The sequence below is a fragment of the uncultured Roseibium sp. genome, assembly GCF_947499295.1.
Classification (GTDB): domain Bacteria; phylum Pseudomonadota; class Alphaproteobacteria; order Rhizobiales; family Stappiaceae; genus Roseibium.
Map to the genome: position 1 here is coordinate 1 of NZ_CANMNP010000010.1, position 57,671 is coordinate 57,671.

The 57,671-nt window shown below is 53.6% G+C and carries 47 protein-coding genes, 1 tRNA gene and 1 pseudogene (1 of these 49 running past the window's edge); 21 read left to right on the forward strand and 28 right to left on the reverse strand.

The genetic code is table 11. The features are described from left to right. The coding region (locus Q0835_RS16080) for a cadherin repeat domain-containing protein (RefSeq protein ID WP_298962913.1) at positions 1–1,373 on the reverse strand (1,373 nt) is incomplete at its 3' end. Positions 1,374–1,607: 234 nt separating this feature from the next. Between Q0835_RS16080 and Q0835_RS16085 the strand changes: the two genes are divergently transcribed. Together Q0835_RS16085 and Q0835_RS16090 are read left to right on the forward strand one after the other, a co-directional pair. Continuing rightward, the gene (locus Q0835_RS16085; RefSeq protein ID WP_298815377.1) at positions 1,608–3,296 is read left to right on the forward strand and encodes an ABC transporter transmembrane domain-containing protein; all 1,689 of its coding nucleotides are present in this window, start codon (positions 1,608–1,610) and stop codon (positions 3,294–3,296) included. Further along, complete coding sequence (locus Q0835_RS16090; protein WP_298962915.1) at positions 3,293–5,506, forward strand: ATP-binding cassette domain-containing protein; 2,214 nt, start codon at positions 3,293–3,295, stop codon at positions 5,504–5,506. The genes Q0835_RS16085 and Q0835_RS16090 overlap by 4 nt, the downstream gene beginning before the upstream one ends. Before the next feature lie 8 nt (positions 5,507–5,514). Here Q0835_RS16090 and Q0835_RS16095 read toward each other — a convergent pair whose 3' ends face one another. The 10 genes and pseudogenes from Q0835_RS16095 to Q0835_RS16140 all read right to left on the reverse strand — a co-directional run bounded on the left by Q0835_RS16095 (position 5,515) and on the right by Q0835_RS16140 (position 17,662). Then, positions 5,515–6,801: a hypothetical protein gene (locus Q0835_RS16095; protein WP_298962917.1), complete on the reverse strand. Its 1,287-nt coding sequence runs from the start codon at positions 6,799–6,801 to the stop codon at positions 5,515–5,517. After that, positions 6,798–8,327 (reverse strand): VWA domain-containing protein, encoded by a 1,530-nt coding sequence (locus tag Q0835_RS16100; RefSeq protein ID WP_298962918.1) that lies wholly within the window; start codon positions 8,325–8,327, stop codon positions 6,798–6,800. The genes Q0835_RS16095 and Q0835_RS16100 overlap by 4 nt, the downstream gene beginning before the upstream one ends. Then, complete coding sequence (locus tag Q0835_RS16105; RefSeq protein WP_298962920.1) at positions 8,324–9,307, reverse strand: VWA domain-containing protein; 984 nt, start codon at positions 9,305–9,307, stop codon at positions 8,324–8,326. Before Q0835_RS16105 ends, Q0835_RS16100 begins: the two co-directional genes overlap by 4 nt. After that, positions 9,304–9,774: a DUF4381 domain-containing protein gene (locus Q0835_RS16110; protein ID WP_298962922.1), complete on the reverse strand. Its 471-nt coding sequence runs from the start codon at positions 9,772–9,774 to the stop codon at positions 9,304–9,306. Before Q0835_RS16110 ends, Q0835_RS16105 begins: the two co-directional genes overlap by 4 nt. Continuing rightward, positions 9,771–10,778, reverse strand: a complete 1,008-nt coding sequence (locus tag Q0835_RS16115; protein ID WP_298962925.1) for a DUF58 domain-containing protein — start codon at positions 10,776–10,778, stop codon at positions 9,771–9,773. The genes Q0835_RS16110 and Q0835_RS16115 overlap by 4 nt, the downstream gene beginning before the upstream one ends. 30 nt (positions 10,779–10,808) lie before the next feature. Next, positions 10,809–11,813 (reverse strand): MoxR family ATPase, encoded by a 1,005-nt coding sequence (locus Q0835_RS16120; RefSeq protein WP_298962927.1) that lies wholly within the window; start codon positions 11,811–11,813, stop codon positions 10,809–10,811. 48 nt (positions 11,814–11,861) lie between these two features. After that, a complete protein-coding gene (locus tag Q0835_RS16125) occupies positions 11,862–12,839 on the reverse strand; it encodes an HAD family hydrolase (protein WP_298962929.1) in 978 nt (325 codons plus the stop codon). 80 nt (positions 12,840–12,919) lie between these two features. Next, positions 12,920–14,494 (reverse strand): annotated as a pseudogene (locus Q0835_RS16130) (arylsulfatase). Positions 14,495–14,748: 254 nt separating this feature from the next. Beyond that, positions 14,749–16,656: a multiheme c-type cytochrome gene (locus Q0835_RS16135; protein WP_298962931.1), complete on the reverse strand. Its 1,908-nt coding sequence runs from the start codon at positions 16,654–16,656 to the stop codon at positions 14,749–14,751. 553 nt (positions 16,657–17,209) lie between these two features. Beyond that, positions 17,210–17,662, reverse strand: coding sequence for a MarR family winged helix-turn-helix transcriptional regulator (locus Q0835_RS16140; protein WP_298962933.1), 453 nt, complete (start codon positions 17,660–17,662; stop codon positions 17,210–17,212). Positions 17,663–17,795: 133 nt separating this feature from the next. Here Q0835_RS16140 and Q0835_RS16145 point away from each other — a divergent pair, with 133 nt between their 5' ends. The 4 genes from Q0835_RS16145 to Q0835_RS16160 all read left to right on the forward strand — a co-directional run bounded on the left by Q0835_RS16145 (position 17,796) and on the right by Q0835_RS16160 (position 20,119). Further along, positions 17,796–18,341 (forward strand): ricin-type beta-trefoil lectin domain protein, encoded by a 546-nt coding sequence (locus Q0835_RS16145; protein ID WP_298962935.1) that lies wholly within the window; start codon positions 17,796–17,798, stop codon positions 18,339–18,341. A 9-nt stretch (positions 18,342–18,350) separates the two neighbouring features. Further along, positions 18,351–18,899 (forward strand): cytochrome b, encoded by a 549-nt coding sequence (locus Q0835_RS16150; protein ID WP_298962938.1) that lies wholly within the window; start codon positions 18,351–18,353, stop codon positions 18,897–18,899. Positions 18,900–19,637: 738 nt separating this feature from the next. Beyond that, entirely contained in the window at positions 19,638–19,880 is a 243-nt protein-coding gene (locus Q0835_RS16155) for a hypothetical protein (RefSeq protein WP_298962940.1), read from the forward strand. Then, positions 19,877–20,119: a hypothetical protein gene (locus Q0835_RS16160; RefSeq protein ID WP_298962942.1), complete on the forward strand. Its 243-nt coding sequence runs from the start codon at positions 19,877–19,879 to the stop codon at positions 20,117–20,119. The genes Q0835_RS16155 and Q0835_RS16160 overlap by 4 nt, the downstream gene beginning before the upstream one ends. A 306-nt stretch (positions 20,120–20,425) precedes the next feature. On the opposite strand, the gene Q0835_RS16165 is transcribed toward Q0835_RS16160, so the two are convergent. From Q0835_RS16165 to Q0835_RS16220, 12 genes are all read right to left on the reverse strand, one after another. Further along, complete coding sequence (locus Q0835_RS16165; RefSeq protein ID WP_298962944.1) at positions 20,426–20,746, reverse strand: hypothetical protein; 321 nt, start codon at positions 20,744–20,746, stop codon at positions 20,426–20,428. A 194-nt stretch (positions 20,747–20,940) separates the two neighbouring features. Continuing rightward, complete coding sequence (locus Q0835_RS16170; protein ID WP_298962946.1) at positions 20,941–23,298, reverse strand: hypothetical protein; 2,358 nt, start codon at positions 23,296–23,298, stop codon at positions 20,941–20,943. Beyond that, positions 23,295–23,942 carry a MobC family plasmid mobilization relaxosome protein gene (locus tag Q0835_RS16175; RefSeq protein ID WP_298962948.1) on the reverse strand — a complete coding sequence of 216 codons (648 nt, stop codon included), beginning with the start codon at positions 23,940–23,942 and terminating at the stop codon, positions 23,295–23,297. The genes Q0835_RS16170 and Q0835_RS16175 overlap by 4 nt, the downstream gene beginning before the upstream one ends. 5 nt (positions 23,943–23,947) lie before the next feature. Continuing rightward, complete coding sequence (locus Q0835_RS16180) at positions 23,948–25,447, reverse strand: hypothetical protein (RefSeq protein WP_298962950.1); 1,500 nt, start codon at positions 25,445–25,447, stop codon at positions 23,948–23,950. Between the two features lie 452 nt (positions 25,448–25,899). Beyond that, on the reverse strand, positions 25,900–26,751 hold the full coding sequence (locus Q0835_RS16185) for a DUF3037 domain-containing protein (RefSeq protein WP_298962952.1): 852 nt from the start codon (positions 26,749–26,751) through the stop codon (positions 25,900–25,902). Beyond that, a complete protein-coding gene (locus tag Q0835_RS16190; RefSeq protein ID WP_298962954.1) occupies positions 26,748–27,539 on the reverse strand; it encodes a HipA family kinase in 792 nt (263 codons plus the stop codon). The genes Q0835_RS16185 and Q0835_RS16190 overlap by 4 nt, the downstream gene beginning before the upstream one ends. 50 nt (positions 27,540–27,589) lie before the next feature. Beyond that, complete coding sequence (locus Q0835_RS16195) at positions 27,590–30,283, reverse strand: DEAD/DEAH box helicase family protein (RefSeq protein WP_366142350.1); 2,694 nt, start codon at positions 30,281–30,283, stop codon at positions 27,590–27,592. Further along, a complete protein-coding gene (locus Q0835_RS16200; RefSeq protein ID WP_298962956.1) occupies positions 30,280–32,067 on the reverse strand; it encodes a site-specific DNA-methyltransferase in 1,788 nt (595 codons plus the stop codon). Before Q0835_RS16200 ends, Q0835_RS16195 begins: the two co-directional genes overlap by 4 nt. After that, complete coding sequence (locus Q0835_RS16205) at positions 32,064–34,949, reverse strand: SNF2-related protein (protein ID WP_298962958.1); 2,886 nt, start codon at positions 34,947–34,949, stop codon at positions 32,064–32,066. Before Q0835_RS16205 ends, Q0835_RS16200 begins: the two co-directional genes overlap by 4 nt. Before the next feature lie 112 nt (positions 34,950–35,061). Beyond that, entirely contained in the window at positions 35,062–35,370 is a 309-nt protein-coding gene (locus Q0835_RS16210; protein ID WP_298962960.1) for a LysR family transcriptional regulator, read from the reverse strand. Positions 35,371–35,427: 57 nt separating this feature from the next. After that, on the reverse strand, positions 35,428–37,134 hold the full coding sequence (locus Q0835_RS16215; protein WP_298962961.1) for a site-specific integrase: 1,707 nt from the start codon (positions 37,132–37,134) through the stop codon (positions 35,428–35,430). A gap of 84 nt (positions 37,135–37,218) precedes the next feature. After that, a tRNA-Gln gene (locus tag Q0835_RS16220) sits at positions 37,219–37,292 on the reverse strand. A 283-nt stretch (positions 37,293–37,575) separates the two neighbouring features. On the opposite strand from Q0835_RS16220, the gene Q0835_RS16225 reads away from it, so the two are divergent. The 5 genes from Q0835_RS16225 (at position 37,576) to Q0835_RS16245 (ending at position 43,436) form a co-directional block, all read left to right on the forward strand. Continuing rightward, positions 37,576–39,303, forward strand: a complete 1,728-nt coding sequence (locus Q0835_RS16225; RefSeq protein WP_298962963.1) for an exopolyphosphatase — start codon at positions 37,576–37,578, stop codon at positions 39,301–39,303. Next, a complete protein-coding gene (locus Q0835_RS16230; RefSeq protein ID WP_298962966.1) occupies positions 39,300–40,010 on the forward strand; it encodes an RlmE family RNA methyltransferase in 711 nt (236 codons plus the stop codon). The genes Q0835_RS16225 and Q0835_RS16230 overlap by 4 nt, the downstream gene beginning before the upstream one ends. A gap of 73 nt (positions 40,011–40,083) precedes the next feature. Further along, positions 40,084–40,458 (forward strand): hypothetical protein, encoded by a 375-nt coding sequence (locus tag Q0835_RS16235; RefSeq protein ID WP_298962968.1) that lies wholly within the window; start codon positions 40,084–40,086, stop codon positions 40,456–40,458. A 134-nt stretch (positions 40,459–40,592) separates the two neighbouring features. After that, positions 40,593–42,095 (forward strand): IMP dehydrogenase, encoded by a 1,503-nt coding sequence (gene guaB / locus Q0835_RS16240; protein ID WP_298815463.1) that lies wholly within the window; start codon positions 40,593–40,595, stop codon positions 42,093–42,095. Positions 42,096–42,143: 48 nt separating this feature from the next. Beyond that, positions 42,144–43,436 (forward strand): RsmB/NOP family class I SAM-dependent RNA methyltransferase, encoded by a 1,293-nt coding sequence (locus Q0835_RS16245; protein ID WP_298962970.1) that lies wholly within the window; start codon positions 42,144–42,146, stop codon positions 43,434–43,436. A gap of 26 nt (positions 43,437–43,462) precedes the next feature. Here Q0835_RS16245 and Q0835_RS16250 read toward each other — a convergent pair whose 3' ends face one another. Next, positions 43,463–44,602, reverse strand: a complete 1,140-nt coding sequence (locus Q0835_RS16250) for a tetratricopeptide repeat protein (RefSeq protein ID WP_298962972.1) — start codon at positions 44,600–44,602, stop codon at positions 43,463–43,465. Positions 44,603–44,863: 261 nt separating this feature from the next. Between Q0835_RS16250 and guaA the strand changes: the two genes are divergently transcribed. Then, positions 44,864–46,438: a glutamine-hydrolyzing GMP synthase gene (gene guaA, locus Q0835_RS16255; RefSeq protein ID WP_298962974.1), complete on the forward strand. Its 1,575-nt coding sequence runs from the start codon at positions 44,864–44,866 to the stop codon at positions 46,436–46,438. 358 nt (positions 46,439–46,796) lie between these two features. Continuing rightward, complete coding sequence (locus Q0835_RS16260; RefSeq protein ID WP_298962976.1) at positions 46,797–47,039, forward strand: hypothetical protein; 243 nt, start codon at positions 46,797–46,799, stop codon at positions 47,037–47,039. On the opposite strand, the gene Q0835_RS16265 is transcribed toward Q0835_RS16260, so the two are convergent. Both Q0835_RS16265 and Q0835_RS16270 read right to left on the reverse strand, forming a co-directional pair. Then, positions 47,036–47,374: a TraR/DksA C4-type zinc finger protein gene (locus Q0835_RS16265; protein WP_298962978.1), complete on the reverse strand. Its 339-nt coding sequence runs from the start codon at positions 47,372–47,374 to the stop codon at positions 47,036–47,038. The genes Q0835_RS16260 and Q0835_RS16265 overlap by 4 nt on opposite strands. Positions 47,375–47,431: 57 nt before the next feature. Further along, positions 47,432–48,445, reverse strand: coding sequence for a zinc-binding alcohol dehydrogenase family protein (locus tag Q0835_RS16270; RefSeq protein WP_298963233.1), 1,014 nt, complete (start codon positions 48,443–48,445; stop codon positions 47,432–47,434). Positions 48,446–48,551: 106 nt separating this feature from the next. Here Q0835_RS16270 and Q0835_RS16275 point away from each other — a divergent pair, with 106 nt between their 5' ends. Continuing rightward, a complete protein-coding gene (locus Q0835_RS16275; RefSeq protein WP_298962980.1) occupies positions 48,552–48,956 on the forward strand; it encodes a helix-turn-helix domain-containing protein in 405 nt (134 codons plus the stop codon). Positions 48,957–49,128: 172 nt separating this feature from the next. Beyond that, on the forward strand, positions 49,129–49,506 hold the full coding sequence (locus Q0835_RS16280) for a hypothetical protein (RefSeq protein ID WP_298962982.1): 378 nt from the start codon (positions 49,129–49,131) through the stop codon (positions 49,504–49,506). A gap of 12 nt (positions 49,507–49,518) precedes the next feature. Here the strand turns inward: Q0835_RS16280 and Q0835_RS16285 are convergent, their stop codons facing one another. Then, on the reverse strand, positions 49,519–50,154 hold the full coding sequence (locus Q0835_RS16285) for a MarC family protein (RefSeq protein WP_298962984.1): 636 nt from the start codon (positions 50,152–50,154) through the stop codon (positions 49,519–49,521). A gap of 218 nt (positions 50,155–50,372) precedes the next feature. Between Q0835_RS16285 and gyrA the strand changes: the two genes are divergently transcribed. Beyond that, positions 50,373–53,198 carry a DNA gyrase subunit A gene (gene gyrA / locus Q0835_RS16290; RefSeq protein WP_298962985.1) on the forward strand — a complete coding sequence of 942 codons (2,826 nt, stop codon included), beginning with the start codon at positions 50,373–50,375 and terminating at the stop codon, positions 53,196–53,198. A 91-nt stretch (positions 53,199–53,289) separates the two neighbouring features. Here gyrA and Q0835_RS16295 read toward each other — a convergent pair whose 3' ends face one another. Further along, the gene (locus Q0835_RS16295; RefSeq protein WP_298962987.1) at positions 53,290–53,706 is read right to left on the reverse strand and encodes a phosphopantetheine adenylyltransferase; all 417 of its coding nucleotides are present in this window, start codon (positions 53,704–53,706) and stop codon (positions 53,290–53,292) included. Positions 53,707–53,871: 165 nt separating this feature from the next. Here Q0835_RS16295 and coaD point away from each other — a divergent pair, with 165 nt between their 5' ends. The 5 genes from coaD to tgt form a co-directional block, all read left to right on the forward strand. Further along, a complete protein-coding gene (coaD, locus tag Q0835_RS16300) occupies positions 53,872–54,378 on the forward strand; it encodes a pantetheine-phosphate adenylyltransferase (RefSeq protein ID WP_298815487.1) in 507 nt (168 codons plus the stop codon). 78 nt (positions 54,379–54,456) lie between these two features. Further along, the gene (locus tag Q0835_RS16305) at positions 54,457–54,951 is read left to right on the forward strand and encodes a peptidylprolyl isomerase (protein WP_298963236.1); all 495 of its coding nucleotides are present in this window, start codon (positions 54,457–54,459) and stop codon (positions 54,949–54,951) included. A gap of 42 nt (positions 54,952–54,993) precedes the next feature. After that, positions 54,994–55,467, forward strand: coding sequence for a peptidylprolyl isomerase (locus Q0835_RS16310; RefSeq protein WP_298815489.1), 474 nt, complete (start codon positions 54,994–54,996; stop codon positions 55,465–55,467). Positions 55,468–55,669: 202 nt separating this feature from the next. After that, complete coding sequence (gene queA, locus Q0835_RS16315) at positions 55,670–56,743, forward strand: tRNA preQ1(34) S-adenosylmethionine ribosyltransferase-isomerase QueA (RefSeq protein ID WP_298962989.1); 1,074 nt, start codon at positions 55,670–55,672, stop codon at positions 56,741–56,743. 7 nt (positions 56,744–56,750) lie between these two features. Beyond that, positions 56,751–57,671, forward strand: the 5' portion of a protein-coding gene (gene tgt / locus Q0835_RS16320; RefSeq protein ID WP_298962991.1) for a tRNA guanosine(34) transglycosylase Tgt. Its footprint extends 231 nt past the window's final position; 921 of the gene's 1,152 nt are visible here — the first part of the coding sequence; it begins with the start codon at positions 56,751–56,753; its stop codon lies beyond the right edge, outside the window.

The window sequence follows — 57,671 nt, forward strand, 5'->3', positions numbered from 1 at the left end:
GCAACAGTCACGACACCGTTGCCATCCACAGTGAACCGGCTGTCGTCAACGGAATAGGAAACGGAATCAGACACATCGGCATCTGTGGCGAGAGCAGTAATGCCAACCTGCGTACCTTCACCGGCGTTCTCGGCAATCGAATTCGCAGAAGCATCTGCATCTGAAACGGCAGACACGTCTGACTCGTTAACATCGGATACCGTCAAGTTGAAGGTTTCCGAAGATGACGAACCATCCGTGGATGTCGCTGTGATTGTTATTGAGACACTGCCTTCGTTTTCCGCATCGAATACGGCATCTTCAGCTATCGTAACAATTCCGTTTTCATCGATTTCAAATCTATGATCGTCGACCGAATAGGAAACCTTGTCCGTGGCATCGCGATCGGATGCTGACGCGGTGATACCTACGTGGGAACCTTCGCTGGCATCCTCTGTGAGGGCATTGACCGATAGGTCCGTGTCGGAAACTGACGAAGTGTCGCTCTCGTTCACGTCACGAATAGAAATTGTGAACACTTCAGACCGTGTTGCACCGTCCGGTGCAGTGGCGACCACAGTAATTTGATGACTGGCTGCTGTTTCAGCATCCAATTGACCGGCAACCGAAACGATCCCTGTTTCTGGGTCTATAGAAAACAGGCCATTTGCATCATCTAACAAACTGTAGGCAACAACAGCATCCTGGCCAGCGGTCGCCGAAGCCTGAATTCCTGTTGACGTTCCAATCGCTGAGTTTTCGTCCAGTGCATTGGCAGACGCATCAACATCAATGACTTCAGACAAGGACGAGTTTTGGGTTGTTTCATCCTGTGTAAGTGTTTCCGCTCTTTCCTCACGAGACCGTCCATCCGAAATTGTCCGATTGTCAGGCTTGTCTGCTCCCTCGGCGCGGTCTGTTTCAGGAACATCGAATTGAAGCGGCTCACGCGTCAATATGGCCGTCGGATCGGATGTAGCGGACCCGCTGGCGCCGGCCTCGTGACCGAACTTTTCATCAGCGATCTCCGCAGGGAATGCAACGGAAATTGAGGCGTCACTCTCAGCAGGAGTGAGATCCAAGGAATTAGACTGTAGAAGCTCGACAGTCGGATCTGCTGCTACTTCACCAATGGATTGATGTTCGCTTTGCTCGTTGTAAACGGGCTCCGGTGTCCGACTTCCAAGATGCAGGTTTGCGTTTACCTGCTCCATGGAGTCGCCCATATCTTGGTCGAGATGATAATCGTGCGCTTTGTCGAGATGTTTGTCGCGAGGATCGAGCATACCCGAATGCAGCATGCTGTCAGAATTTACTGTTGTCCTGCTTTCACCTGACCCAGCATTTGAAGACTCGCTGTGTTTCGGGTCCCGGTTTTCAGTGTCGCTTGCCATAACGGTCGCACATCCGCACAATTTCCGATTATGGCAATCAACTTGAAGCGTCTTAAAAAACAGCAAAAATCGCCCTAAAATCTTCAAGTTAGCGCCGATCTTGCTTGTTAAAAAGCGCCTTAAGGTAAACGCTTTTTAAACCTGATCAGCACAGTTTGAATGTGTAGCTACTCGACCCGCGTCAAACCAATGCTGAAATCTGTGTTCTCATCATTCTTTTTGCCCCGGCTAAGGGTGAAACATTCCCCAACCGGCAAATGGATTTCCTCGCCCGGATTGCCGAGGGAAGTCGTCGTTGCGTCGATTTTTGCGAATATATTTGGGCTGGCGATGCCGCTGGCAATCCTGCAGGTATATGACCGGGTACTTCCAAACGCTTCCACCGATACGCTGCTGGTGCTTATGCTTGGCGTTTCTGGCGTCCTGATAGTCGATGCCTTTTTCAAGATCGCACGCGCAGCAGTCGTCGGCCGTCTTGGAGCAGGTTTCAACCATCAGGCACACACAGAACTGTTCCGCCGCGTCCTCGATGCGGACCCAGCCGATTTCTCAAAGACGCCCGTATCGGTGCAAGTTCATAAGCTTAGGTCTCTCCAGTCTATCGCGGACCATTACGGTGATCAGGGAAGGTTGCTTGCAATTGATTTGCCCGCTGGCGGAATTTTTCTTGCAGTACTCGTGTTTATCGGTGGCCCGCTGGCGCTCGTGCCTGTCACGTTACTCGGGCTTTTTTTGCTCTTTGCGTTGAAGCGGAACAAATATCTGCAACAAGTTGTTGCCGAAAGGGCAGAACAAGACGATCGAAAGTCAGACTTTGTCCTGGAAGTACTTTCCGGCGCTAAAACCGTGAAGTCACAAGCCATGGAAGCGCTGATCATGCGCCGGTTTGAACGGCTACAGCGCACAACTGCCAATCTCAGTGCCAAATATATGCGGCTTTCTGGACAGGCGAGGGATGCCTCGGCTCTCTTCGGCACCTTCACCACAGTTTTGGTCGTGATCTTTGGAGCTTTGATGGTCATCCATGGCACTTTCAGCATCGGTGGTGTTGCCGCCAGCACTCTGCTGTCTGGCCAGTTCATACAACCGTTTATGAGGGCGATTAATCAACTCACCGACATGCAGCGTCTGAAACATGACTATTCCCAGGTGCATGAGTTGTTTTCGTTGTCCGAAGTAAAGATACAAGAAGCGATCAGCAGTGAAACCGACGGATCGATCAATCTGGTCAATGTCGACGTCGACAAGGGCGATACCGGACGTCAGGTCTTCTCCAAATTGAACCTGACGGTCGAAACGGGCCAGTTCGTCGGGTTTCGCGGTGCGGACGGAAGCGGCAAATCTACACTGATGAAGATTCTGACGGGCGAGCTGAAACCCACTTCAGGTCACGTTCTGATTGGTGGCCTTGACTATGACGGTCCCTATGAGCACGCGCTTCGTCGGACCGTGGCATATGTCGACAATCAATCGGCGATCTTCAACGGCACAATACTTGAAAACATCACCATGTTCGGAGCTGTTGCCGACATCGCTCATGCTCGCATGGCGGCAAAGCTGATTGGTCTGGAAAAGGAAATCCACCTTCTGCCGAAGGGCTATGAAACACTGTTGGGATCAGATCTTGGCGGGAAGGTTCCAACGTCGACACTTCAGCGCATCTGTATTGCACGTGCATTGGCGGGTGAACCCAAAATTCTGATCCTGGATGAGGCCAATGCCCAATTGGATCAACTCGCTGAAAAAAGTCTCATCAAGGCCCTGATGCGTCTGAAAGGTTATTTGACGGTTGTCATTATCAGTCACCGGCCATCCATGCTTGCAGTAGCTGATCATCAGTTCGAGTTGAGAGACGGGCAGATCCATGCATTGGAAGCTTCGTTTGACGCTGATCGTCAGCTGGCGGAGGGCCGCCCGGCATGAGTAGAAACCTATTTGACCTTGACGACATTGAGTTCACGGACAACGCGGTTCACCGGCAATGGCAGGACCTTTCCGCCGAACTGTCTTCAGCCACGAAGCAGGAATACCAATCCGGTTCAACGCGAAAAGGTGCTCCAGCCGCTGAAAACTGCCTGGTTCCATTGCTTCGCGAGATGCGCTGGCAAGGCAATGATCGATTGCTCTTCGAGGCGTTACCGCATTTCGACAAGATTGAAACCATCCAGGATTTGCGGGTGGTTTTGAACCGGTTGAACGTCAACACCGTCCTTTACAAGGGCAGCGCCAAAGATCTGTCCCAATCCCAGTTTCCCTGTTTGCTGGTAACTTCAGGCGATGTTCTGGTAATTGTCGGTTGTGCAGACACAGGTGCCTTTCGAGCTTACTCCGGCACAAATGCCTCAGCCGTTGAAATCGCGCCGGATGCAATCCAGAAAGACACTATCTATCTGATCAGCGAAGACGATACAGCAGATCAGACGCCTGGCAACAGGACCTGGTTTTCAGGGGTCTCAAAACGATTCCGTACGAGCATTGTTGCCATCTTGGCTCTCGGCTTCGTTTTAAACCTGCTGGCTCTGGGGCCGCCACTTTTCATCATGGCCATTTACGACAAGGCTATGGGCGCCAAATCGGTCAATGTGCTTCTGACCATGGCCGTTGGTATTGCAATCATTTTGCTGAGTGAAGTTGCGCTCAGAAAAACAAAGACTTGGCTCCAATCCTATCTTGGTGGCCGTATAGACGCGATCGTGGGAAACAAGACTTTTGAGCGCATCCTGCATCTTCCTTATTCGATGTTGTCCGAGGCGCCGATTGGGACGCAGGTCATGCGTCTACGATATTTCGACAGTGTACGGGACATTTTTCAAAGCTCGCTCTTTAACGCGATGGTGGATATTCCTTTCAGTCTGATATTCATTACAGCCATCTTCCTGATTGGCGGACCTGTTGCGTTGCCACCACTGGCACTGTTTGTGATCTATGGTCTCCTGGCGGTCTATGTTCTCCCAAAGGTCCAGCGTGAAGTTGCGTCAGTTGGCGACCAAAAGTCCAAGCTGAACAGTTTCATGATCGAAACCTTCCGCAATCAGAGGGCCTTGCGCAATCTGTCCGTGGAAGACATCTGGCTTGATCGGTTTTCAACCATGTCCACGGCGTTCAACAAGTTGAACCTGCATGCTCGAACTCTGACCCTGGTTCTTCAGACCGTTTCGCAGACGTTGATGACCATCTGCGGAGTGCTTGTGCTTGGAATTGGTGCCATGCAAGTCATGAACGGCGATATGAGCATGGGTGCACTTATCGCAACAATGGCATTAGCCTGGCGAGTGCTAAATCCCATGAACCAGGCATTCCTGAGTATCACTCAGCTGGCTCAAAGCCGCACCGTGATTGAACAGATCAACAACTTGATGCAGGTACCCCTCGAGCGGGAACCCGGTCATCTACCCAAGATCACTCGCGACATACGCGGTGATTTGAAAATTGCGTCTCTGGTTCTGAGATATCCAGGTGCTACAGAAGCCGCGTTGAAAGGAATGGAACTGACTGTAAAGCAGGGCGAGATGATCGCTTTTACTGGTCCCAGCGGATCCGGCAAAACGGCTCTTTTTCAGTCCATTACCGGATTGTTCCAACCTCAGGTCGGCTCAATTTTGTTTGATGGTCTGGATGTTCGGCAGCTTGATGCGGCGGAATGGCGCTCTGCCATCGGCTATGCTCCGGACGATCTTGACTTCTTTTATGGCACGGTAAAGCAGAACCTGCTTCTTTCAGATCCGGGAGCCAGCGATCAGAGACTGTTTGAAATTACTGATGATTTGGGACTGTTGTCTTTCCTTGAAGAAAATTTTGAAGGCCTCGAAACCAGGTTGAACAATGAAAGCCTGGCTCAGATCCCGGACAACATGAAACAGCGGATTGTCCTTGCACGTGCCCTGGTCAAATCGGTGCCGCTTTATCTCTTCGACAATCCGGGAACGCATCTCGATTTTGAAGGTGACAAGAAGTTTATGGCAATGATTGCAGACCTCAAGGGTAAGGCAACGGTCCTCGTCAACACTCAACGCCCGAGCCACATGAAAATTGCGGATCGTGTGGTGGTCATGAAATCGGGACAAATTGCCATGATGGGAACACCTGACAAAGTTGTGCCCGTGCTTATGGGGCAAACCGCGAAGGCCAGTTGAACAACGTATCAGGTGGGGTTTAAAGCCTTTAAGGAAGACCCAAGCTTCTTCCTTTGCTCGATACGCGCTTGCTGCCTAAGTTTTGAAACGGAATTCAACACCAATTTCCAGGCTTCATTTTTCCGATTTGAACCATGGTTTGAACTGTTTTCGAACTGTGACTTGCCGAGTGCATAAAGAGTGTCGTCAACGCTGGTCATATCAAGCGATGCACAATGTCGACCAATCCTTTCCTTCCAGCCGGCAATTGCCATTAGTGTGCCCGGATAATCACGGCTGCGAACCGAGTGCCTGAGCATTCGATAAGCATGAAACTCAGAGAGTTTGTATCCGTTTAGACGGTTTTTGATCCACCTCAGTAAGGGGTGTCCGTACACCTTGATGAAGAGAACAAAAAAGGCTGCAACAACCATAATCGCCAACACTCCAGAAAGAAGTGATCTGGTGTTGAAACTCTCCGATACCGGTTCATTGGCAGGTACGGTTCCAGCTACGTCAAACTCAATCGCCGGAACAGTACTCGTCTCGAATTTGCCGCTTTCAAGATTGTACCAGGACATCGAGAATTCACCGATCCGGTAGCTTCCGGCATTCTCCAGCATTACGGTTACTTCTTCTGACCTTATGCCCTCGACAATGCCCCGGTTTTCCCCCTCTTCCAGAACAGGTTCTTTGGGATAGAAGACCAGCCCGGAAACGGTTTCGTCTGGAGTAAGCGGGGGAACGAACATGGGCAAAACACCGCTTACGCTGACAGAGGTGCTAAGCGAAAGCGAATCTCCGGCTCTGAGTTCGTTTGTGAGCCCGTCAATAGTTCGGTCTAGTGTCAGTTTACGTGCTGCTAGAAACGGTTTCAGGGTATCCGCGCCTTGCGGTAACTTGCCGATTATCTCAAAAGCCTCGGTTTGCGCGTCGACGACGACTGGCTGGCTGGTTTGCGGGTCGGCATAGGTGACTTTCAACAGTCCAGCCGGTATTTCAAATCGGCCAACCGTCATCGGATACAGTCGATAGGACCGCGCAACACCAGACCAGGTTTCTCCATCGATCGTATCACTGATCGGTCCACTGGCTCTTGGAGGCAAACGGACTGCGACATTTGGCACTTCAATACTCGGAAACACCGGAAGCGAGGGCAACCAGGTCGGTACAAGAACACTGATGCGATAGATCAGCGGTTGCCCGGGTATTGCCGTATTTTGTTCAAGCGATGATCGCACGATCGGTGACGTGTCGTCTTGTGCGAGCACTGGGCCTGCAAAGGTCAAAATGAGCAGCGTCAGCCAATGTCTCATTGTGCGCCCCTTGCAGCTTCCAATGCAAAACGGGTCTTCAAAAAATCTCCCGTTCGCGTATCAACTGTTCGCATCCATTGCTCGGCTGTTTCAGGCAGAGCTTCGCCGGTTGGCTGTTGCGTTTGGGTGCCGCGCCCCGCCTCGTTGTCAAAGGCAACATCGTCTGCGCCGATCCCACTTTCACCGGTATCGGATTGTTCGCGTGTTGTTTCGACATATTCAAGTATGTACCGCGCAAGCTCCAGATTGTGCTGTGCAGCCTTGTTGTTGGGATCGCGCGCAACAGCCTTTTCAAACGCTGCAATTGCTGGTCTGTAGGCCCGTGATCGGAGCAACGACATGCCTTCTCCCATGGCAGCGTCCGCGCTTTCCTGCCAGGAGTACAGCTCAGCAGCATCTTCATATTTTCCGAGCCTGTAGAGTGAAAAAGCCTTCCACATCGGGTTTTGAAACAAATCTGCGGCCTTTTCATATTGCTTGTCTTCAAAGGCCATTCGCCCCAGTTGATCAGGTGTGAAAAACCAGTCTTTCCACCCGTCAGCACGCACTTCGGAAGACTGCAGAAAAACCCCGGCTGATAGCAGTACAACAGCCCACTGCATCGTCCATCCTCTGCGGAACCAAAAGAGCATGATCAATACCGCCGGAAATGCCAAGAAGCGCCCCTGGTCTCTCCATTTCTGACGTTCATCATTCGCGAGAGCTGCTTCATATACCGCGTTGATGTTTCGAGATACTTGAACAACGTCTTTGCTGTCCGGTGTCATTTCGACCACCTGGTACCCTGACAAAGCGCTCAGTTTTGACCTCGACTCTTGATCACGGGAGGCAAACCAGAACAAAACAGGCGAATTGGCACCTTGAGCATGTTGTGACAAAACCGCTGTATCCGCATCCGCGATCTCATCGGCCATGAACAGGATTGCACCGGGAACATCCTGCGAAGACAAGATGTCCTGAGCCAGTTTGAGAGCGGCCTGCAAGCTGGTGCCGTTCTTCGGCATGATCGACGGATCCAACCCTTCCAGAAACGGTTTCAGGACGGCCGGATCTTCCGTTAGCGGCACAACCTGGTGTGCGGTTCCGGCATATGCGACCAGTGCGGTCTTTGCACCGGATCTTTCAGTCAAAAGATCAAGGACCTTTTGTTTCGAGCGCTCAAGTCGGCTTGGAGCTATGTCGACTTGCATCATCGACTTTGTGACCTTCAGCGCCACAACAAGAGGGGCAGTGTCCGAAACAAGTGGGTTTGGAATTCGTGACCAGGTTGGACCGGCAGCTGCCAACACGAGAAGTGAAAGAACAAGAACCGCGCTATCAACCGGTCGAATGCTTTGCTTGCTTTGTGAACCCACCTGTAGTGCCCTTGCCAGGTGCGGCGCAATTGAAGATGGAATTGATGCAGACCGACCAGCAGCACCCCGAACCAACCACCACAGCATTCCGACTGGAAGCAAAAACAAGAGCCACCAAGGACGGATAAAATGAAACACGGAAAGGCTGTCGAAAAATCCGTCCGGTATCATGCAAGCCTCCGGCGTTCTTTTAGAACATGCAGAAGAAGCAAGGCGAAAAAACCTGTAGATGCTGCAAGCGCCAGCAGGACATATCCGAGACTTTCTCTCGGCCGGTATGTTGACGTCTCGACCGCGCGAGGCTCTTGAGCGTCAATGCGCGTGTAAATGTCGGAAAGTGCTGCCTCGTCTCCAGCAAAGTAATAGGAACCATTAGCCTGTTCAGCGATATCTTTCAGACTTGCCTCGTCGAGCTTTTGTTCACCGCTTCCTGCCGGATCACCGACACCGATCGTTATGATGTCAATTCCGTCCTTTGCTGCGATCGCCGCTGCATTGATTGGTGTCATTCGGCTGCCGGTGTCCGCACCGTCGCTCAAAACTATCAACAACTTGTCGGCAATCTCACTTCCTTGAAACGTCTTGATTGCCAGACCGATAGAATCGCCGAGTACGGTGTGCGGTCCTGCCATGCCAACCTCGGTTTGATCAAGAAGCGCTCGCACACTCTCCAGGTCTTCGGTGAAGGGGGCTTGCACAAACGCTTTTGCGCCAAACACGATCAACGCAATGCGATCGCCATCCCGCTCAGCAACAAAATTTCCAACCACCCGTTGGACAGCCGCCAGTCTTTGCGTCTTTTCCCCATTGGTTGCCACAAAGTCTCTCTGATCCATCGAGCCGGAAATGTCTATTGCGAGCATTACATCCCGCGCTGCCTTTTCGAGTACGACGGGGTCTCCGACTTTTTCAGGGCCGGCAAGGGCACAAACTGCAAACGTCCAGACCAGTCCAGCAGCAACAACTTGAACGACCGATCGTGAAAAAACGACTGAGCCAGGTTTGGGCTCTTTCCCCACAGCAGCTGCCAGTCGCCTGAAGAATGGCAGGCGCAGGGCCGACACTCTTTCACGGTGCGCTGGAACCAGGAAATAGACGGCAAAAGGCAGAGGCAGAAGCAGAAGCAAAATGGGCGCGTTGAACTCGATCATGACAAATTCGCCTGATGCGTAGAGATCCAGGTCCGCGCAACATCATAAAGATCGGAGGATGTGTCTTGCTGTTTGTATGGTGCGTGCGCGATTTGCCGCCCGGGGCCTGCAGAAAACCCAGATCCATTATAGCTTCGGTCTAAAAACGCAAGCCAGTCGGCACCATGAAGAGAAGCAACTTCGGTGCGCGGATAGGCGGTGAGGGCTGTCCGTCTCACGATTTCCGCAATCCGTGCCGCGTCATTCGAAAACGTCTCAAGCTCTCTAAGTGCCTGTTTGCGATAGGCGTTTTTGCGACGGTGTCTGATCGCCATCCAGACAGATGCAAGCACAATCGCCAGAAGAAGCAATCCGAGCAATATCCAGCCGGCCGTTTGAGGCGCCATTGAAACTGGTTGGGGGACCGGCACTGGCTCCAGCAACTCGAAAAGCTCAGGTAGCGTAAGGCCTTTCCAGTTTTCTTTCAAAGATCAGTCCCCCGGTTTTCAGGTGCTCCGCCGGCGAGTATTCGCAGTTGAGAAAGTGTGTCTTTTCCTGCGCTCAGTGGAAGGACAACCAAACCGAGACGTTTTTGCCAATGAAGCAGATCAGCAAGTCGGCCTTTGGAAAACGTTTCAAGGCGCTTTCGCACTTCGCCGTGAGTTGTGTCGAGTTCGACCTGTAACTCGCCATCGGAAACGACGATTTTCAAGTCGTTTGGAATCTCCTGGGATATGGGATCCGTGATCGGGCACAGAATTACGTCGTTTCGGCGTGCAATACCGGCAATCAAGGTCTCGGTACGGTCGTCGATACCATCGAAGTCGCTCAAGATGACAACCAGATGATCGCGCCTTGCGCTACGTGCGACCAAAGAAAGCGGTTGGTTGAGACCCATCGGTTTCTGATCGGATGGTGCATACGCATTTAACATCCGGTTAGCGCGTTCCAGCGCGGAAAGGAGACGATGGCAAGCTTTTCTGCTGTTTCTCGGTCTCACTTCACTCAGCAACTCATCTCCGAAGACAATACCTCCGATACGATCGCCCTGATCCAGCACTCTGAAAACAATAAGCGCCGCAGCTTCTGCAGCCGTTACGGATTTCATAGCGTGCCGGGTTCCAAAGAACATGGACATGCGTTGATCAACAACAACAAGAGTGGGGCGGTCGCGCTCTTCGCTGTAAACCCGAACATGAGGCTCGCCCGTTCTCGCGGTCACTTTCCAATCGATTGTGCGCGGGTCATCTCCGGGCAGATATCCGCGTAATTCTTCGAAATTCAGCCCCCTTCCGCGAAGGCGCGATGCATGTCGGCCGTTCAAGACACTCGAGGATGGTTGATTTGAGGGAAGAAGCCTCAATGACCTGACACGTCCCTCTAGGGATTTCAGGTGATCCAAAGTGACATGGATGCGCAGGTCGCCCTGGTTCGACTTGGCCGGGCTTGACCTGACCAGTCCCGTTCGAACTCTTGCGGCGCGATCCCTCATGTGGATTGGTCCTGCCTTGTTGAAGCTCGCCTATGACAAGGCAACGTTCTTGATGATCTCTTTCACGACTTCGTCTGGCGTCACGCCATCTCCCTCAGCTTCAAAGCTGATGGTCAATCGGTGTCGAAGCACATCGTAAGCGATAGCTTGGACATCCAGAGGATCAACATAGTCGCGACCGGCGAGCCAGGCGTGTGTACGCCCGCACTTGTCGAGCGCAATCGATGCACGCGGACTGGCTCCCAGTTCGATCCAATTAGCCAGGTCGTTTGAAAACCTGTCCGGATTGCGCGTTGCGTGGACGAGATCGGCCATATAACGCTCAATTGCCGGCGACACCGCGATGGCTCCGATTTCCGCACGTGCCGAAAAGACGGTTTCCAGAGAGACCTGAGTATTTTGTTCCTCGCGAGGTATCTTTGTTTTGTCGTTTTGGCTCGCAGCGACAGCCTTTTTTTCTTCGTCTCGCACCAATTGGACGACTTTCACCTCATCTTCGACAGGAGGGTAACTGATCAGCACATGCATCAAGAACCTGTCCATCTGGGCCTCTGGCAGTGGATAGGTGCCTTCCTGCTCAACAGGGTTCTGAGTGGCCATAACCATGAAAAGAGGTGCCATTTCATGCGTTTTACCCGAAACGGTTACTTGCCGTTCTTCCATGGCTTCCAACAATGCTGCCTGCACTTTGGCTGGAGCGCGATTGATCTCGTCTGCCAGTACTATGTTTGCGAAAATGGGGCCCTTCTCGAAGCGAAATGTTCCCGCACCTCCCGACTGGTGATAAACCTCCGTCCCGGTCACGTCCGAAGGAAGAAGATCCGGTGTAAACTGGATACGACTGAAGTCAGCTTGCAAGTTTTTCGCGAGCGCCTTTATCGCCCTTGTCTTCGCCAGACCAGGCAGGCCTTCGATCAGCAGGTTTCCATTCGCAAGCAGTCCGATAATCAAGCGATCAATGACATCGACTTGACCGATTATCGACTGTTGCATTCGTTCTTTCAGCTCATTGATCTGATCTCGGGTGCCGCGCATGAAGGTTTCCAGTCGAACAAAGAGGCAAGGAATTATGGCTAATAGGCCTCAATTTGGAGAGCCGCTCCACACACGGTTCCAGTCTTTCGCCATATCAACAAGCAACCAACCGCGATCCGGTCCCTCATGCAGTCCTCTGACAAGCTTGCCAACATGACTGTTCCGGTCATAAGCCCATTCACGTTCTGCATCCGTGTGATGAACGATGAGCCCAAACCTGGGACCGTCGCCTGACGTCGCCCATTCCAGCATCTCAAAATCGCCGTCCGAATTGCCGCCCACGAAAATCGGTTTTTTACCGATCTTGTTGTCGATCCCCACCGGTTTGCCGGCCTTGTCATCGATAAACGCAATTCCGGGATCCTTTAAAATCGTCGGAACGCCTTCAACCACGGCATATCGTGTCACTCCTGCACTGCCGATTACCTTTTCCGGAGGAATGCCATAAGCCTTTTCGACGAAAGCCCGCATAAAATGGATGCCACCGCCGGACACGATATACGTGTCAAAGCCTTCGTCCCTGAGGAAACGCAACAACTCCAGCATCGGCTGATAAGTCATGTCTGTATAAGGCACATTTTTTGTAGGGTGTTTTGCGCTCTCTATCCAGTTGGCAACGTCTTGTGTGAATTCATCTACTGAAAGCCCAGCATGGGACGCCATGACTATTTCCAGCAGGCCCTCTTCACCTGACTTTGCCACTGCCTCCATATCGCCAGCCGCCGCAGCTTCCAACGTTGCACTGGTCAATATTTCAGGATTGGCGGCCGCCTTTTGTTTCAGTTTGTCGAGGGCGTAAAGCAGTTGGAAATAGACAGGTTTTTCGGCCCAAAGTGTCCCGTCATTGTCGAATACAGCGATCCTGTGGCTCTGGGTAACGTATTCAGGCGAGGCAGGGTCGGTAACAGACCCGACGAAATCAATAATCTGTGCCTTAGCTGCTCCATCGTTCCACGAGGGCAGGGGATCGGCGAGTGCACTTCCCGTTACCATCAGAACAACAGCAATCGAACAGAACAGGCGCATGTGAGCCTCCCGAAAATTTCTAAAGTGCAATGAAAAACCGCGATGGACCCTGAAGTCCACCGCGGTTGCGCAATCAGCTTTTACTGCGCGCCGCCTGGCGTGCTGAGTTTATCCATGACCTGGTCGAGGGAGAAACTCGCAGCTTTCTGGCGCGGCGGAAATTCCTGGAAAGTGGCAAGGAAATTCCCGACATACTGCTGCGCGGGTACAAGCATATAGGCCCGGTCGATCAACCAATCGTAATAGGTATTGGAGGTCTGATAGGACCGCTCGTATGGATCGCGGCGCAGATTGAAGATAAGCGGAAGACGCAGAACCGTGAAGGGTTCGATCCATGCCCGCAAAGTCTTGTATTGTTTCTGCTCCATGAAGATCAATTTCCAGTCGTTCCAGCGCAATGCCGTCAGATCGCCGTCATCAGAGAAATAGAAGATCTCCGCTCTTGGTCCGGTGTCTTCTTCACCCAGAAGTACCGGCAGGAAGTTGTAGCCGTCGAGATGAACTTTGTATTCGCGCCCAATCGCTTGAACGCCACCGTCTTTCAGTTGTTCCTTTATTTCCGGAGCGCCAGCGGCAGCCAGGTAAGTCGGCAACCAGTCCATGTGATGCATGATCTCATTGGAAACAGCGCCTGCTTCAATCTTGCCAGGCCAACGGACCATCGACGGAACACGCCATCCACCTTCATAGTTGGTGTTCTTCTCACCAAAAAACGGTGTCGAAGCAGCGTCAGGCCAGGTGTTGTAGTGCGGGCCGTTATCCGTTGAGTAATGGACGATTGTATTGTCAGCTATGCCAAGCTCATCGATCAAATCAAGAAGCTGGCCGACATGCAGATCATGCTCGAGCATGCCTGCTGAATATTCATCAAGATTTCTGCCGGCGAGCTCATTTGCTCTTTCGCGCATTTCCGGCTTCACGTGGGTTCGGAAATGCATCCGGGTACCATTCCACCAGACATAAAAGGGTTGCCCCTGATCATTTGCCCGTTTGATGAAGTCGATAGCGGCGGTTACCGTCTCGTCATCGACAGTTTCCATACGTTTTTTAGTGAGAGGGCCTGTGTCTTCAATCGTACCATCAGCGGAAGACTTGATGACGCCACGAGGACCGAACGCCTCACGGAAAGTTCTGCCGTCTGCCAGCGTCATGTTTCCGGGATAGTCCTCGTTCTCTGGCTCTTCCTCGGCATTCAGGTGATAAAGATTGCCAAAAAACTCGTCGAACCCATGATTGGTCGGGAGATGTTCATCCTTGTCGCCGAGATGGTTTTTACCAAACTGTCAGGTCACATACCCTTGTGCTTTCAGGAGACCGGCAATTGTCGGGTCTTCCTCCTGCATGCCGAGATCGGCACCTGGCAAACCAACTTTCGACAGGCCCGTTCTGAAAACGCTTTGTCCAGTGATGTAGGAAGACCGGCCTGCCGTGCATGACTGCTCGCCATAATAGTCGGTGAACATCATGCCTTCTTTGGCAATCCGGTCGATATTAGGCGTGTTGTATCCCATTAAACCGAATGTATAGGCTGATATGTTGGATTGTCCGACATCGTCACCCCAGATGACGAGAATGTTGGGCTTACCTTCTGATTGTGCCAGCGCAGCCCCCCCTCCGGCGAGACTGCAGGCTCCAATGGCACAGGCCGCAAACATTGCGGCTCTGAAGTTATACTGAAATGGCATGTTTGATAATCCTCCCATGTACACTGGTACTGACTAAAATTGTTATTAGTACCAATGCGTTGGACGTCGGTTCATCAATCAGATGTCGAATTTTCCCTTGCGTCAATACAGAAAGCGAAATTTAATTTTCTAAAGGTCATAAGCCTCGTAAAGAATGCCAAGGCCCATTCATTCTTCGACCCGAAAATACAGCTAAAAGTGGAAATTCGGCGCCAGTCGACTGGTCAACGGCCTTGCAAAAGACGCTCAAAGTCAGCGAGCCTCGTGTCATCCGGGATCAGTTTTTTCGCTCGTTGAAGGGTCATTTGTGCGTTGGTGTAGTCTTGAAGCGCCATAAAAAGACGGATCTGCATAATCCAGGCATCTGCCAATTGCGGGTCGAGCTGCGTGGCTTCTTGAAACGCCCTGATGGCGGCCTTCGGATTTCGCAAAGTCAGGGCCGTACCCGCGATAACCATATGTGTTTCTGGATAATCCAGCTTGGAAGAAAGGGCGGCACGCCACTCGTCGTTTGCATTCTGGGCGGCACGTTGAGTTCTTTGGTCTTCCACCCCAATTGAGGCTCCCAGAAGCTGCCTAGCTGCGGCAATACGAACAGTCTTGAGAGGGTCTTCCAACAATTTGGATAACAGTCGAACCCGGGTACTGGCTGACTGAGAAGCCGTCAATGAAACGGCGGCAGCCCGCACAAGGGGATCGGTATCATTCAAGAGCGAAAAAACATCACTGTGTGCCTCACGTCCTGAGTGTTGTGCGTACAAATTGATTGCCGAAGCGCGCACGATCCCGGGCAACGTCTCTTGCCGTGCAATTTTGAGCAATTGTTCTCCAAGTCCCGTCACACCTCCGCGTGCCGGGGCAAATACTGAAGCAAAATGAGGTGAACGATGGGCACTATCAGGAAAACGCGCTTTTAATTCTTCCGCAGCCCAGGACGCTGGCTTGTCCGTGTGACAATCCGTGCAGGCATTCGGCGTTCCAAGAGACGCACTGAGATCCGGCCGCGGAACCCTGAAGGAATGGTCGCGGCGGCCGTCAATTCCCATATAGGTGCGTTCGATCATGTGACAGGAAACGCATTGCGCTCCTGCGGTTCCTGTTTCGTGGAAGTGATGGTCGGAGCTGTCATACCTTTTAAGCGTCAAGGAGGAGAACTTGTTGTTACCCGCTTCAGAGTGACATTGAGTGCAAACCCCGTTTCCCACGGCCTTTAGTTGGCCGGAGTGGGGCTCATGACAGTCCGAGCATCGGACACCTTCAGCATACATTTTTGATTGAAGAAAAGACCCGTAGACATAGACTTCGTCCCGGATCTGACCGTCAGCGTGATAAAGTCCATCCCGCAGCAGCGCCAAGCGATAACTGTCGTGAAAGGGTGTGCCGGGAAGCGGATTGCCGTCTTGGTTCGGCTCTCGCCTTGAATGGCAAGCCGCACACTGTTCGATTTCCGTATGCGCAAATGCGTCTTTGAAATTGACGCTAAGGCCTTGATCGTCTGTTCCTTCAAAGACGGAAAGTTCTGACGAAGAAGCACCATTCGCCCAGGCAACGTGTGCTTCCCCCGGCCCATGACAAGCTTCACATCCTACACCGATCTCAGACTGAGTACTGGAGTAGCGTCGCGTTCTTGGATCATAGTTCTTTTGAAACCCGGTTGCGTGGCATTCTGCGCAGCGCGAATTCCAGTTCTTGTATGGTCCGGACCAATGATACCCATCATTGGGTGCCAGCACCTGATCCGGGTAAAGGTGATACCAGCGTTCGTTTTCCTGGTCCCACGCGATATCTAGTGATTGCAAGCGCCCTGGTTCAGTCTCAATCAGGTATTGCTGCAAGGGTGTGATGCCGGCAACCCCTTTGACTTCAAGGACCTTATTGCCTCCAAGAATGTCGGATGTCTCGATGAAGTAACGATCACCGTCCTTAAAGAACCGCGTCTTGCGACCTCGATGCTCAAATGTGGAATTGTTGAAGTCGCCATCAACGTTCTCATCATCAACGGGGAGCCAGGCCAAGGCGTGGTGACTGGATTGCCAGTCTTGATAAGCCCCTTCGTGGCAGGACTGACAAATGGAGCTGCCTTGAAAGTCAGGAACTTTATCGTTTGCACTCGCATGCACTTGGAAAAGCATGAAAGAAATCATGGACCAGCATAGAAAAGATCCAATTTGCATCTGGCCCCACAGGTTCAACAGCTTGCCAAAGGAGAATTCGAAGCAAGCAATCGCTTCAGAGCTTAACGAGGCACCGGCAACCCAACAAGTGATGGAACTGACGATGATATCCTTTTGGCCACAGTTCGAAAGGCACTTTGCCTAGGGAAAAATATGGCTGGAAAAATTGGAGTCTCAGCCAGAATACGTAAGCCTCTTGCAACAAACGAAGATTGACCTTCAATACACTCTTCCAAGAATGGTTCGTGGCCAAGTTTCGGATGTCAGTCTGGATAGGCTCAGGAAACACCAATTCTGACCAGATCGAACTGAGGCAACCGGCATGGTTTAAACGACCAGGAAGCCATGTCCGGTGGTACTAGGCGTTCTGCAAGCAAAACGGCAGCAAGGAAAAAACGCTATCATTGCCGGGCATTCGCTCACAGTTTGCTGTGATGACTCCGCGCCCCCGTTTGACAATCCGATAGAGATTGGTGATTGGCGACTTTTGAGTGACACCGAGGATGGAAACTCAGGTCCTGCGCTGTTCTTTTTCTGGCTGGGCTCCCCCTAAAGCATTTCGGAGCTTCGTGGAAAGGACCGTAAGTGTCTCTGCCTGATCGTCACCGAGTGTCGAGGTTATCAGGAACGTTGCCTCTTGCCAGACGATCCACACTTTCTCCAGAACGTCGCGGCCGTCGGGTGTCAGGTCAAGAATATCACTGCGGCGGTTTTCGGGGTTTGTGTTTTGCGTGATGAACCCGAGCGCTACCAGCCGTTCCGTCATCGAACTCATGCTGCCCGCCGAGATATCGAACTGTTTTGCCAGATGCCTCTGTGAGGTCGGTCCGATCTGCGCCAAGGCATCCAGGATGAGAGCCTGTCGGTGACGGATCCCAGTTGGTCTTAGCAGGACTTCAATCCGCTTTTCCAACAAGGTGGCTGAATGCAAAACGGGGTGGATGGATATCAGTGCCTGTTTCATGACCTGACAACGCTATCGAACAAATTCATGATCCTGGCACATTACGGTCACAAAGTTCTGATGTAAATTGTTTGTATTAGAACATTTGAGTGGCAGCGAATTGCGCCATCAAAGGCACTCAAGGGGTATCATCATGAAATCGTTCACCGGGATAGCGCTAGCATTCCTTGGCCTGGCCACGCAGGCCTTACCAGCCCAATCAGCTGGAAACCTGGTTGAAGTTCAGTTGACTGACAGGCTGGACGACGCGCGCGGCTACTGCCTTGATATCGCTGGCGGGCGGGGCAAGAACGCGCCGCTGGACAAGGGTCTTCAGGCTCACACTTGCTACAACTACACGGGAGATATCCTGGAAGATCAGGGCTTTGATGAGGAGCTCATCGGCAAGGGAGAGTTTCGCATTCCTTATTTTGACGTCTGTATGACTGTCCCGTCTGTTGAAACCGGTGCGCCGATTATGCTCGACCAATGCGGTGACACCGACACACAGAAGTTCACGTTGAATGACAATGGTCAGTTGGTCGCCCAAGCCGATCCGAAGTTATGCGTAACAGTGAGCAGTACGGAGAAGCGGGAAGGGCGCGGCGGCTCTCCAATCCATGTGATGCGGCCCCTGTCCCTCCAGCCCTGCGAAGAAGCCAGAAAATCCTACCAGACCTGGACACTTTTTGAATTGTAGGAGCATTGGATGAGTGCCAACCTCTCGAGAACAGCCTCATATGATGGCATTTCGCGGTTCAATCACTGGATCATCGCTGCTGCAATAATCGGGATGATCTGCTTCGGTTTTTACCTGTCGGAATTCGTTGAAAGTGGTCCAGGCAAAGGACAAATGATTGGAATTCACAAGGCAGTCGGAGTGCTCATCCTCATTTTTGGGCTGTGGCGCGTTGGCTACCGGTTGAAGCAAGGTTTTCTGGACGAAGCTTCCGTAATGCCTGACTGGCAGCGTCTCACGGCCAAGCTGGTCCACATCGTCCTGCTTGCTGGGATCATAGTTATGCCGATCTCAGGCATAATCGGATCCTACTTTGGCGGCAGAACTACCAACGTGTTTGGCCTGTTCACAATACCTGCTGGCAGGGAAATAGAAGCGCTCTCCGGAATGGGGCACTGGCTCCACGGCGCCTACGGCTGGCTAATGGTAGGAGCACTGGCGCTGCATGTTGCCGGCGCGTTGAAGCACCATCTTGTTGACCATGACTCAACTTTGACCCGCATGATACGCCAGCAATAAGTGACCGGTGTGCCGTATGTGGGATGCAAACAACCGAAAAAGAACTTCAATTGCCAGGAATGCCGAGATCAGCCGATCCGGGAGACGATCGAACGGCTCAAAATCATTGATCCAGTGAAGGGTTGGCTGGGGAACCTGGATTCGACTGGGGAATTCCAAGGGAGCCATATATTTCAATCACTTAACTCGTATCGCGGCGACACTGTGGGGGGAGCCTGCGGGGTTGTCAACAATTCATCGCGCATGTGACCGGGGAGGGCGTCACTGCTTAACATAGTGTCACATTAATTACAGACGGCCCTAATCCGTTCCTTACCATAGACGAATTCCGTCTGCCGCCATGTGGGTGGCCATTTCGCGCGACCAAACCTGACATCCCAATTCCATGACGGACTGGCCGAATCCCTTCGCTGGGACGGTCCCCACGCGAATCCTTACACGAGTCCTTGCGCGCACTTCGAGACCGGACGTCGCCGCGCATTGAGTCCTTTGCCGTCGCCAATCAAAACCTTAAATAAAAAAACCAATACTGAATGTATTCATCGAATCCTTATCGACATGATGATGGTGGTGTTAATTGTTGACAAATCGAAATGAAGCAAAAAGTTGCTATCATCTAAATAAAATAACTATGGGTACTTGACTGGCTATTGTGGATCCGGGATACACTGAGATCAGTCGCACGAAAATGTCAGTGCGACTGGTTTCCACGTCTCATGGGAAAGCAAAGGGGAGTTCATGAAACTTGACTGGGAAATGGTCGTAAGCACGAAAACCCGCGTCGGCGGGCTGTGGGTCAAAGCCCTGATTACCGTCGAGGAAGACGGCTCATACGTATGGAACGCGTACTGCGGTCAGCGCCTACAGTCTTCGTTAAAAGGGGGCGCGACAGCAACATTGACCGATGCTGTCTCCGCCGCCGAAATCGCAGTGCGGGAAATCGCGGCGATGATCGAGACCGAGCTGGAGGTCAACGCATGACGGTGCCACGCTGGGAAGTCGTAGACATCGGCGAGGGCGAGACGATGCTGATTTCACACCTCGAGTCCGGCGACCGGATCGTAGAGATAAGCGTCGTCCAGCGCGGCACCGACGGCGATTTCCTGTACGATGTCTTCGACGACAACAAAGAGTACGAGAAAAAGTATGCAGACACTCTGTCGGAAGCGCAGCGCGAAGCCGAAAACATAGCTCGGCGCGCGCTATGGGGATGTCTATAGAACGCGAAGGAACAATGACATCAGAGCTGCCGAGATATTCTGCCACCTAAACGGGTACGACGGACAGGGCGAATGCCGGACTTGCAGATACCGGGCCGGAGTGGAAGAGACATACGGCCCTGGAAATTTCTCTCACCCGCTCTAAACAAAAGCCCCCGGAGACACAAACTCCGGGGGCTTTCGTGTTGAGGCACTGAAGAGGCCTCCGGGAGCGGAGCGCGCCCCCCACAAGGCGCCGTAGCGAGCGCCCGGAGGCCGTGCGGCGTTTCGTGAGTCACGAAATGATCAAACATCCTGTGTTCGACGTCAGGGACCAGGAGGGGGTGCCCCAGCACCATCGCTGCTGTCGTCGTCACCGTCCGGCGGAGGCGGCACGTAATTCGGATCGAGATCCCGAAAATCGCGATCCCGTCCGCGCCTCCAATGCTCAAAATAATCCTGGTCGGTTTTCGGCGCCGGGGCGCCTCTCAGTCTCCAAGGTTCTCGGAGGTCGTACAGAACGCGCACCAAGTAACTTCTCAAATGCTCCGGAGTCCTGTGCCAGAGTTCTTCGGTTTCCGGAAGGCTCATGAAATCCGTTTTTAAACCCGCCGCCGAAATCCGCTTCACGAGTTGCTGTATGGTCATGCCTCGTCCTCCTATTCTGGAATCGCGGGATAGGCATCCCCGCAAAAATCGTCGTGATCATCAGGATAAACCAGGATGCGAGGCCCGGCTTTCGCCGGCGGCGGCGTCGTATCAATAGCTGATGCCGAAGTCGGTCCCCGCAGTTGCGACGCGGCGTTTCCCGACTTCGAGCCACGGGAGTTTTCCGCTCGAATTCAAAGCCCAAAGCTGCCTCCAGTGTATCCGTTCTCATCTGCCCTATTCTGTGCCGACAAGCGCGCGGTCTGCCGTTCTTTCGCCGCTTTCGCCAACCCCTTAGCGCCAGCATAGGCAATCGTCGGATCTTCCTTCAGCGCGGCGCGGGCGTCATGAAGGAGCTCTTCCTGATGCCTTAATTGGAGCAACCGGTGCCGTCGATCTTCATCGTGAACGACCTGCCGGGTTTCCTGAGCGGTTTGTAAAATACGAAGCGCTCGGGTCGCCTCAGCTTTCGCGCGGCGCAACGGTTCGCGATCGTCAAAAAGCGCGGCCAGTTCACACGATGCTTGATCCCAGCGGGCAGTTGCCCCTGACACCCAGGCGAGTACGCCGGTAGGACGCTCTCCGCCAGTTCGAAGCCGCAGATCAGTGATACGGCTGCCGTGGCGGTCATCCCAAGATGCGTGCTCACAGGCGGCAGCGGACAGGTGGCGTCGGGCATCGGTCAGTTCCTTCGGCTCCGGGAGCTTGTCCGGATGACCAAGATCAGTGATCTTGCTCCGAAGGGCGGCGTCAAGTCGGTCGAGGAAGCGCTCGGCGGCGGCGAGGGCTTCTTGCGGGGAGCGGCGCGGACGGCGTTTGCCGGATGATGGATCACCCGCGACCGTTCCGGAATCGCGCTGTACGGGCTTCCTAGAGGGTTGATAGTTCTCGGAAGTGCGCGCCTGAGGTGATTTTAGGGAATTTTCGGCACCCGAAACCGAGGAAGAGCGTTTTCGGGCGCCCGACTGCCAGCCCTCCGGTTCGGCGTCCAGGAGGTCCACCTGCGCACGGGAGCGTGCGGCGTCGAGGTCACCCGAGACAACGGCCTGTTCGACCATCATCCGGACGTCGACAGGCTTCTCGCCGATCAGGCGGTGAAGAGTACCGAGCGGCACGCCGTTGCGGAGGACGCTCCAGGCGCCGTCGCGGCCGGGCGCAATCTCGTAACCAGCGTTCCGGAGCGCGGCGACGCCTCCGGACTCCAATGCGGTCCGGATCTCGTCGCGGACAGCCCCCGTGCGCTTGGCATGCAGGCGCCGGGCGGCGCCCATAAGCACCTTTTCGCCACCATAGGCAAGGGTGGGGTCGGCCCGGAGGGCGTCAACCGCGGCGTCGAGAACTGCGAGCTCGCGGCGGCTCCGAGCGACCTCGCGGCGGGCGCCGGTGTCGTCGGGAGACTGCGAGGATTCGAGGATCTCACCTTTCAGGCCCGCGCGGCGATCCTTTAACCAGTGGTGCGCGGCGGCGACTGTACGGCGGTCGTCGTGACGGGCGCGGAAGGCATCGCTAAACTGCCGTGCCTGGTCGGCAGCAGCCTCGGAAACCTGCTCGGCTCCGGTCTTCTTTTTATCGTGAGGGAGGGCGCTCGTCGGGCCTAATCCGGATCGTTCCGCCCGGAATTTTGCAGACTTTTCGGATGATGGATCACCCACGGCAGGATGAGAATCGCGCTGTACGGGCTTCCTAGAGCGTTGAGCGTTCTCGGTTCTGCTCTCTTTACGCGAAATCTGATCCGGAGCGGCTTCCATCGCGTTCCGGATGTCGGCGCGTTTCTCACCGACGATCCGGTCCAGCGAGCCGATTTCGACGCCTTCGCGAGCGACAATCCAGACGCCCGATTTTCGGCCGGGCTCGATGTCGTACCCGGTGGAGCGTATGGCCTCGGCACCGCCGTCCTTCCAGGCGTCGCGAATTTCGGCGCGGGCGTCGGAAAGGTCGATACCCCGGCGGGCAAGGGCTTGCCGTTTTTCGGGAGAGGCTGCGGACGTCGGCTTGTCTGGATCAGGACCGTACGCCCCTTCCAGCCAATCGGCGACGTCCTCGCGGCCGTTGTTCCGGAGCCAGCGGACGGCGGATTTGTGATGTCGGCCAAGAACGGGCGCCTCGCCGAGTTCAAATTCAATGAGCCGGGAAGCAGTTTCAAGTTTGATTTTCGAGAAGCCGGATTCGAGCACTTTGCCGGACGGTGAGACGCGACCGAGGACAAGGTGAGCGTGGGAATGGCCTTCGCCCGCCGGACGTTCCTTGTCATGAACGACGAATGCGACGGGATGGTCGGCCGCGCCGAAGTGATCGCGGACGATTTCGGCGGCACGGGCAAGTTCGTCGTCGGTCAGCGCGCGGGAGGGACTGAGGTGAATATGCAGAGCTGCTGCCTCGGCGGATGTCGAATCCCGCAAGCGTTCCATGTCCCGAACGGCACCGGGAAGGTCGGTCGCGAGCGTCCCGCCGAGAATCCGAACGCGCGGCTCGTTCTCGGGCTTGAGCAAATGCCCGACCAGCGCCCTCGTATCGCGCTGGGTCCGGACGTGGCGAGTGACGCCCGCGATCACGACGCGCTCGCTTCACCGCCTCCGGTTTCGTGAGCGGTGACGGCTGAATGAAGGCCGCGGACGGCGGCGGTCAGGCGGTCAAGCGCGTCCGGATCAACGCGGCCGCCCTCGTGGGCATAGCGAGTGAGCTGGTTGATGTTGTTTCCGATCTGCCCGACGGCACCGGTCCACTTTCCGACGGCACGGGCGAGGTCGGTACGTGCGGCCCGGCGCGCAGGAATTGGCAGACCGGCGGCCCGGGTCAGGACTTCGCGCGCCCACGTGCCTGGGCCACATCCGGCCGCTTCGGACGCGGCATCGATCGCCCGCCGCTCGGCAGGCAGGAGGCGGGCACTCACGCTCGCCGTCCGCTGCCGAGTCTCGGAGCGGCGCCGGGGAGCGGTAGTCGTCTCGGCGGATGTGTTGTCGGGTTCGGTCACAGCGGCTCCTTTTCTTGGCGCCCGTAAGGGTGCGGTGGGGGTCAACGGGGGAGGCTTGCCCACCCCTTGCCAGATCGGGTGGTAACGGAGTTGCCGCCCGCTGCTGGCTCCCTTCCAAAAGTGAAGGGCCTTGCTCAACGATGATTGTGCTGGAAGGGACTGACCAGGGCAAACTGCCGGCGAAAACACCGAGGGTGTTGAAGCCCACTCCCGTAACTCAGGCAATGGCGTCAGGAGTTCTGGGATTTTCCCTTTGTGGTCTTTCTGACCGTCGGAATCTGTTCGATTGTTCTCCGCTTCTTGAGCGGCTGATCCGCAAGATGCTTTAAGCTCCTCCTTTGTCCGTACGTGTTGTCTTCAGGGAACAGAAAGGCTGGCCTTGGAACGGGTCGCCGAGGCCGCTGAACCGAGACCGTATTGGGTTCTTGTACAGACCGTATGACTGTATCTTCACGTGCCGAACGCGTAGGATCCAACAGAGCAAATGCCGAACCAGAAGAAACCCCAGCACCAGAAGGCTTGGCAGATAGACCCGTATTTCCGGAAGGAACCGTAGTCTCAAGATCCCTACCAGCAGATTGATCATTGGCCGTAGGTCTGATGGACACGCCGCCACTGTCCCCTTGGGTCCCAGCTGCCATATGTGGGTCAGTTTTTCGATAACCCATTGACGTAGTTGTTTTAATCCCGGCGTTGCTTGTGACTCTGGAATAGGCCTTATCCATCTCTTCCATCAACCTGTCCTTCTGGTCTTGCCGTACAATGAATGAATCATGGATCGGCAGGGCGGTAATGCCGTTCTTAACGGTCATTTCTCGTAGGACGCTCTTGGCAATTTCCGCATCAACGTTCTGAAGCCGCAACCCTGCTCCCGAATGGAAGAAGCGCTCGATCCGCCTATGCCGCTGCTTGATGGCTTTCACCAATTGTCTGGCGGTCGATTTGTCGCCGCCTACATGGGGCTGGATTGCACCGACGGCGCTCTCGTAGCTGCCTGCGTTCAGCAGGATGTTGAACGCCCGTTTACACGAGCTACGATCCCACCCATCGATCGTATATGCATCGCTTTCGAGTGAATGACCTGACATGGCATAAACAAGGCGCGGGTGGAGCATTTCGAAATCAAGTTCGCAAGTGGGTGCCCCATCAATCAGGAAGTGGATCCGGTCGCATGAGCGAACCTGTTGCCACCATCCACCGTAAAACCTTCCACCAGATGACCAGCCGCCGTTATAAACTCGATAGAGCTCATCAAAATCAGGATAGACCGCGTGCCCAGGAAAGCGGATCATCCGGCCGTCTGGCACGCCTGCGTTCAAGCGGATGTCCGCTTCGGCAATATGTCTGTTGAATTTCTCCAGAAACTTTCGTTCCCTGGCAATCCGATCAGTCTCTCGATAGGAAACCAGCTTTCCGTCGGCATCCTTCAATCGCATCAATTCGCCGACCTTGCAGTCCGCTTCTGGAAGATCGAGGTCGCGAAGGAAGGGAGCAGGCATGTAGGAACTCTGGATGCCGTTTCCATTCGGTTTGGGCGGCCTCCTGTCGTGTTCAACCAGCAGACCAGCCTCTACCAATGCATCGACCGAATGCACGACGGTGGAGTAGCCATACTCCGTCCCCCAATATCGGCTTACAGGTTCGTAGAACTTCTTCCGGCGGCTGTACGATGTGCGCTGGAAAGGTGCTTCCTTGGCAGCAAGCGCGGCATCATAGGCGATGGATGCCATGGCCTTTTCGGCTCTGCGGTTTGGGCACTTCGGAAGATCGAGAACATCTGAAAGCTACTTGTAGTCCGCTTTCCACCGGAAGCTCAGAGGACGGTCACGATCGTATCCGACGTGCTCATCGGTCTCTGGCTCATCTAATTGTTGACAATTTTTTTTCAGATCGGTGCTGGTTTGGCTTGGCTTTATGCCAAGCCTCGGGCTCAACCAGCGTCAACCTTCAACAGCAGGTCAACGGCCATGTTTTCGCAATTGAAAATCATTCCGTCCTCGTTGCCCGGCGCGTGCTCCAAGTGCCGCAAATGTCGGGTGTATGCCCTTATGGTGATTGCCGGCGGCGATACCGTCAACGCGTACCGCAGAGTACGGTGCGTTGTGGTTAAAGCAAAGTGGAAACGCCTGATTTTCGGAGCCCTTCGGCACGATTCAAAGCTGCCTTTTAGTGGGCCGCAGAATTACTCATTATGTATGTGCTCGCGCACTTCGTCTTCGATCTCGTCCACCAGATCGGTAACCTGCGACTCCTCAAAAATCTCCGGCTGAAATGGTGAGCCACGTAAGATCTCCAAGGCATTCTGATATGCTGGCATCAACTGATTGTTTTCAGGAGCGCCGACAAGAAAATGCAGCTTCAAGGGTTCCGTCGTATCCTCAGCGACAGCGGCGAGGTGGCCGCGCCAGCGCCGTACCTTGTCCTTGATGCCTTCTGCGTCAGCGAGGTCCAATGATAGCGGCTCATACGCATGCCAACGTCCATTTTTCCAAGCATGCTTGAACTCGATGCTATCTGTCTTGCCGGAAACGGTTTTTTTCTCCAAAGAGATATTCAGGTTACGCTCGGCCAAGAGAGTCCGTACTGGGCGCCAGATGTCTTCATCCGTCTTCCGGGAACGTTGATTGACGTCGTAACGGCCAACAAATCGTTCGTAAATCCGCTCGAAAGTCTTCTCCGGATTATCCGTGAGACCAGATCCGACCGATGACCATTGGAGCGAGCTATCGTCATGAGGGATGACGGACTTCGCGTATACCGAAACCACGTTCTTCTGCTGGAACAGCGCTTCTTTTTGAATGTCCTTCGCCGCGAGCTTCATTCCGCGCTCAACGGTTCTCATCGCCGAGACAAATGCCTCTCGGTCGAGATCTGGAAACACACTCTTGATCCGACCAATCGTCTTCCGGGTTCGCCACTTCAACGCACCATGGGAGGGGACGTGCAGGATCACTCCGACATTGACGAATTCGCTCGTCATGACGTCGTGAACATATCGCAGAACGATAAAGCTATATGGCTGGCGGTCACTCATGCCAAAACCCTCCGCATTTCATTCAAGCAGCCATCGATATTATCTCGCGCACCCCTGATGAGCTGCAACGCTGCATCGACTGCGGGCCCCACTCCGGCCCAGACATTCGGAACAGCATCCCGATACTCCAGAATCCTCTCATCAGACAAGCTACTCCAGCAATCCTTGATAGGTTTATAATCTATAGCCCGTCCTTTGAGGCCCTGAAGGAAAATATGGGCACCCGGTCTATCAATCCAATTTAAGCCACCTGGGTTCCAAGGCGGAACCCAGCCGATTATCAGACCGGCATTAAACGCGAGTTCATGATCGAAAATCCGAAGATCCGTACCGCGAACCATACAGTTGGGATTCCCGTCGCGCCTGTCAGGATTCTGAATGATGGCGTCGAACATGAATATGGCGGCAGCTTCTGGCACCATTATGTCCGGAATCGTATTTCCTTTGGCCCAGGCGGCAAATTGATTTGGAACTTTCAACGAACCAAATCCGATCTCGGAACTGTTGTTCAACTTCGTCCGGAAGCGATCGTCGGTAACCACAGCCGCGAAATCTCTCGATATTTCCACGCGGTACGGACGAGGGATCGGAAGCCTCAGATCGGCAGCCAGGCAGGCGCCAACAACTTCACGGGCCAAGCTGGATACGCCTTGATCGCAGCCTGCGGATACCTTGCAGAACAGATCAACGGATTCCCCTGCTTGATCCTCACAAATCAGGAGACCAGGCTCGGTTCTACCGCTTAATACCGGTCGGACAAATTCGGTCGCTATCGCAAGTTCCAGCAACAAATCCCCCCTTCAACGCCAGTTCGAGTTTGGCGCCACCATCATTTTGATCAGTCGAGCAGCTCTCCGGCCTGCGAATATGATGCCGCGAGCGATGTCAGCGTTGCGCTGGGTTGAACCGCGTCATGCGGGATAAGGACGTAGGTCCATGGCTTCCCGCCAGTCTCTTTCGCGTGATTGTTGGCATGGTAGACCCACTTCCGGGCCGCCTTGGCCTTGGCTTGAACAACCGGGTCGGCCATTTCGTTCTTCGCCTTGATCTCGACAATGAATTTTTCCTTGTCGGTCTCGACGACGAAGTCGGGTTCGTATGACTGTCCTGCGGCGTATTCGATCCGGAACTGGCCGACGCCCGGTTTCATCCATCGTTGAACGGCCGTTTCGCTCGGAGCCTCAAGGATAACGGCAAATTCCCGTTCCTGGTCGGAATGGAATTTCTGATATGGATAGCAGCACTTGGAGAACCCTTCGAAGACGTATTTGGGCATGTCCTTCAACGGGTTCACAGACGTTCGGAAATTTCGAACGAATGCAGTACTCGGGACGTTGTAGGCTTGCGGTTTGAGCATTACGAAGCCGCGAGACACGCTCGCGCGGTAATCGGTCGGGCTTTCCCAGTAGTGCGTTTTCATCTGCTCGAATATGAAGCGGGCAAGGTCCTTTCCGTGGACCACCAACACGTTCTCAACATCGTCAGATGAGGGGAGGTAGGACTCCAGGCGTCGCACCATTTGTCCAGCCAGTTTGAAAAGAAGCTCGCTCTGGGTCTCGTAGTCGATCTGCGGCAAGTCCATCAGGTGCCGCACCAGATAGTTTTCGGGACGGTCTTCCTTGGCATTCTCGACCGTCCTTGCAAGAAATGCGCGGGACTCGTCGCGAAGCCTCTGAACCATGATCTGATCTGCCAACGGTTGCTTGGCGATTGTTTCGAGATTCGAAAGATCGAAGTCGTGATATCCGAAGTTCACTTCGCTTGTCGGGAGAACCACGATTTCCGGAATTGAAATCGTATAGGTGACGAGTTGTTTCGTCACCTTGGCGACAGTGGCGGCCACGTCGGTTTTTTGTTCGAATGTTTCGAACGTTCCCTGTTCCGGAGCCATCACCTCTTTGACAATACGCGTGATTTCGGCCTGAACTTCGGGCGTGTCGAGCTTGTCGATCCCCGTCTTGATTTTCCGCTCGAACTCTCGCTCGATGACGTCCCAGGTGACGCGGGCGACCTGCCGTTCTTCGTCGCTGTCGAACGTATAGGGTGTTTGTTCGGATTCTCCGAACGTACCAGCCCCTCCGGTCAACATCGTTTCGACATTCGAAGGAGCGGCGACGACATGGGCGCCTTCGTCGGAGACATCGCCGCTGCCGCCAACGATAACGGTCTTGCGGATCGAAATCAGCGATTCTGGATCGCGCGCGGCCTTGATGACGTCGTCAAAACGATCATGGGCAATGACCGTCAGGCGGTCCACCGCCTCCACTCCGGTTCGGCGGCCATAAGGAAGACGAAGACCACGTCCCAATGTTTGTTCCGTAAGGATGTCCGACGCAGAAGCGCGGAGGGGCACGATCGTATATAGGTTCGTGACGTCCCATCCTTCTTTCAGCTTGTTGACGTGAATGACGATGTCGGTTTCCGCGTCATGTTCCAAGGCGACGAGTTTGGTGGTCGCTTCCTCCGTCTCTTCGCCGCGCGTGCCGGAATGCACTTCAATGACGCGTCCGCGGTATCGTCCCTGAAAAAACTCGTCGGACTCCACGTACTTCCGGATCTCTCCGGCATGGGCCGTGTCTTGGGCGACAACGAGCATGAAGGGATGGACTAGCTTGCGGCCAGTCTGTTGGGAATAGATTGCAAGTTCAGCCTTCGTATGCTCGTGGCAATGGATGCCGTCTTCCAGTTTCATCCGTTCGAGCTGTTCCGGACTGATGCTGTCAGCCCGGAATCCTTCACGGGTGGCGACGGCAGGGTCTTTGACGTAGCCATCCTCCATCGCCTGTCCCAAGGGGTAGTCGTAGATCACATTCTTGAACAGAGCGGATCGGGCGCCGACAGAACGCGGCGTCGCGGTCAATTCGAGGCCTATAACGGGTTTGAGTTCGGCGATCGCCGTCATTCCGGCTTTGGCTCGGTACCGATGAGCCTCGTCCATCAAGAGCACGAGATCGGGAAGACCTGAAAGATAGTCGAAATAGCTCTCGCCGATATATTCGTGCAGCTTTCGAATCCGGCCGGCTTCCTTGTTGATCTTGTCGACATTGAAAATGAAGACGATTGCCGTGTCGCCCAGCAGGTCCCCACGCACGGCGTAGCCTCGTTCCCAGTTGTCTCCTGTCTCGACAAGGGGAGGGACTTGGGCGAATTCGGCTATGCCCCGGAACACATATTTCGGCGAATTCTGTTGGCTGAAATCGGCAACCAGTTTCTCGTAGATCGTTGTGTTGGGGGCGAGGATAAAAAAGTGCTTTGAACGTCCTGTGAGATACAAGTAGGCGATGAAGGCGCCCATCAATCGGGTTTTGCCGACGCCCGTTGCCAGCGCGAAACACAGGGACGGAAACTCCCGTTCAAAATCGGATAGGCTCGGATAGGTCGCCCTGATGGCATCCAAGGTTGTGACGAGATCGACGTCTTTCGAAAATTCGATGGTATCCAGCACGTCAGCGAGAATATCGAGTGCCTCGGCCTGCGGTGTCCGTAGGGAAAGACGCGCCTTGATCTGGCTTAGCTGTCTCTGCAACATCATTCTTCACCTCCCAATTCGAAGAGGGGTAGTGCCGTCTTTGGTTCCTTATGATCGCTGTAGGGTACGTCGTCCTCCGTTACCTCCATTGCGTCTTCGCTTTCAATCAATGGAAGGTCTGCAATCCGGAGAGAATAATCGTCACGGCCCCATTCGCACTTCGCGAGGATCGAATGCGGAATTTTCTTGATCGTTAGATTTGGAAAACTGTCCTCGTTCGCATTGAATGCCTTGCAACAGACAAGGAGGGTTCGCTTCGGCCCCAATTCTTCAGACAGTTTTTTAAGAGCGTCGTAGGTTAGAGACTGGGTTGTGACATAGATGAAGTCGGTCTCGGTGGAGTGTCCATGCCTCCAATATTCCCCGGGGTCTTGACTAGGGGCATAGGTAAATCCGAGATGCTTACACAACGCCTCTGCTAACATGGCTGGATTATACTCTTGGGATATGATCCAGTTTCCAAAGCGGTCTTTTGTAAGTAAAGACGGCGCAAGGTGATAGAACCTAAATCCTCCACCACCTTTCCAATTAGCGGCTGCGGTTATCCCGCTGGCGTCCTTTCCGTCGATGACAGATTGTATACGAGGAATGATGTGCGTCGTTGCATGATCGCCCAACTCAACCATGATCCATCTTCGACCCATTTTATGGGCAACGGCGCCTGTCGTTCCTGAACCGGCAAAGGAGTCGAGCACAATGTCTCCCGGAGAGGAAGCAAGTTCAATGCATCTTTTTAACAATGCTTCGGGTTTCTTGCCTTTTGGAAATTTGACCCCACCCTCGTTATGGAGATTGTTCGAAAGCAAATCATCCCAGATTGTCGTCAGGGGCTCACCGGCTATGTATTCTCCGTCGATTAACTTGAGTTTTGTAGTATAAAAAAGTATTCTCTCTCCATTAAAAAAATACATATCGGAAAGATTGTCGCGTTCGAGCAATTTAACTTCGTTGCGCTTGCTTTTCGTTTCGTCAATTAGCGTACGTGCGGCAGCGCTCACCGCGTTGTAGTCTGGTCTTGCGAGGCGAACTACTGACTTTGCATTTTTGTGTACGAAGTCGGTGACTTTTTCCTCAAAGTCAGAACCTAGAGCTTTTTTCAGGCCACGCTCTGGAAGATCAAGCGATTGCGCGAAAGCTCGCGTGAGCGTAATAAAACGCCATGTTGAATAATGGTCGTCTATATTCTCAATAAACTGATTGTATCTCTTGTCTCGATCTGAACGAGCAGTAAAAATGCGATTTGGCGTCCATTTAGATTTATCTTTTGAATAAATTAGAACGAAGTTCGAATTCGTTACTACGCCCGGATTGATCGATTTGTGTCCAGTTGCCGCGCCTTGTTTAAATGTTACGATTGAAATCCGATTGCTTCTTCCAAAAATTTCATCTGCGACAGCTATAATGTAAGCAAGCTCATTATCGTCGATGTGAAGAAAAAGCGTCCCATCATCAGACAACAATCTATGAATTAATTGCAAGCGATCCCGCATGAGCGAAAGCCACAAGGAATGCTCGAGGCCATCTTCGTAATGCTCAAATGCCTGCTGTGTATTGAACGGAGGGTCGATATATACGCACTTAATCTGTCTTTCGAAGTCGGCTTCAAGGGCCTTCAAGGCAAGTAAGTTATCTGCGTGAATGAGTAAGTTCTGAAACTGGTCGAATTCGGAATGCCGAACAGCAGCATGGTAGGAGAGGGTTTCATCTTCTACTAGAATTCGAGGTTCAAGCTTGTGAGCGTCGTTCTTTCCGATCCAGGTCAGCTCAAGACGCGTCTTCTTACTCATGCTTCAATCTCCCACCGGATCGTCATCACCGGTGTAACATTCGGGGTGATCGCCAGCTTGGCGGCGACCTCGTCCAGCTTGGTGTCGACTTCTTGGCGGATCTCACGGAGGGTCTTGAACGTGGACAGTTTGAGTTCGTCCCGTTCCTCCTCGAGCTTCTTGATCCGCCGTTCCTCGGTCAATTTCTCGCCCAGGGGAATAGCTTGATTACTTCGTAGGGCCTTGCGGGCCGCGCGCGCTTCGATGTCCAATTCCTTGACCCGGAGATCGTTGGCCCTTTCAAGATCCTCGGCATAAGCCTCGAGCTTCTCCGTTTCCTCATCGAGCCACTTCCGGTTCTCCTCCTCGGCAAGCTTTTCCGCCTCGGCGAGGGCGATCCGGTCAATTGCCGCCATCTGGTCAGCCGGATAGGTGTTGTCGATGTCGCCAACGAACGCGGGCAGCTGGAACAGCCGTTCAGCCGTATCCTGCGCCACGATGGAGCCGTCATCTGTAACAGCGGCGAGAACCACGCTATCGCGCGATCCCATGGCCGTTTCAGCCTTCAACAGGGATACTCGCAACCAACCCGCTTTCCCGAGATAAGCTTCCAGATCGGACAGCCTCGGCTGGCCCTCATCGCGATAACCCTGATAGTTGAAAGTAAGCTTCGCGTCCGGAAGGGAGCGAGCCATCGTTTCCCGAACAAGTTCGTCGGCGAGCGTGCCGTCGCCTAGGCGAAAGAATTGCCAGCCGCGTTGATCTGCCTCAGGCCAAACGGTCGACCAAGTCTTTCCCCCATGATCAAAGCTCGGAATGTCATCGTTTCGGAATGTCGATCCCGGCAATTCGGCGCGGGCGAGAAGCCACAGTCTCCTTTCGAACTCCGACATGGTTCGTTCGATTTCGCCGCCCCTCTGCCGGAGCATGTCGACGATCGAGGCGTCAAATAGATCGAAGAGCTGTTGTCGGGTCTCCGCCATGTCGGCCTTGATCTGATCTTCCAGTTCGACTTCCAGCCGCTGGAACGCCTCGTTCACTTCGGTCTCGGTTCGACATGCCTGAACGACGGAAAGGATCTTCTTCTCGAAGTCGATCCCGGACTCAATAGCGCCAAGGACTTGGTCACTTGCACCGAACAGGCCTTCGAACAATCTGAACTTGTTGCTCAGCAGCTCGTAGATCCGCTGTTCCGCGCGGTTCTTGCGGTTCAGCATGTTCACGACGGTGACGTCGATCTTCTGTCCATACCGATGGCAACGTCCGATCCGCTGTTCAACACGCTGAGGGTTCCACGGAAGATCGAAGTTGATGAGAAGGGAGCAGAACTGGAGGTTGATGCCTTCGGCGCCGGACTCTGTCGCAATCAGGATCGTTTTCTTGTCTGACTTGAAGGCGTGGACAATCGCACTCTTCATGTCGGCGGCTTTTGATCCGGAAACAGCGTCGGTGCCAGCCTTTTCCGTCAGCCATTCCTTGTAGATTTTTTGGCTTTCCGGATCGCTGTTGGAGCCATTCATAAGAACAACTTCGCCAGCGTAGCCATTCTGGGAGAGGATTTCAGCAAGGTATTTTTGGGTGCGAACGGACTCGGTGAAGATTACAGCCTTTCGCTGGCCGCCACGAGCGACGACCTCATCGAGCACTTCCGGAAGACGCTTGAGGAGCTTGTCGCCCTTGGAGTTGTTTCCGATCGACCTGGCGAGGTCGAGATATCCCTCAAGTTCCGCGATTTCCGCCGCCAGTTTGGCCTGATCGACAACGGGCGTCTCGTCAGCGTCTTCCTGCTGGCCCGAATTATTGTCGTCCCCGGCAAGAGCGGCGTCATCTGCGATCTCTTCCGCAACCTCAGCGGTATCGTCAATGTCTTCGACGACACATTCATCTGCGACCAGATTGCGCTTCAAGCGGGCGATGACGTTCTCGAGGAAAAGTATGATCGCGGCAACAGACGATCCAAGCGTCTTCCGAGCGCCGATTAAGACCAACTGGTTCGGTTTTGACCCGAAAGCGATAGATTCTGGGTTCTGGAGGTATGCGGAAACACCTTCGTAGAGTCGCTCTTCGAGACTGTAAGGTTCGAAATCGAACGTGACGGCCAGCCGGTTCGTGTAGTTCACGTGACCTGCCGCCTGAACGTCGCGCCTCAGGTGTCTCTTATAAAGCGGCGCCATCCGGCGACGAAGGGAGAGCAGCGACGCCTTGTCTGTCGCTCTTCCGTACATAACCCTGAAAGACTGCTCGTCTCCAAAGAAGTGGTCATCAATCATGGAAACGAGGCCGTAGAGTTCCATGAGCGTGTTCTGCAACGGGGTGGCAGTCAGTAAAACCTTGAAGCGTGATGACAGCGCTTCCTTAAGACGCTTAGCCTGAGCCGCAACGTTGCGTTTGTAGACATTCCGGAGGCGGTGGGCTTCGTCGATCACGACCAGATCCCAGCCGATACGATGAACCTCATCCGCGTTGCGCGCGGCGTATTGGTACGAAGTAATGATAATGGCAGAGGAATTTTCGAAAGGGCGCTGTTGTCCACCCTTGACCGCGTCCCGGTATGTCTTTGAATCAAGGATCACACTCGGGAGAGAGAACTTTTCCTGCAATTCCTGTTGCCATTGGGTCCGCAATGATGCCGGAGCAATCAGCAGTATGTTGCGTTTCCGCTCAGCCCATTTTTGAGCAATTACGAGGCAGGCTTCGATGGTCTTTCCGAGGCCGACCTCGTCGGCGAGGATGACGCCCTTGGATAGCGGCGAGTGCAAAGCAAACCGCGCGGCTTCAACCTGATGAGGCTTCATCTCCACCCGCGCCGTGGACAATGACTTCGCAAACGCTTCGTCGCTTCTTCCTTCAAGCGTAATGCGATTGGCGAAGAACTTACTGTGATAATGCGTGTAACCTGTCATGGATGCCCCGACTCAAACCGTGGGAATGAGACCAGAACGGGCGCCCATCTACAAGTTTAACTTGTGAAAACTCCAACTAGGTGTGGAACATCGGAAAGGCGATGGAGGGCGCTTATTGCTCCGCAGCTTCGTCACGGATCAATTGCGTGAAATCTTCGATTTCAGAAATAAGTCGCGGTCCATACCGGGCCATAAATTTCCCGGCGTTCGTCAAGTCCTTGCGTTGAGGTCCGCCGAAAAGCTGGACGCCGAGGAACGTTTCGATCCTTTTGACTCGATCAGTAATGACCGATTTCTGTATCCCGTTGCGCGCAGCTATTCGGTCGCGCGCGCCGTCGACATTTGTCGATGCCTCAACCATCAGATCGACGGTCAGGCTCAAGTCGGTCAAACGCATTTGATCTTGGATTTCACGCGGCACAGTTTGTTCCCTTTGTAATCACTTCTCTGGCTCGCTCTGGTGCGTGCGTTCAAGAATTCAGGCACGCGCTTCCGTCCGACGTCGCCGCGAACGAAGAGAGCGTGGGGAAGGAATAGACCCGGAAGGGTCGGAATGGCTTTTCAGGAAATCGAGGGGAAGGGGGCTTTCAAAACCCTCAACGACTTCCTTGAGCTTGGATACCGTCATCCTTTTTTCGTAGGTCGCACCTTCCCCCCGAAGCCCCTCATGGCCCATGACCGAGTTAATGTGGCGTTCTAGATAGTCAGATGATGCCAGAACGGTCTTGAAGGTATGCCTGAAGGAGTGAAAGACTACTTTCCGGCCGAAACCGAGGCCGGTTTTCAGTCGAGAAAATTCACGACTGAATTCGGCACCAAGTTTATTATCTCTGTTCGGTACCATGCCGGGAAAAAGTCTGTTTGAGTTCTCCTGAAGGCGCTTTTCTACAAGCTCAAGAAGACCGTGTTCGATAAGCCAAGAATGGATCGGAATTCTGCGCTCACCGGCTTCTGTTTTAGGATCCCAACCGTCCGGATGCCGCTGAATGACAAAGCAGGGGATGCCGTTCAGCGTAGCAATGTCATGGCTGGGTCGTAGGCGGCAGATTTCCTCCAATCTCATTCCTGAATGTAAAGAAATCAAAGGAAGCCAATGCAACGCGCTGTCTGCTGATGCTGTCCTGTAATCCCCCGATCTGAACAATCGATCGAGGCCTTCCGCTGACCAGTCATCCCGATCTCGGCTGCTTGATTTCGTACCCGGGAATGAATGTCCTGAGAAAGGGCTTTCTCCGTACGGAAGATGGCGTTGGTGCGTCAACCATGCCCAATAACCGTTCATGGCCGTCATATGCCGTTTGACGGTTTTCATGGTTGCGCGATCCGCGCCAGTTTTATCGGCTTGCTCGATTGCTTTGAGGGCATGAACAGCCCGTCCTTTGCCATGTGTCGAAGGTAGCCGGAGGAGCTGCGAACGGAAAATGGCGGCGTCCTCGCGAGAAACTGCACCGACACGTTTGTTGCCGATAATCTCGCTGAACAGACGCACGGCTACACCGTACTGCCGGGCTGAATGAGAGCTGATTGCTTTCCGGTCACCCCAGCCCATGGTTAGTGCGTTCTGCCATTCGGTCGAGTACTTCAGCACCTCTGGGGTATTCAATTGGACGGTTGACTGAGTGGACTGTTGTTTCGGATCAGATGGAGAAGACGATGCCTCGATCTCTTCGGGACGGAAAACCTCTTGAATGCGTCGTTCCACCCTCTCGGTGAGCATGGAGACGAGCACCTCGAGAGTTCGAGCAATCGTCTGATTGTCGAATGGTCCTGGATAACCGGCCGATGAAAGCGCCGCGTACGCCTCGTGGTCCCATTCTTGTTCCGCGGTCCAACCTTCGTTTCCCTGAGTCAGAAGGCGATAGGGAACGTCTTCGCTCTCGTAACGCAATTCTGCGGGCGTCATTTGATCCAGGACCGCTGTAATATTTCTCTGCCAACTGGGCTTCGATAACCAGTGGCGAGCTGATGCGCGGATGTCTTCATCCGTCAGAGAAAAATCCTCGGCCAAGTCGAAAAGCCTTTCAGAAACAAGGTAAAGAGCCGCTGCTCGTCTTCTTGCTTCACTACGCACGGAAGTTTTTAAAGTGCGGTAAATTTCCTTGAGGCCAATTCGAGGTTGCAGTCGCTCTGGAACCCTTCTGCGGAATGAAAAACCGGAGCCTTCCCGGAAGAAATAATCGGGCATCAGCCACCCTCTGTGGGGGTACTGCGTGGGGGGATTCCCGAAGCAGGCGAATGCGCGCTAAATCATTGAAATATTTGAATGGTTTGGCTGGGGAACCTGGATTCGAACCAGGACTAACGGAGTCAGAGTCCGTGGGTCTACCGTTAACCTATTCCCCAATCGGGCTCACTTTGTGAGCAATGTGTTTCGAGTGGAACACGTTTCCACCTCGAACAGGTGAGCCGCATATACATCCATCATATTCTTTATTGCAAGGCCCGTTTTTGACTTTTTTGAAAATTCGACCGGACCATGGTCTCGGAGACATTCCGATAGGTTCCGGTCTCGTAAGTGCTTTTCCATCCGCCATCAACCTGTTACAGTTTTTGCAACGAAAGATACGGTTGCGAACCGCGCCAATGGAAACCATGTCGGCTGCGGCGGCGACCTGAAAGGCAAAAAGTGACTCAGTCAGGTCAGGAACCGCCCGATTCCGGGCGTGGTATCCCTGATGAGTCCGGGAACAGCGGAGCTTCGTCGGAGCTCCGGACCACGGGTAGAAGGCGTCGAAAGCGCCGTTCTGGCAGTGGTGCAAAAGGCTCTCCCGTCACACAAAACGGTGTGGCGGCTGCGTCATTTGAAGGGAAGGGACAAAACCCGACCCTTGCTGTCTCCGGATCCATCAGTACATCGCATGACAATCAGGCGCGGCCATCGACCGATGGTGAAGACTCGGCATCGACACAAAAACGGCGCAGAAAGCGTCGACGCGGTCGTGCAAAATCTCAAACCGAACAGGCCTCCGGCACACACCAGCAACAACACGCTCTCAACCCGCATTCTTCGTCGCAACCGCAACCTGGTGCGGAAGGGGTCACCAGTCCAAAAGGCAAGAAAGCGGCGAGGCGGCGTGGCCGTAAACGGTGGCAGGCGCGCAACAATCAAGGTGTTGAGCAACAGGCAGTCAGCGGCAATCGTGCCAGCAACGTAACCTCGCAAAATGTCTCAGGTCCAACCGAGGAAAGTCTGAAGCCACAATCAAGGCAGAGATCTGAGGCAAAATCCGACAATTGGGCCACATCGGCAACCGGTGAGTTTCAGAAACCCAAAAGGCCTCAGGGATATCGTCCCAAAGCACCTCATGGACAAAACAGCAGCCCTCTTTATGCAGCGCTGGATCTCGGCACAAACAATTGTCGGCTCTTGATTGCCAGGCCGGAAGAACGTGGATTTCGTGTTGTCGATGCCTATTCAAGAATAGTTCGACTGGGTGAAGGCGTCGATTCGCAGAAGCGACTGAGCGATGCGGCGATGGACCGGGCAATTGAGGCACTCGCGAATTGTCATCGCAAACTCTCTGACCGCGGTGTTGCACGCTCAAGATTGATTGCCACTGAGGCGTGCCGGGCGGCAGAAAACGGATCCGAATTCATTGACCGGGTGAAGACCGAAACCGGCCTTGCTCTGGAGGTGGTCAACAGGGAAACGGAGGCGCGTCTGGCAGTTGCCGGATGTGCGTCGCTTGTCGACCATGAGGCCGATGGTGTCATCTTGTTCGATATCGGAGGAGGATCTTCCGAAATTGTCTGGCTCGATCTTCGCAATCGGTGCGGTGCTCGTGGCTATGCGCTGACACGGTTCATCCGGTCCTGGATTTCACTACCGGTTGGAGTGGTGAATTTGGCGGAACGGCACGGTGGTGTTCATGTCACGCCAGATATATTCGAAGCGATGGTTGAAGACGCAGCCGACCACCTTGCTGCGTTCAATCTTGCTAACAATCTCACTGAAGCAATCGCTTCCGGCCGTGTTCATATGCTCGGCACCTCTGGCACGGTGACGACGCTGGCCGGTGTCCATCTCGGGCTCAAACGCTATGACCGGCGCCGGGTCGACGGAACGTGGCTCGATGACAGTGATGTTTCCAGAATGATTGATGAGCTGCGCGACATGCCTTATGAGGCGCGCATGGAGAACCCTTGCATCGGTGCAGATCGCGCAGATCTTGTGCTGGCAGGCTGTGCAATTTTAGAAGCAATTCGACGTCGTTGGACCTGCCCGAGGCTCCGAGTTGCCGACCGGGGCCTGCGCGAAGGTATCCTGACCGAGTTGATGGCGGCCGACGGAGTTTGGGCGCGTCGCAGATCGAGGTCGCGTTTCGACCGTGGCCGCCAAGGAAACAGAGCATGAGCCGTTCAAAAAAAGGATCCGGAGATCGCGGGCTCCACGTCAAGGTGAAAACCGCAGCTGGCCGTCGGGAGTCGTCCACGCGCTGGTTGGAGCGTCAATTGAACGATCCCTACGTTCGTCGCGCCAAGATCGACGGCTACAGATCCCGAGCTGCCTATAAGCTGATTGAAATTGACGATAAACATAAGCTGCTTAAGCCTGGATACCGCGTCGTTGACCTTGGGTCTGCGCCTGGAGGCTGGTGTCAAGTTGCGGCTCAGCGGGTGCAATCAAGCATCGAGGCTCCCAAAGTCGTTGGGATCGATTACCTGGACATGGACCATGTTCGCGGTGCGACGTTCCTGAAGAAAGACTTCCTGGATGATGATGCACCGGCAGTGCTCATGGAAGCTCTTGGGGGGCAAAAACCCGATGTCGTTCTTTCGGATATGGCAGCTCCGACAACAGGTCACAAGCAAACCGATCACCTGCGTACAACACACCTGTTCGAGATCGCTGTCGATTTTGCGAGGCAAAATCTGGTTCCAGGGGGATCATTTCTGGCGAAAGTGTTCAGGGGCGGCACTGAAAATGCGCTCCTGCGAGATCTGAAAAGAGACTTCAAGACTGTCGCGCATTTGAAACCACCTGCTAGCCGCAAGGAAAGTCCGGAGCTATATGTGATTGCAAAAGGATTTAGGGGTACGGAACCCGAGCCCCAATCTTGATGCGTTGCTTAGAATGACCGAATTTTGAAGCGCAGACAGGTATGACTTGAATGCTCGTACGGGGTTCATATCAATGGCAAATACAGAGGACTTCAAAAGGGCCCTTCAAAAGTCATGGAGCCTTGAATCCAGTACCCTCTGGTCAGTGGATGTACCTGCCGCCGGTCAATGTGGTGTTACGGCCCTTGTTGCAAATGACATCTTGAACGCCCGGATTGTCAAAACCCGCTTTGGCCTCTCTTGGCACTTTTACAACTTGATCGACGGGCACCGATACGACTTTACGCAAAGCCAGTTCGAGTATCCGATCGTCTATGATGACATTCCAGCCTCGAGGGAAGAGGCTCTGGCCGACACGAACGCCCAGCAATATGATTATTTGCGCGAGGCAGTGATTGCTGCCCTTTTGACAGAACTGGATGGGGATAATTCTTCGGATCCAGTATGACCCTTTTCATTCTGTCACCTGCGTGTTATTGACCCGCGCCAACTTCTCCGGCACAGCCGAAGCGACTCAACCGATGCTGGCGTTCAACGAGAACGGCCGGTGTTTCAGCTATTTTTCATAAAGGGGAATTGGCCATGGCATCATTCTTTGTCCCGTCGACCGGACAGCAAGCCCTGACATTCGACGATGTTTTGCTGATACCCGGCCACTCTGAAGTCATGCCTGGTGACGTGGACCTCAGAACCAAGGTTACACGTGATCTGGAACTGAATATTCCAATTCTTTCGTCCGCAATGGACACCGTCACAGAAGGCCGGCTGGCAATCGCCATGGCGCAGGCCGGCGGCATCGGTGTCGTTCACCGCAACTTGTCTCTTGATCGGCAGGCTGAAGAAGTCCGCATGGTCAAGAAGTTCGAATCCGGCATGGTCGTCAATCCGCTTGTGATCGGGCCTGACGCTTCGTTGCAGGAAGCGCTGGATCTCATGAAACGTTTCGGGATATCGGGTGTCCCGGTTGTTGAAAACGGGGGCTCTGGCGGTCAGTCCACCGGCAAACTTGTGGGAATTCTAACGAACAGGGACGTCCGGTTCGCTTCAAATCCGAACCAGAAGATCCACGAATTGATGACAAGCGAAAACCTGGTCACTGTCAGCGACAACGTCAGTCAGGAAGACGCCAAGCGTTTGTTGCATCAAAACAGGATTGAAAAGCTTCTCGTTGTTGACGACAACCGCAATTGCATAGGACTGATCACCGTCAAAGACATGGAAAAGGCGCAGCTCAACCCCAATGCGTCGAAGGATGATCAGGGGCGGCTGAGGGTTGCTGCTGCAACAAGCGTTGGCGAAGAAGGTTTTGCACGTGCAGAACGTTTGGTCGACGCAGGCGTTGACATGCTTGTGGTGGACACGGCTCACGGTCATTCCCAGAAGGTTCTGGATATGGTTGGACAGGTCAAGAAACTGTCCAACTCCGTTCAGGTTCTTGCGGGTAATGTCGCGACTTCGGAAGCAACCCGAGCGTTGATCGACGCCGGTGCTGATGCGGTGAAAGTCGGTATTGGCCCGGGCTCAATCTGCACGACTAGGATTGTTGCCGGTGTGGGCGTTCCACAATTGACCGCAATCATGGAATCCGTCGAGGAAGCCAGCAAACAAGGCGTCCCGGTCGTCGCAGACGGCGGCATTAAGTTCTCTGGGGATCTTGCAAAAGCCATTGCTGCCGGCGCGGGCTCAGTCATGGTTGGGTCACTTCTGGCCGGAACAGAAGAAAGCCCGGGTGAAGTCTACTTGCATCAGGGCAGATCCTATAAATCTTACCGCGGCATGGGATCCGTTGGTGCGATGGCGCGTGGCTCGGCCGACCGCTATTTCCAGGCTGAAGTCCGTGACAGTCTGAAACTGGTACCTGAAGGAATTGAGGGGCAGGTTCCATATAAGGGAATGCTCGGTAGCGTGCTGCATCAATTGGCTGGCGGCTTGCGCGCTGCCATGGGTTATGTTGGCGGCAAGGACATTCTTGATTTTCAGGAAAAGGCCAGATTTGTGCAGATTTCCGGAGCCGGTTTGCGGGAAAGCCATGCACATGATGTTACGATCACGCGGGAAAGCCCGAATTATCCTTCAAATGTCTGAGCGAGCCTATCAGCTCGATAAGAGTTTTAAGAACTACAAAGGATTTGCATGAAAGACGGTGGACGCCTGGCGGCTGCAATTGAAGTGTTGCAGGAAGTCGAAACGCGGCATCGCCCCGTTCAAGCCGCACTAAGAGACTGGGGAACAGCCCACAGGTTTGCGGGGTCTGGAGACCGTACGGTGATCGGGAACCTTGTTTTTGACGCGTTACGCAACAAGGCGTCGCTCAGCGCCGTGATGCAATCAGGCGACCCGCGAGGGCTTGTCCTGGCAACCTATGTCAAATCCTGGGAAAAAGGAGTTGTCGCTCTCGAAGAGGCACTTGCCCAGGACAGACACGCGCCCGAGCCTTTGTCGGAACCTGAAAAACAACGGCTTTCAGAAGATGCAGAATTGAGCTTGTCACCTGCCGAAGCTGCAGACATACCAAATTGGTTGTGGTCCCGGTTCGAGGACAGCCTAGGTGAAAATGCCATTGCTGAAGGAAAGGCATTGGCGAGACGCGCTCCTGTCGATCTTCGCGTCAACACATTGAAATCGAACCGCGACAAGCTTCTGAAGCGTTTGGCCCATACGGGTGCAAAATCCTCGTCTTTGTCACCACTTGGCATCCGAATTGAAGCAAAACCCGGTCTGGGCCGTATGCCGCATGTCCAGGCTGAGGAAGGCTATCAAAAAGGGTGGTTTGAGTTGCAGGACGAGGCCAGCCAACTGGCCGCGTATTTGGCGAAGGCAGCGCCCGGCGAACAGGTTCTTGACTATTGTGCAGGTGGCGGCGGCAAGACGCTCGCCTTGGCTGCGAGTATGCAGAACAAGGGTCAACTCTACGCTTTTGACGCTGATCGGCTTCGGCTCGCCCCAATACATGAACGGTTGAAGCGGGCAGGCGTACACAATATCCAGGTCCGAGATCCGGCGAGCACGGATTTGACTGATCTTGAAGACCTAATGGATCTTGTGTTTATAGATGCCCCTTGCACCGGAACAGGCGTTTGGCGCAGGCGCCCTGATTCAAAATGGAAATTGTCGGAAAGAGCACTTGAAGACCGCATAAAAGATCAGCGGCATGTGCTTGAAAACGCAAAGAAATATGTCAAAACTGGCGGCCGGTTGGTATATGCGACTTGTTCTGTTCTACGCGAGGAAAATCAGTCTCAATCGGAGTGGTTCCTGAAACAGAACCCCGAATTTCAGCCTGTTTCAGCGCTCGAAATCTGGAAAGAACTGTTGCCGGAAAAGGCCTTGCCAGACCACGTGTCTGAAACCGGCTCACTCTTGCTGTCACCGCATTCGACAGGTACCGACGGTTTTTTCATTTCCGTGTTTCAGAAGCGGGCCTAGGTTCGCAACTGGAGCGCCCAAGGTTGTCATGATCGATCCTGCCGATTGAGGCCAAGAACATTTGGCATTCCATCGCCGACCGGGTTCAAGCGCGAAGTCTCTGAATTCTGCGGAGTATCGCGGCTCATATCAACGCTTTTGCTAGGAAGCCCGGATTGAGTTGCAGAGTTTTCCCGCGAAGTCTCGGGAACAACTTTTTCGGCGATCAAAGCTTCAATCAACTGCCGAACACCTGGTTCCAGCTGTTTGTTCGACGCGTGACCGGTCAACACCGATCTTGCTTCCGTTGCGTATTTTAGCGAGGCAAGTGCTGATCCCAATGCATTGAGGGGCTCTGCTGCGTCTGTATCCTCGTCATGTGCTGCCAGTGCGTAACGAAGTGCGGCAACGGGATCTCCGAGCTTTCGCGAAAGCACGCTCAGTTGCACCATGACTGGGAAGGAATGCGGATCCAGGTCCAATGCCGCTTCCGAGGCTTCTCTTGCGTCCTCGAGGGCACCTTTTCCGGAAAGCGCATCAGAAAGCACTGATAAAGGATAGGCATCGGTTTTGGAAAGCTGACTGGCCCGAACGGCTAGTTCAATGACTTCATCATAACGCTTTCTGAGCAGGAGGGTCTCCGATAGGCCGATCAAAGCGGGCACATGTTCCGGATCGACCTTCAAAGCTTTGCGATAGGCCGCGATAGACGCAGGGATGTGGCCGGTTTTGTCTTGGGTCTCAGCAAACAGGGTCAAAACAGCTGGCGTGTCAGGCAACAGTTCAACAAGCTTTCTCGCAAGTCCCTCTGCTTCCGCGGCCCGGCCTTCTTTCAACAACACCGTGGCCAGACCAAAAAGTGCGTTTCGATTGTCTTGGGCCTGTTCAAGTACGTCACGAAAATTCTGTTGTGCGTTTTCAAGATCACCCTGCAAAAGCTGGCAACTTCCAAGGCTGCCGCGCGCACCTAAATGCTCCGGTTCGGCAAACACAATTCTGCGAAGTTGCGATTGCGCTTCTTCCAGATATCCGGCTTGCAAGAGCGCAGAGGCTGTTCGATATGCGATTTCAGTATCTTGCGGCGCAAGTTCCTGTGCCTTGAGATAAGATACAAGAGCCTTGTCCAGGTTTCCAGATTGTTCAAGTGCAACAGCGTCATCAAACGCTTTACGGGCAGCTGCGGTCATATGGGTCCGGCATCCTTGAGCACCGTTTCACCACCCGGCATTGGACAGTAATGGCACGATCACTGTCCAGACTAAGTAGCCAACAGACAGGCGTCAAAACCGAATTTCAGCCGTACACAGCTTGTAGGAAGACATCGAACTTGACCTCAGGCGAAAACTCTGGCGCAGCTGTTGACGGAGGCGTCAAAAAATACTGTGAGGGATCATTTCATCCGCCGAATACGGGTTCATTTTGGAGAAAAGACCGGTTAGAAGCTGGCCATGACCCATCATCACGACCGCCTCCTCATAATCGACTTCGGTTCTCAGGTGACCCAGCTTATTGCGCGGCGCTTGCGTGAACTCAGCGTTTATTGCGAAATTCACCCTTATCAGAATGTAAGCGAGAGCTTTCTTGAGGAATTTCGCCCGAAGGCAGTGATCTTCTCCGGGGGGCCGGATTCAGTGGTAAGGGAAGGGGCTCCCCGACCACCAAGCGCGGTCTATGAGCTTGGTGTCCCGATCCTGGGCATCTGTTACGGCCAACAGGTCATGATGCAGGACCTTGGCGGCAAGGTCGAAGGTGGCAAGATTTCAGGAGGTGGCGGCACCGCTGAATTTGGTCGCGCCTTTGTCACGCCCACAAGCAGTCCACTGCCAATCCTGAAAGGCTGGTTTGCCAGTGGAAAAGAACAGGTGTGGATGAGCCACGGCGATCACGTCAGTGAACTGGCCCCAGGCTTTGAAGTGTTTGGTGTCTCGCCAAATGCGCCATTTGCCGTGACCGCCGATCAGAACCGCAACTTCTTTGCCGTGCAATTTCATCCGGAAGTTCATCACACGCCCAACGGCAAAACGCTTTATGAGAACTTCGTTCGCCTGGCAGGGTTTACCGGCGACTGGACGATGGGCGCTTACAAAGACGATGCCATCGACAAAATTCGTGAACAGGTCGGGGATAAAAAGGTCATTTGTGGGCTGTCGGGCGGTGTAGACAGTTCTGTGGCAGCAGTCCTCATTCATGAGGCGATCGGGGACCAGCTGACATGCGTCTTTGTCGACCACGGGCTCTTGCGCCAGAACGAAGCGGACGAAGTCGTTTCCATGTTCCGCGATCATTACAACATACCGCTCATACATGCAGACGAAACCGAATTGTTCCTGGGTGAGCTGGATGGCGTTTCCGATCCAGAAACAAAACGCAAGATTATTGGCAAGCTATTCATCGATGTTTTTCAAAAACACGCCAACGAGATTGAGGGCGCTGACTTTCTTGCGCAAGGGACCCTATATCCGGATGTCATCGAAAGTGTGAGTTTTTCCGGAGGCCCCTCGGTCACCATCAAGTCCCATCACAATGTCGGTGGTTTACCGGAAAAAATGGGTCTTAAACTCGTTGAGCCTTTGCGTGAACTTTTCAAGGATGAGGTGAGGGAACTCGGTCGCGAACTTGGACTTCCTGAAAGTTTTATCGGTCGTCACCCCTTCCCGGGACCAGGACTTGCAATCCGTTGCCCCGGTGAAATCACGCGCGAAAAACTGGAAATCCTGCGGAAGGCTGATGCAGTTTACATCGATCAAATCAGAAAACACGGGCTCTATGACGAAATCTGGCAGGCGTTTGTTGCCATTCTGCCGGTGCGCACAGTCGGTGTCATGGGCGACGGTCGAACCTACGATTATGCCTGTGCGCTTCGGGCCGTAACGTCGGTCGACGGAATGACGGCAGACTACTACCCGTTTGAGCATGAATTCCTTGGTGAAACCGCAACCCGTATCATCAATGAAGTCCAGGGCATAAATCGCGTAACCTATGACATCACATCGAAGCCTCCCGGAACGATCGAGTGGGAGTAACGTGCCTCAAAGCATTGAGCTGTGCATGACGGCTCTCCAAAGGCCCTGAAAACCTGAAAGCAAAGTCTTGGCGTCAAGTTGCTTGAACAGTGTTGATCAAATTGACCTCAATCCCGATTGCTCAGCGTGTGCTGCTCTTTGCTGTGTTGTGTTTGCATTCGATAAATCCGAATCCTTTGCAATAGACAAGGCCGCCGGAGAAGAGTGTCCCAACCTCGGCACCCAAGACAAATGCAGGATTTTCGACAGCAGGACAAAGCTCGGATTTGCCGGTTGTGTTTCCTACAACTGTTTTGGTGCCGGTCAGCGCGTCACCCAGGAAATCTTCAATGGAAAGTCGTGGCGGGAAAACAGCCAGTTGAAACAACAGATGGGGTCAGCTCTTTCCGTTTTGCGTCGTATCCACGAACAGCTCTCTCTATTGCGCTCCTCAAAGACGCTTCCGCTTAGCTTGGAAGAACGCAATTCAGTAGAGGCTTTGGAAAATGAGCTTTCTCGAAACGAAAAATGGACTGAGGAAGACCTGCATCTATTTCCGATTGAGCAAAGAGAAAAGGAAGTCTTCGCTTTTTTGAGCGGGCTTCGACGTCATGTCGTTTAACTGGCGCATTTGATGCAAAACGCTGCCGCTGGATCAACCGCAAGTCGCTTGGGCGAAATGTCTTCGCCGCAATCAACACAGAACCCGTAGTCGCCAACGTCCAGACGATGCAGCGCGGCGTCGATACTTTGTATTTGCGCACGCCGCTGACGCTCGGAAGCCTGCGCCATTGCTTGTCCCTGAAGTGCATCCATGCGCGACAACCGGCCAACTGATTGTTGATCCAGTGTTACCGGCGCACGTGCCTCTTCTGAGATTTCGCTAAGTGCTTCCAGTTCAGCTTTCAGCGACTGCAGTTTGGCACGCACGGCGCTTTCATCAATCGGCATCGTCATCCTCCGCAAATGAGGATGACGAATGCGATTGTTGTTCGCAAGGTCGAAGGGGCGTTGTCAGAAATCTTCGAGAACGATTTTACCAACGGTCTTTTGGCTCTCGATCTGTTGATGCGCTTTTCGCAAATTTTCTGCACTAATTGGTGAAACAGCGTCTGACAAAGTGGTGCGAACACGTCCCTGATCGACAAGATCAGCAACTTTGGTCAGCAACTTCCCTTGTGCATCCATGTCCGCCGTCTGAAACATCGACCGTGTAAACATGAACTCCCAATGGATCGAAACCGCCTTTTGCTTGAAAGGCATAATGCTGAAAGTCTCCGGATCGTCTATCAGCAGGAACCTGCCTTGTGGAGCAATCGTTTCAGCGAGATCTTCAAGATGTTGCTCAGTGTGCGTTGTTGAAAAAACCAGGCCAGGTGCATCTAGTCCCAACTCTTCAAACTGAGGCGCCAGTTTCTGAGAATGGTCTAAGACGTGATGAGCACCCAGTGTCTTGACCCAGGATTGGCTTGCTGAACGTGAAGCTGTTGCGATCACGTTCAAATCCGTTAACTGGCGCGCGAGCTGGATTGCGATTGATCCGACGCCACCAGCACCGCCTACAATAAGGAGACTTCCTGCGCCATTGCCGACTTTATCCTGCACCTTAAGGCGATCGAACAAGGCTTCCCACGCAGTAATGGTCGTTAATGGCAAAGCCGCCGCTTCGGCAAAGCCAAGAGACTTCGGCTTTCTGCCAACGATCCGCTCGTCAACGAGATGAAACTCCGAATTTGTGCCCGGCCGTGTAATATCACCAGCGTAGTAGACCTCGTCACCGGGCGAAAAGTCATTAACGTCCGAACCGACTTCGGCAACCACACCTGCAGCGTCGTAACCCAACACGATCGGTTCACCGTTTTCAGATTGCCGCCGCATACGCACTTTGGTGTCGACAGGGTTGATTGCGACAGCCCTGATTTCGACCAGCAAATCTCGTCCTTGGGCAGTTGGCTTTGGCAGATTGAATTCTTCCAATGACTTTTGATCATTCACTGGCAGCGAAGTTGTGTAGCCGATGGCACGCATGTCGTTTTCTCCATATTTGCGTACCGGCCAAATTGGACATAATCTAAACTCACGCAAGTATGTACAATTTGGACACATACTGACCGGAACAGTAGATAGTGACAAAATGGATACTATAAACAAGCCGAAAGATAATGGGTCGAAAAGCAGCTATGACTGTCACCCGGGATGTGCAGTCGAGGCAGCACTTAGCCTCATCGACGGAAAGTGGAAAGGTGTGATCCTTTTCCTGCTGCTTGATCGGGACGTCATGCGTTTCAACGAATTCCAAAAGGCATTGCCAAACATCACGCAAAGAGTACTTACATCGCAACTGCGAAGCATGGAGGCAGATGGTCTGATCGATCGTACGGTCTACCCGGTGGTGCCGCCAAAGGTAGAGTACCGCCTGACCGAACTCGGCCTGTCGCTTGAACCTGTTGTCAAATCACTCGCGGAATGGGGGAACGGTCACAAAGAGCTTTGGCCATTGGGGTTCAAGCGCGACAGCCATTTGCAAAACACGAGATAGTTTTTCTGAATATGCAGGTTTGAATATATCGCACGAGCTTTCGTGCCGTAAAAAATGGGAGCCACTGAGGGGCTCACACTTCAACATTGCCTATGACGCAATCTTTATTTTGTCTCAGCGAAAAACCGTTGCAAGGATGGCGGTCAAAGATCTGTTTTCGGAGTACAAAGTCATGCAAAAAAGCTTGAAACCACTGTCATGTGCGGCACTTGTGCTTGCATCCTTGATGGCTGGCAATGCTGTTGCAGGTGACGTGAAGATCGTTGGAGCTGAAGCAAGGGCGTCGGGTGACAGCTGGACCTTTTCCGTCACACTAGAGCATGATGACACGGGCTGGGATCACTATGCCGATCTTTGGCAGGTATTCACACCGGACGGCGACCTTCTGGGAGAACGTGTTCTCCATCATCCCCATGTGGATGAGCAACCCTTCACCAGATCATTGTCAGGTGTCAAAGTCCCTGAGGGTATCAACGAAGTCGTCATCAAGGCGAGGGATAGCGTTCATGGTGTTTCAGCTCAGGAATTCAGGATCACACTCAAGCCATGAACCGTCTAACTGCTAACCCTGAATAAATGCGAGAATACCGTCGGCAACGAATTGAACGGACAATGCAGCAAGCAATACCCCGAGCAGCCGTGTGATAACCAACTGTGCGGTGTCCCCTAAAAGGCGTTCAATTTTGTCAGCCAGCAGGAAAGCGCCCAGACAGCTCAACAAAATAATGGCTATGACACCGCCAAGGCCTGCATAAGTCAGTGTGTCCGGTGCCTGACTGGACAACAGAATAATCGCAGATATTGCAGCAGGTCCGGCAATCAGTGGTATGGCAAGCGGAAAAATTGCCAGCTCGTGGATGGAACCCTGATGCGTCTCCGCCTCCATGGCCTTTTCGGCAGTTTCCGATTTGCGCTGCTGCCTTTTGCCAAAAATCATCTCAATTGCGATCAGGAACAACAAGATACCACCTGCAACGCGGAATGCGGAAACAGAAATGCCAAGTACATTGAGAACAGTTTGACCTGACGCATAAAACACCAGCAGGATTGCTGCCGCGGTAAGTGTTGCTCTGATGGCAACCCTGCGCCTGTCCGCTTGGCTCATACCGGCAGTGATTGCCAGAAACATCGGGGCCAAACCTACCGGGTCAATGGTGACGAACAAGGTCGCAAAAGCATTGATATAATAGTCCATCATTCCCCATTCCCCGGACATTCAATCTGGCCTGATTTCTGTCTTACTACAGGGGATTGGTGACCGCGACGACCCACATCGGCGAAATCATTTTTCGACCCTGTGTATACTGTCTGTAAGTAACTGTTTTTGTTGCTTTTTAACTCTGACGCAAAACAGTCATTTATTTGGTTCTGATGATTGAATCGGATATAAAAGACGCAGCAATAACAATTAAATGAGTGTCTTCCTTGGCCGACCAGGACAACAGCACCCCTTCGGACGGATTTTCGTCCGATATCAAACCGGTTTCCATTGTCGACGAAATGAAGAGCAGCTACCTCGATTACGCGATGAGCGTGATCGTATCGCGTGCGCTTCCTGATGTCAGAGACGGACTAAAGCCGGTGCATCGGCGCATCCTCTATTCGATGCACGAGAATGGCTATGAGTGGAACAAGCCATACCGCAAGTCGGCGCGCGTGGTCGGTGACGTCATGGGTAAATATCACCCACATGGCGACAGCGCGATTTACGATGCATTGGTTCGCATGGCGCAGAATTTTTCTCTGCGCCTGCCGTTGATAGACGGACAAGGCAACTTCGGATCGATTGACGGCGACCCGGCGGCAGCTATGCGCTACACGGAATGCCGGCTGGAAAAGGTGGCCCACAGACTCCTTGACGATATCGACAAGGAAACCGTCGACTTTCAGGAAAACTATGACAATTCCGAAAGCGAACCGGTTGTCCTGCCGGCAAAATTTCCAAACCTTCTTGTCAACGGTGCCGGCGGTATTGCAGTCGGCATGGCCACGAACATTCCACCGCACAACCTGGGAGAAGTCATCGACGCTGCCATTGCCATAATGGAAAATCCGGCGATGTCGCTGGAGGAGTTGATGCAGATCGTGCCCGGCCCGGACTTCCCGACTGGCGGTATGATTCTTGGGCGTTCAGGTATCCGCAATGCCTATGAAAGTGGGCGCGGCTCTGTCGTCATGCGGGCAAAGGTGGATATCGAGGAGGTCCGCAAGGACCGCAACGCTTTGATCGTCACGGAAATTCCGTATCAGGTCAACAAATCGACCATGATTGAGAAGATTGCTGAGCTCGTGCGCGACAAGCGCATTGAGGGCATTTCCGATATCCGGGACGAAAGCGACCGCTCCGGCATGCGGGTCGTTATTGAACTCAAGCGAGATGCGGTCCCGGATGTTGTCCTGAACCAGCTCTATCGCTTCAGTCAGCTGCAAACGTCCTTTGGCGCCAATATGGTGGCACTCAATGGCGGCAAGCCGGAGCAGATGAACCTGTCCGACATGTTGCATGCCTTTGTCGCTTTCCGCGAAGAGGTCATACAGCGCAGGACGCGTTATCTCCTCAAGAAAGCGCGCGATCGTGCGCATATCTTGGTTGGTCTGGGTATCGCTGTTGAAAACATCGACGAGGTCATCAAGCTGATCCGGGCTGCACCCGATCCGGCGACTGCTCGGGCCCAGTTGATGGAACGAAACTGGCCGGCACGTGACGTGGAAGCGTTGATCCGCTTGATCGATGATCCCCGCCACATGGTTCAGGAAGATGGTACCTACAAACTGTCTGAAGAACAGGCCAGAGCCATTCTCGAGCTCAGACTCCAGCGCCTGACGGCAATGGGCCGCGACGAAATTGAGGAAGAGCTGAACAAGATTGGTGCAGAAATTTCCGATTTTCTCGACATCCTGCGCTCGCGTGCGCGTATTCAGGATATCGTCAGAACGGAAATGCTTGAGATCAAGGAAGAATTCGCGACGCCGCGACGGACGGAAATTGTCGAAGGCGGCGCGGATTTCGACGACGAAGACCTGATCCAACGCGAAGATATGGTCGTGACCGTTTCTCACAGCGGATATATCAAGCGAGTTCCTTTGGCCACCTATCGTGCACAACGACGCGGCGGCAAAGGCCGATCCGGAATGGCAACAAAGGAAGAGGATTTCGTCACCCGTCTTTTCGTTGCGAACACCCATACACCGGTGCTCTTCTTCTCGTCACGCGGCATTTGTTACAAGATGAAGGTCTGGCGACTACCTCTTGGAAGCCCAACCTCGCGAGGCAAGGCACTCGTCAATATGCTGCCTCTCGCGCAGGGCGAACAGATTACGTCGATACTTCCATTGCCAGAGGACGAAGACAGCTGGGCCAATCTTGATGTTATGTTTGCAACGGTGCGAGGCACCGTCCGGCGTAACAAGCTTTCTGACTTCGTCAACATCAACCGAAATGGCAAGATTGCCATGAAGCTGGAGGACGGCGACGGTATTGTCGGTGTCGACACCTGTTCCGAACACGACGATGTCATGCTGACCACCAATTATGGCCAGTGCATCCGTTTCCCGGCTACTGACGTGCGCGTCTTTGCCGGCAGAAACTCAGTTGGTGTTCGAGGCATCAGGCTTGCGGATGGCGACTGCGTCATATCAATGCAGATCCTGCACCATATCGATGTCGATGCGGAAGAGCGCGCCGCCTATCTCAAGCTTTCTCGCGCTATGCGCGGTGAAGCGGACGAAAATGCGAATGGAGCGGATGAGGACGGTGTTGTCGCCGGTGAGCTGCCTCAAGAACGGTACGCTCAAATGAGCGCAGCTGAACAGATCATTCTAACCATTTCCGAAAACGGCTACGGCAAACGGACTTCGTCATTTGAATACCGCGTTACCGGCCGTGGCGGCAAGGGCATCACGGCGATGGCCGTCAACAACAGAAATGGTGGATTGATCGCATCCTTCCCGGTGGAGGAAAGCCATCAGATAATGCTTGTCACAGATGGCGGTCAGTTGATCCGGTGTCCTGTAGATGGCATTCGCATCGCGGGCAGGGCAACACAAGGTGTCATTGTCTTCAAGACCGCTGACGATGAAAAGGTAGTGGCTGTTGAAGGGATTTCGGAAGTCGATGAAGAAGACGTCATCGAAGAAGAAGTAGAAGGCGCCGAAAACGGAGAAAACAGCGAAGACAGTGCTAAATCCGCGGACACTGATGACAGCTCTCCAGATCCGGAAGGAACTCCGCCGGAAAGCTGATAGAGCCAAACAATCGCCTAAAACGACAACAGCGGCCAGGGTGGAACCTGAGCCGCTGTTTGCCGTAGGGGAGGGAGGTCTTTGGTAAGACTTAGTTTGCCGTCGGGTAACGGGCCAAAATTGTTTCGTTTACGGATGGTGTCTGTTTCTCAACAGTAACGAAAGAAACGTTGCGGACCTTGCTTGCGCCGGTCAATTCCGCCGCGCAGTCTTCTGTCCAGGCACCCCATGCCTGAGTTTCACAGCCATTGGCTGATTGGGTAATTGCTGCACGATCACCTTTCGTGGCCATCATGCCTTGAGTTGCCAGGCTGTTCAGGTCCTGAGCCTGCGAGGCATTGCTCGGGTGCATCGTCATTACGCCCGCTGCAATCATCGTCAGCAACGCCAGCGTAAAGATGGCAACCATTTTGAAGTTGGCCACCGGATCAACGGCCCTGGCCTGAATAATAAATGACTTTGCCGCGCTATGGTCTGCGGTTCGGTCAATTGTTTCGTAGCTCCTCATTGTCTTGGCTCCTGCTCACGCCATCTGTTTTCGATGAAGCCACTTTGCCTCATGGAAGAAAAGACGGATGTGATGACCGTCACAAAATGTCAGTTGCCCGCAAAAATTCGAATGTACTTGGGCTTTGGCTTGTGAGCGGAGAATTGGCGGAGTATTGAAGATGCCATGACTCGTATAGCGCTTTATCCCGGTTCGTTTGATCCGGTCACAAACGGCCACATGGATATTCTACGCCAGGCACTCGCCTTGGCCGACAAGGTGGTGGTGGCTATTGGGATCCATCCCGGCAAAACCCCTCTTTTCTCTTTCGAAGAACGCGTTGAGCTGCTCCATGCGTCTGCAAGAGTTGAATTCAGTCCCGAGGAAACGGCGCGGATTGAAGTGATTTCATTTTCCGATCTGGTGATTAACACTGCAAGAACGCAAGGCGCGGCCTATCTTGTGCGTGGTCTTCGAGACGGAACCGACCTTGACTATGAGATGCAAATGGCAGGCATGAACGGCACGCTTGAGCCGGGGATCAAGACGGTCTTTTTGCCTGCATCACCGGCAGTGCGCCACATCACGGCCACGTTAGTGCGTCAAATCGCAAAAATGGGCGGAGAAATCTCCGCGTTTGTACCGGAGCCTGTTGCCGAGCCTCTCAGACATCGGGCATTACCCGGTTCATGATTGAAATTTCTCTGACCTGAACCTTAGGAGTCTCCAGTGTCACGATTGTTTACAGTTTTCGCCGTTCTGGCGTCGTTTCTGATCCTGCCGGTTTTCGGTGCCCAGGCGGCAGATCCCGAGAACACCCTTTACCTCGACCTGAAAGATGGACGGGTTACGATCGAGCTTCGGCCGGACGTTGCCCCCAACCACGTTGAGCGCATCAAGCAATTGACACGCGATGGTTTCTACGACGGCATCGTCTTTCACAGGGTGATTGATGGGTTCATGGCCCAAACCGGTGATCCGACTGGAACCGGAAGTGGGGGATCGAATCTTCCCGACATAGCAGCTGAATTCAGCAATGCATCTTTCAAACGCGGCACGCTTGGCATGGCTCGTGCCTCAGATCCAAACAGCGCCAACTCGCAATTCTTCATCATGTTCAACGATGGCGGCTGGTTGAACGGACAATACACCGTATTCGGTGAAGTCGTTGATGGCATGGATGTCGTTGACAAGATCACCCGCGGCGAACCGCCCGCAAACCCGGATAAAATCATCAAAATGCAGGTCGCCGCTGACGCCGGCTAGCCTTCTCAACAACGCCTTTTTAGGACTCAAGGAGCGAATTAAATGGCTGAAATCAAAGATGCCGAAAACACGTTGATCATGGAAACCAACCAGGGTCAGGTTGTTATAGAACTGAAACCCGACCTTGCACCGACACATGTCGCTCGGATCAAGGAACTTGTCCGCGAAGGCTTTTATGACGGCATCGTGTTTCACCGTGTCATTGATGGTTTCATGGCCCAGACCGGTTGTCCGCAAGGAACAGGAACTGGCGGTTCAGGTCAAAAACTGAAGGCCGAGTTCAGCCAGGAAAAACACATCCGCGGCACATGTTCCATGGCACGTGCCATGGATCCCAACTCCGGCGACAGCCAGTTTTTCATCTGCTTTACCGACGCACCCTGGCTTGATGGTCAGTACACGGTTTGGGGTGTCGTGATCGACGGTATGGACAATGTCGACAAGATCAAGCGCGGCGAACCTGTGGTCGATCCCGACAATATCGTTTCTTTGAAGGTCGCGGCCGACGCGGCCTGACTCAAAATTTTCCAGGTATAGCGATCGAAACGGCGCGGCAAAATTTGTCGCGCCGTTTTGGGTGGTGCCGTATTTGGGCTCCTTGAGTTGACCGGATCCCGATCGCCCTTTATGAGCCGCTGACCTGATCCTGTCCCGTTCACTTCAATCAGAGCTGTTCTCGTATTTCGGCAGCTTAATACCAGCGAAAAACCTGAGCGTTATGCGTGTTGATACTTTTGATTTTGACCTCCCAAACGAGCGGATCGCATTGCGCCCGGCAAGGCCACGAGATTCAGCGCGTATGCTCGTAGTCAAGCCAGGTGAGTACGATCCGCTAACCGACAAGGGTATAAGGGATCTGACCAGTATTTTAGAGCCCGGTGATGCCCTCGTGTTCAACGATACCCGGGTCATTCCTGCGCAACTTGAAGGAACGCGCTTGCGTGGTGATATCAGCGCTGGAGTGGGTGCAACGCTTCACATGCGGACCGGTTCAAGCAGCTGGAAGGCTTTTGTCCGTCCTGCAAAGAAGCTTCAGGTTGGCGACACCATCCTATTCGAAGGATTTGGAGCAAGACTGACTGCTGAAGTCGCTGAAAAATCTGATGGTGGCGAAGTTCTTTTGGTTTTTGACCAAGATGGCCCCGCACTTGATGCGGCAATCGCAGCTGTCGGGCACATTCCTCTTCCACCTTACATCGCACAAAAACGTGGCGAAGATGAACAGGATCGCAAGGACTACCAGACAATTTTTGCCGAAAAGGATGGCGCCGTTGCGGCCCCGACGGCCGGCCTGCATTTTACTTCGGACCTTCTTCAGGCTTTGACACAGCATGGGGTGGAACAGCACTGCGTAACGCTGCATGTCGGTGCAGGAACGTTTCTTCCAGTTAAGGCAGAGGACACCAACGACCACAAGATGCACGCCGAGTGGGGAGAAATCTCAGAAGATACCGCAGAGGCGCTAAGGGCGGTGAAAGCACGCGGCAACAAGGTCGTAAGTGTCGGAACAACATCACTGCGGATTCTGGAGAGCTCTGCTCAAATCACTGGTGAAATCACGGCGTTTGCCGGCGAAACAGCAATCTTTATCACTCCGGGTTATCGCTTCCTCGCAATTGATGCTCTCATGACCAATTTCCATCTTCCGCGATCCACGTTGTTCATGCTTGTGTCAGCGTTTTCCGGACTTGAGACAATGCGCGCTGCATATCAACACGCGATCGAACATGAATACCGCTTCTATAGCTATGGCGACGCCTCACTGCTGTTCCCACAGCACGGCGCGGTTTAGGAAAATCATGACCGAGCAGAACAAAAAGTTTGGTTTCAAGCTGATCTCAACCGACGGGATGGCACGCCGGGGAGAAATAACAACGCCCCATGGAGTGGTTCGCACACCCGCCTTTATGCCCGTTGGCACACAGGCAACGGTGAAGGCAATGTATCCTGAACAGGTTCGCGAAACCGGTTCGGATGTTGTTCTTGGCAACACCTATCACTTGATGCTTCGACCATCGGCCGAGCGGGTCGAAAGACTTGGTGGATTGCACAAGTTCATGAACTGGCCGCACACCATCCTGACAGACAGTGGCGGATTTCAGGTGATGTCTCTCGCACAATTGCGCAAACTGGATGAGGATGGTGTCCGGTTTCAAAGCCACATTGATGGTTCCAGGCATCACCTGACACCGGAGCGCTCGGTCGAGATACAGGGCTTGCTTGGTTCAGATATTCAGATGCAGCTTGATGAGTGCATCAAGCTTCCAAGCCCGAAAGAAGAAGTTCAGCGCGCCATGGAACTGTCTCTGAGATGGGCAGAACGTTCTCGCAGGCAATTTGAAGACATGAACGGTCCACACAAGGGGCAAGGGCTGTACGGGATCGTGCAAGGTGGTGACCAACCTGACCTGCGTATCCGGTCCGCGCAGGAACTGGGAAAAATACCGTTTGAAGGGTTTTCCGTTGGCGGACTTGCTGTAGGAGAGCCACAAGAAGTCATGTTGAGCATGCTCGACATTACAACACCAGTCATGCCGATTGATAAGCCTCGGTACCTCATGGGTGTGGGCACGCCTGATGATCTTCTTGAAAGTGTCAAACGCGGTATCGATCAGTTCGATTGCGTCATGCCAACACGGGCAGGCCGACATGGCTTGGCCTATACCCGTTTCGGCAAGGTCAATCTGAAAAACGCGCGTCACCAAGACGACCCGAGACCC

What these genes read in the sequence shown, in the direction of transcription:
- Q0835_RS16090 (WP_298962915.1), top strand. Translation starts at nt 3,293, where the DNA reads ATGAGTAGAAACCTATTTGACCTTGACGACATTGAGTTCACGGACAAC.
- Q0835_RS16095 (WP_298962917.1), bottom strand. Translation starts at nt 6,801, where the DNA reads ATGAGACATTGGCTGACGCTGCTCATTTTGACCTTTGCAGGCCCAGTG.
- Q0835_RS16100 (WP_298962918.1), bottom strand. Translation starts at nt 8,327, where the DNA reads ATGATACCGGACGGATTTTTCGACAGCCTTTCCGTGTTTCATTTTATC.
- Q0835_RS16105 (WP_298962920.1), bottom strand. Translation starts at nt 9,307, where the DNA reads ATGATCGAGTTCAACGCGCCCATTTTGCTTCTGCTTCTGCCTCTGCCT.
- Q0835_RS16115 (WP_298962925.1), bottom strand. Translation starts at nt 10,778, where the DNA reads ATGAGGGATCGCGCCGCAAGAGTTCGAACGGGACTGGTCAGGTCAAGC.
- Q0835_RS16120 (WP_298962927.1), bottom strand. Translation starts at nt 11,813, where the DNA reads ATGCGCGGCACCCGAGATCAGATCAATGAGCTGAAAGAACGAATGCAA.
- Q0835_RS16125 (WP_298962929.1), bottom strand. Translation starts at nt 12,839, where the DNA reads ATGCGCCTGTTCTGTTCGATTGCTGTTGTTCTGATGGTAACGGGAAGT.
- Q0835_RS16135 (WP_298962931.1), bottom strand. Translation starts at nt 16,656, where the DNA reads ATGCTTTTCCAAGTGCATGCGAGTGCAAACGATAAAGTTCCTGACTTT.
- Q0835_RS16140 (WP_298962933.1), bottom strand. Translation starts at nt 17,662, where the DNA reads ATGAAACAGGCACTGATATCCATCCACCCCGTTTTGCATTCAGCCACC.
- Q0835_RS16145 (WP_298962935.1), top strand. Translation starts at nt 17,796, where the DNA reads ATGAAATCGTTCACCGGGATAGCGCTAGCATTCCTTGGCCTGGCCACG.
- Q0835_RS16150 (WP_298962938.1), top strand. Translation starts at nt 18,351, where the DNA reads ATGAGTGCCAACCTCTCGAGAACAGCCTCATATGATGGCATTTCGCGG.
- Q0835_RS16155 (WP_298962940.1), top strand. Translation starts at nt 19,638, where the DNA reads ATGAAACTTGACTGGGAAATGGTCGTAAGCACGAAAACCCGCGTCGGC.
- Q0835_RS16160 (WP_298962942.1), top strand. Translation starts at nt 19,877, where the DNA reads ATGACGGTGCCACGCTGGGAAGTCGTAGACATCGGCGAGGGCGAGACG.
- Q0835_RS16165 (WP_298962944.1), bottom strand. Translation starts at nt 20,746, where the DNA reads ATGACCATACAGCAACTCGTGAAGCGGATTTCGGCGGCGGGTTTAAAA.
- Q0835_RS16180 (WP_298962950.1), bottom strand. Translation starts at nt 25,447, where the DNA reads ATGGCATCCATCGCCTATGATGCCGCGCTTGCTGCCAAGGAAGCACCT.
- Q0835_RS16185 (WP_298962952.1), bottom strand. Translation starts at nt 26,751, where the DNA reads ATGAGTGACCGCCAGCCATATAGCTTTATCGTTCTGCGATATGTTCAC.
- Q0835_RS16195 (WP_366142350.1), bottom strand. Translation starts at nt 30,283, where the DNA reads ATGATGTTGCAGAGACAGCTAAGCCAGATCAAGGCGCGTCTTTCCCTA.
- Q0835_RS16200 (WP_298962956.1), bottom strand. Translation starts at nt 32,067, where the DNA reads ATGAGTAAGAAGACGCGTCTTGAGCTGACCTGGATCGGAAAGAACGAC.
- Q0835_RS16205 (WP_298962958.1), bottom strand. Translation starts at nt 34,949, where the DNA reads ATGACAGGTTACACGCATTATCACAGTAAGTTCTTCGCCAATCGCATT.
- Q0835_RS16215 (WP_298962961.1), bottom strand. Translation starts at nt 37,134, where the DNA reads ATGCCCGATTATTTCTTCCGGGAAGGCTCCGGTTTTTCATTCCGCAGA.
- Q0835_RS16230 (WP_298962966.1), top strand. Translation starts at nt 39,300, where the DNA reads ATGAGCCGTTCAAAAAAAGGATCCGGAGATCGCGGGCTCCACGTCAAG.
- Q0835_RS16235 (WP_298962968.1), top strand. Translation starts at nt 40,084, where the DNA reads ATGGCAAATACAGAGGACTTCAAAAGGGCCCTTCAAAAGTCATGGAGC.
- guaB (WP_298815463.1), top strand. Translation starts at nt 40,593, where the DNA reads ATGGCATCATTCTTTGTCCCGTCGACCGGACAGCAAGCCCTGACATTC.
- Q0835_RS16245 (WP_298962970.1), top strand. Translation starts at nt 42,144, where the DNA reads ATGAAAGACGGTGGACGCCTGGCGGCTGCAATTGAAGTGTTGCAGGAA.
- Q0835_RS16250 (WP_298962972.1), bottom strand. Translation starts at nt 44,602, where the DNA reads ATGACCGCAGCTGCCCGTAAAGCGTTTGATGACGCTGTTGCACTTGAA.
- guaA (WP_298962974.1), top strand. Translation starts at nt 44,864, where the DNA reads ATGACCCATCATCACGACCGCCTCCTCATAATCGACTTCGGTTCTCAG.
- Q0835_RS16265 (WP_298962978.1), bottom strand. Translation starts at nt 47,374, where the DNA reads ATGACGATGCCGATTGATGAAAGCGCCGTGCGTGCCAAACTGCAGTCG.
- Q0835_RS16270 (WP_298963233.1), bottom strand. Translation starts at nt 48,445, where the DNA reads ATGCGTGCCATCGGCTACACAACTTCGCTGCCAGTGAATGATCAAAAG.
- Q0835_RS16275 (WP_298962980.1), top strand. Translation starts at nt 48,552, where the DNA reads ATGGATACTATAAACAAGCCGAAAGATAATGGGTCGAAAAGCAGCTAT.
- Q0835_RS16280 (WP_298962982.1), top strand. Translation starts at nt 49,129, where the DNA reads ATGCAAAAAAGCTTGAAACCACTGTCATGTGCGGCACTTGTGCTTGCA.
- Q0835_RS16285 (WP_298962984.1), bottom strand. Translation starts at nt 50,154, where the DNA reads ATGATGGACTATTATATCAATGCTTTTGCGACCTTGTTCGTCACCATT.
- Q0835_RS16295 (WP_298962987.1), bottom strand. Translation starts at nt 53,706, where the DNA reads ATGAGGAGCTACGAAACAATTGACCGAACCGCAGACCATAGCGCGGCA.
- coaD (WP_298815487.1), top strand. Translation starts at nt 53,872, where the DNA reads ATGACTCGTATAGCGCTTTATCCCGGTTCGTTTGATCCGGTCACAAAC.
- Q0835_RS16310 (WP_298815489.1), top strand. Translation starts at nt 54,994, where the DNA reads ATGGCTGAAATCAAAGATGCCGAAAACACGTTGATCATGGAAACCAAC.
- queA (WP_298962989.1), top strand. Translation starts at nt 55,670, where the DNA reads ATGCGTGTTGATACTTTTGATTTTGACCTCCCAAACGAGCGGATCGCA.